The following is a 56,251-nucleotide window of genomic DNA, read 5'->3' as shown; positions in this document are numbered from 1 at the left end:
AGGTGTACGTCAGTGAAGGCGGCACCCCTGACGCCCTCGCCGAGCGTGGCGCGCTTCCAGCGGAGAAGTGGGCGCTGGGCTGGCACCGCGTCTGGGCCATCGAGTGGTTCATGGAGCAGTCCATTCGATGGATCAACGACCCGACCACCGACCCCGCCTACATCAAGGCCGTGCGCCGCCACCTCACCGACGTCCTGCACCTCCTGGAAGTCTGACGTGCTCGCTCAGGCGTCGCCCTGGTATATCCACGCTCTCCAGCGAACAACAGTCAGCCCCGCCGAGCCCCTGTCCGTCCCCGCACGGATGGAATGGACCACGCGGCCCGGCAGCGGCCCCGGCGCCGAAATCCTCGGACCGGATCTGCGCCGCAAGCGACTGCTCGAACTCGGCTGCGGCCCCGGCCACAACGCCGCCCACCTCGCCACTCGCTACGGCGCCCAGGTCACCGGCGTCGATCTCGTCGGGCTGCAGATCCGCCGGGCCCGCTCGCACTACGGCCGGCTGAACAACCTGACCTTCGTCGCCGGCCATGCCCTGCACTACCTGCAAGCCTCCGACGAGCGCTTTGACGCCATCTACTCGGTCTTCGGAGCGATCGGCCTCGTCGCCCCCGAGCTTCTGCTTCCGGCCATCGCCCAACACCTCAAGCCCGGGCGCGCCCTTGCCTTCTCCGTCCCCCACCCCCAGCGCGGCGGCAGGCGCCTTTCCACCGACAACCGACCCAGCCGCGACTACGTCACCCTCCCCGACCGCACCCGACTGCCCATCGCTCGCTGGGAATTCGGCGCCGAACGCTGGGAGAAATGCCTGGACCGAGCGGGTCTGTGGCTTGTCTCAGCCCAGGAGTTCAACGATGCCCGTCACGGCCTGTGGCCCACCACGCTGCTGATCACCGCCCGCAAGCTCTGACCCAGCCCCGGCTCCTCAGGGAGAAACCGATGCGCCCGCCCTACCTGCTCCTCGACGTCGACGGCGTCCTCATCCCCTTCCCGGACGCGGAAGGGGCCGTCCCGGCGACCCACTCCCGCCATGAAGTGGTGCCCACCGGCCGGACCTCCGACAACCCGGTCGCCATCTGGCTCGACCCCGCGCACGGCCCTTTGCTCATGCACGTGATCCGCACCGGTCTGGTCACCCCCGTCTGGTGTACCAGCTGGCGCCAGGACGCTGTCACGCTCATCGGCCCGCTTCTCGGTATCCCGCCCCTGCTGTGCGTAGATCTCCCGCGCCCACAGATCGCGACCAGCCACCCCAATGGCTACCTCTGGAAACGCGACCACGTCGACACCTGGCTCGGCGAGGCACCCGCCGTCTGGATCGACGACGACTTCACCAGCCTCGACCACGAGTGGGCGGCGGAGCGCACCGCCCGGGGCCAGTCGACCGTCTTGATCCAACCCGATCCTCGCGTCGGGCTGCTGGCCGAGCACTTGGTCGAGGTCCTGGCTCGGGTCGCACTCTCGTCCGCTCCACGGGCTGATCCGTCGAGCCGTGAAGCCGAGGCTGCGTTACCGAGCCGACCGTAGGCGCGCCCCGTGGTCAGTCTTTCTTCTTCGTCGGCGAGGAGGGACGGGCCGGCATCCGTGGCGTTTTGACCCCGAGGCACCAGCGAGGGCCGAGCCCGAAGGCCCCGTCCCGGGATTCGTGAGAACCCAGCTCACGGCCACACCAGGCAATAAGGCTGATGCCCCGCCTCATGCAACCGGTGGCTGAAGTCCTGCCACTCGTGCAGCAGCTGGTACACGTTGAACGCGTCCCGTGGGCCGCCGCGGTCCGGGACCGTCGACCAGATGAAGGCCGCCGCGCCGACCGCCTCCTCGCCGATGCCGCGGAGCGGGTCCACGACCGTCATGGGGAGCTTGACGACCGCGTAGTCGGGGTGCAGGACGACGAGTTCGAGGGGCGGCACCTTGTGCAGGGGGACGCCTTCGATGCCGGTCAGGACCATCGCGGCCATCGTCTCCGGCTTGATCTTGGTGAACATGCCGTTCATGCCCAGCTCGTCGCCGCCGAGTTCCTCGGGGCGCATCGAGATGGGGACGCGGGCCGCGGTCGCGCCGTCGGGCGCGCCGAAGTATTTGTACGTCACCCCCACCCGACCACCATTCCTGCTCCCCGCCCGGAGGCGGTCGGCCCGGTGGTCGAGCCGGCGCTCGGTCGGCCGGTCCAGCCTGCGCTCTCGCCGCTGGTCGAGCTCGCGGTCGAGCTCCCGGTCGATCTGCCGGTCGAACCGCTCGGGCTCACTCGGTACATCCTGTGTCTGACGGGCGTCAGACTGCCGTGCTTCCTGCCGTGTCTCGGTCGTTTCCTCCGCGTCGCGCCGGTGCCTTCCCCGCCGGGCACGTCGAGGACCCAGGTCATCAGTCCCCTCGCCCAGTCCGCCACCGCGATGCATATCTCCACCCGACTGCTTTTCTAGGACGCGTGGCCCCCGCCGCGCAACCCGATCATCGTGTCAGTGACCTCCCCCACGGCCGCCCGCCGAAACGTGCGGTGGAACAACAGTCCACGAGGAACTTCCGGCCCCTGATCATCCGGTCCTGATGATTACGTGCGTATGGGCTTTGTGTATCAGGTCTCAGTCTCGCAGATACCCGCCCGATGGCGGTGCTTTGATCTTGAGGCCGTCCGCGGTCCGGCCGGGGCGCGGCCTACCCTGAGGAGGTCACCCCGCAACCGGAGTCCGAGAAGCCGGAGAAGCCGCACGTCATGAGTGCCATGAGCGAAACGCCCTATCCCTACGACGCGCCCGTGTCACAGGCGCTCTTCGACCGCGCCTCCGTCGTCACCCCGGGCGGAGTGAACTCCCCTGTGCGCGCCTTCCGCGCCGTCGGCGGCACCCCCCGTTTCATGGTGTCGGGCAAGGGTGCCTACCTCACCGACGCCGACGGCCGCGAGTACGTCGACCTGGTCTGTTCCTGGGGGCCGATGATCCTCGGGCACTCCCACCCCGAGGTCATCGCCGCCGTGCAGGAGGCCGTCGCGCGCGGTACGTCCTTCGGTACGCCCGGCGAGGGCGAGGTGGCGCTGGCCGAGGAGATCGTCGCCCGGATCGAGCCCGTGGAGCAGGTGCGGCTCGTCAGCAGCGGCACCGAGGCGACCATGTCCGCGATCCGGCTCGCCCGCGGGTTCACCCGGCGGTCCAAGGTGATCAAGTTCGCCGGCTGCTACCACGGGCATGTCGACTCGCTGCTCGCCGCCGCCGGGTCCGGGGTGGCCACCTTCGCGCTGCCCGACACGCCCGGCGTCACGGGTGCCCAGGCCGGCGACACGATCGTGCTGCCGTACAACGACCTGGAGGCCGTGCAGGAGGCATTCCACCGGCACCCGGGCGAGATCGCGTGTGTGATCACCGAGGCCTCGCCGGGCAACATGGGCGTCGTGCCGCCGGACCCCGGGTTCAACCAGGGTCTGAAGGACGCCTGCGGCAAGAACGGCGCCCTCTTCATCTCCGACGAGGTCATGACCGGCTTCCGTACGAGCCGCGCGGGCTGGTACGGCGTGGAGGGTGTCAAGCCCGACCTCATGACCTTCGGGAAGGTCATGGGCGGCGGCTTCCCCGCCGCCGCGTTCGGCGGGCGTGCCGACGTCATGGCGCACCTCGCCCCCGCCGGGCCCGTGTACCAGGCCGGCACCCTCTCCGGTAACCCCGTGGCCACCGCCGCCGGTCTCGCCCAGCTGCGCCTGCTCGACGACGCCGCGTACGACACCGTCGACGCCGTCTCCGCGCAGATCCAGGGCCTGGTCGGCGAGGCGCTGTCCAAGGAGGGCGTCGCCCACCGGGTGCAGACCGCCTCCAACATGTTCTCCGTGTTCTTCACGGACCGGCAGGTGCGCACCTACGAGGACGCCAAGCGGCAGGAGTCGTACCGCTTCACCGCGTTCTTCCACTCGCTGCTGGCGAACGGCGTCTACCTGCCGCCGTCGTCCTTCGAGTCCTGGTTCGTGTCCACGGCCCATGACGAGCGGGCCATCCAGAAGATCGCCGACGCCCTTCCGGCGGCGGCCCGGGCGGCTGCGGAGGCCACGGCAGAATGAGCGACAGCACCAAGGACATCACCGTCGTCCACCTCATGCGGCACGGTGAGGTCGACAACCCGGACGGGATCCTCTACGGGCGGCTGCCCGGCTACCACCTGTCCGAGCTGGGCCGGCAGATGGCCGAGCGGGTCGCCGAGCACCTCGCCTCCCGGGACGTGACCCACGTCTGCGCCTCCCCGCTGGAGCGGGCGCAGGAGACCGCCACCCCGATCGCCAAGGCGCAGGGGCTGGATCTCGACACCGACGAGCGGCTGATCGAGGCCGACAACATCTTCCAGGGCAAGACGTTCGGCGTCGGGGACGGCGCCCTGCGCAAGCCGGACAACTGGAAGCACCTCGTCAACCCGTTCCGGCCGTCCTGGGGCGAGCCGTACGTGGACCAGGTCGTGCGGATGATGGGTGCGCTGAACGCGGCCAAGGACCGGGCGCGCGGCCACGAGGCGGTGCTGGTCAGCCATCAGCTGCCGATCTGGATCGTGCGGTCGTACGTCGAGCGGCGCCGCCTGTGGCACGACCCGCGCAAGCGGCAGTGCACCCTGGCCTCCCTGACGACTTTCACCTATCAGGGCGACAGGATCGTGTCCGTGGGGTACAGCGAGCCCGCCATCGATCTGGTCCCGGTCCATCTGCGCGCCGGCGTCAAGCCCCAGAAGGGGAAGGGCACCGTGCAGGGGAAGGCCTTCGGCGCCTGAGCGACGGCCGGTTCTGACGGTCCGTTTGACGCGGCTTGGCGCCCTTCTGCGGCCTTCATTACGAAAAGCATACAAATAAGCGGAACCTCCCCGATCATCCTGCCCTCTGACTGGGTGACCAGCAGCAGCGACGATCGGGGATTTCCATGCGCACCTTCTCCCGGACCCTCTCCCGGAGGGGAGTACTCGGCCTCGGCGCGGGCGCGGCCGCCGCCGCCTCGCTCGCCGGCTGCGGGAGTCTCACGTCCTCGGACGGCGGCCGGCACCCGAACGGTTCCGGCCGGGGCGAGCCGGGGCGCGAGGGCGGGAGCGGTGCGAGCGCGCACCCGGCGCGTCCGATAGGCGACGGCTCCACCTCCTTCACCGGCCGGCAGCCGCACCAGCCGGCCAAGCCGGAGCCGCTGGAGGCGGGGCAGACTCCGCCGCAGTTCGTGATCTTCTCCTGGGACGGTGCCGGCGAGGTCGGCAACGGCCTCTTCCCGCGCTTCCTGGACCTGGCCAAGGAGTACGGCGCGAGCATGACCTTCTTCCTCTCGGGGCTGTATCTGCTGCCCGAGTCGAAGAAGCGGCTGTACGAGCCCCCGAACAACCCGCGCGGCGCCTCCGACATCGGTTACCTCACCGACGACCACATCAAGGCGACGCTGAAGAACGTGCGCCGGGCCTGGCTGGAGGGGCACGAGATCGGCACCCACTTCAACGGGCACTTCTGCGCCGGCTCCGGCACGGTCGGCAACTGGACCCCGCAGCAGTGGGAGAGCGAGATACGGCAGGCCAAGTCGTTCGTGAAGGAGTGGCGGACCAACAGCGGCTGGAGCGATCTGCCCTCCCTGCCGTTCGACTACGACAAGGAGCTGGTCGGCGGCCGTACGCCGTGTCTGCTCGGCCAGAACAACCTGCTGCCCACCGCCAAGAAGCTGGGCTGGCGCTACGACGCCTCCTCGCCGGGCGGCCGTCAGACGTGGCCGGAGAAGAAGCTGGGCATCTGGGACCTGCCGTTGCAGCAGATACCTTTCCCCGGACGTTCTTTCGAGGTCCTGTCCATGGACTACAACATGCTCGCCAACCAGTCGCTGAACTCGACCAAGGCGCCCGCCTACAACTACCCGGGCTGGCGCAAGCAGTCCGCGCAGGCGTACATCCAGGGATTCAAGCGGGCATACGAGACGAACCGGGCGCCGTTCTTCATCGGCAACCACTTCGAGCAGTGGAACGGCGGCATCTACATGGACTCCGTCGAGGAGGCCTTCAAGCACATCGCGCGCGAGAAGGAGAAGGGCGGCGACGTCCGGCTGGTCTCCTTCCGGCAGTTCGTGGACTGGATGGACGTGCAGAAGCCCGAGGTGCTCGCCAAGCTGCGCACGCTGGGTGTCGGCCAGCAGCCCACCGGGGGCTGGAAGGAGTTCCTGCGGGAGACCGGGTCGGCCTCCTCCGACGCCGCCTGAGCGGGAGCCGCCGCCGGGGGAGGCGTGACGGCCGATGCCCGAGATGTCCCGTGTAAATACGCCCTGAAATGGGTTTTTCCGCCCGGCAGGGGGGTGCGCGAGATCCCCGGAACAGGCATGCGAAACTTTTCACATGAGTACCCGTAGCCGCGCCGTCCTGCTCACCGCTGTGGCCGCCGCCGCGGCCCTCACTCTGTCCGCCTGCGGCAAGGGCGGCATCTCCGGGGGCGGTGGCGACACCAACTTCGTCACCGGCAACAACGGCATCGACACCGTCCCGGCCGGCGAGCGGGCCACGGCCCCGGACCTGTCCGGCAAGACGATCGACGGCAAGCACCTCGACGTCGCCGACTACAAGGGCCAGGTCGTCGTGGTCAACGTCTGGGGCTCGTGGTGCGGGCCGTGCCGGGAAGAGGCGCAGTACTTCGCCAAGGTCTCCCAGCAGTACGAGGGCAAGGGCGTCCAGTTCGTCGGCATCAACACCCGGGACACCAGCACCACCCCCGCGGTCGCCTTCGAGAAGGAGCACGGCGTCGAGTACCCGAGCCTGTACGACCCCACGGGCAAGCTGATGCTCCGCTTCAAGAAGGGCACGCTCAACCCGCAGCTCGTCCCCTCCACGCTCGTCATCGACCGGCACGGGAAGGTCGCCTCGCGAGCCCTGGAGGCGCTCGACGACACGACCCTGCTGAAGATGCTCAAGCCGGTCCTCGCGGAGAAGTGACGTGAGCGCACTGCTGACGCTGGCCGCGGAGGCGGGGCCGGGGCGGAACCAGACCGTGCTGCACGGTGCCCTGCTGGTCTCCCTGCCGATCGCGCTGCTCGCCGGGCTCGTCTCGTTCTTCTCGCCCTGCGTGCTGCCACTGGTCCCCGGCTACCTCTCCTATGTGACGGGCGTCGCGGGCACCGACCTCGCCGAGGCCAGACGGGGGCGGATGATCACCGGCGCCTCCCTGTTCGTGCTCGGCTTCAGCACCGTGTTCGTCTCCACCGGCGCCCTCTTCGGCTACTTCGGCTCGAACCTGCTGGAGTACCAGGAGACCCTGTCCCGGGTGCTCGGCCTGCTCATGATCGTCATGGGCGTCTTCTTCATGGGGCTGCTGCCCTGGTTCACCATGCGCGAGTTCCGCTTCCACAAGCGGCCGACGGGCGGCCTGCTGGGGGCGCCCGTCCTCGGCGCCCTCTTCGGCGTCGGCTGGACGCCCTGCATGGGCCCGACGCTCTCCTCGGTGAACTTCCTCTCCTTCCAGGAGTCGAGCGCCGCGCGCGGTTCGCTGCTGATGGTCGTCTACTGCCTCGGTCTCGGCGTCCCCTTCGTCATCACCGCGATCGCCTTCCGCAAGGCGCTCGGTGCCTTCGCCTGGGTCAAGCGCCACTATGTGTGGGTGATGCGCATCGGCGGCTCGATGATGATCGTGACCGGTGTGCTGCTGCTGACGGGCGCCTGGAGCGCTCTGATCCAGCAGATGCAGACCTGGTCCGACGGTTTCAATGTGGGGATCTGACCGATGAGCAAGACCGATATCGACAAGAGCCCGGAGCAGGAGGACCTGGGAGCCGCCGGCGCCCAGCTGTCCACCGCGCCGCAGGAGGAGCCGGCAAGCGTCCCGGGCCTCGGTGTCATCGGCTGGGTCCGCTGGTTCTGGCGGCAGCTGACCTCCATGCGGGTCGCGCTGCTGCTGCTCCTGCTGCTCTCGCTCGGCGCGATCCCCGGCTCGCTGATCCCGCAGACCGGCGCGGACGCGAGCAAGGTCGAGGACTTCCGCGCCGCCCACAGCACGCTGGCGCCGGTCTACGACAAGCTCGGCCTGTTCCACGTCTACAGCTCGGTGTGGTTCTCCGCGATCTACATCCTGCTGTTCGTCTCCCTCATCGGCTGCATCGTGCCCCGCACCTGGCAGTTCGTCGGCCAGCTGCGCGGCCGTCCGCCGGCCGCGCCCAAGCGGCTGACCCGGCTGCCCGCGTACACGACGTGGCGTACGGAGGCCGACCCGGAGCAGGTCCGCGAGGCCGCGCTCGCCCTGCTGAAGAAGCGCCGCTTCCGCGCCCACCGCGCGGGAGACGCCGTCGCCGCCGAGAAGGGCTATCTGCGCGAGCTGGGCAACCTGATCTTCCACGTCGCCCTGATCGTGCTGCTGGTCGCCTTCGCCTCCGGCCAGCTGTACAAGTCGGACGGCACCAAGCTGATGGTGGAGGGCGACGGCTTCTCCAACGCGCTGCCCATGTACGACGACTTCAAGTCCGGCAGCCTGTTCCGGACCGACGACCTGGTCCCGTTCAGCTTCGACCTCAAGGACTTCGAGGGCACCTACGAGGTGAGCGGCCCCAACAAGGGCACGCCGCGCACCTACGAGGCGAAGATCCGCTACAGCGAGGGCGCGTACGGCAAGGAGAAGTCGACCACCGTCAAGGTCAACGAGCCGCTGAAGATCGGCGACTCCAAGGTCTACCTGGTCAGCCACGGCTACGCGCCCGTCGTGACCGTCCGCGACGGCCGGGGCAAGGTCGTCTACCAGGACGCCGTCCCGCTGCTGCCGCTCGACGGCAACGTCACCTCCAACGGCGTCGTCAAGGTGATGGACGACTACCGCGACGGCCGGGGCAAGAAGGACCAGCTCGGCTTCCAGGCCTTCTTCGTGCCGACGTTCGACCCGAAGAGCGGCACGATGCTCTCGCAGTTCCCGGCGCTGCTGAACCCGCTGCTCGCGGTGAACGCCTACCACGGCGACCTGGGTGTGAACTCGGGCATCCCGCAGAGCGTGTACCAGCTCGACAAGAAGCACATGAAGGCGTTCAAGGACAGCAAGGGCAAGCTCCTCAAGAAGCTGCTCCAGCCGGGCGACACGCTCAAGCTGCCGGACGGCGCCGGGTCCATCACCTTCGAGAAGGACGTCAAGGAATGGGCCGGCTTCGAGATCGTCCAGGAGCCGGGCAGCGGCTGGGCGCTCGGCGGTGCCCTCGCCGCGATCTTCGGTCTGGCCGCGTCCCTGTTCATCCAGCGCCGCCGCGTCTGGGTGCGGGCGGTGCGCGGCGCCGACGGCGTGACGGTGGTCGAGATGGCCGGCCTGGGCCGCAGCGAATCCGCGAAGGTGCCCGAGGAACTGGGCGACCTCGCCGGCATCCTCTACGACCAGGCGCCGGGGGCCCCCGACCCCGGCGACGACCCCGCAGCAACCCCCGACCCTCAAGCCGTACCTGCCGAAGGGGCTGAGAAGTGACTCTCGCCGCCGCCACCAACGAACATCTCGCGAGCATCAGCAACACGCTGATCTACTCGTCGATGGCCGTCTACACCCTGGCCTTCTTCGCCTACATCGCCGAGTGGCTGTTCGGCAGCCGCAGCAAGGTCGGCCGTACGGCCGCCGCGCTCACCGGCACCGAGCGGACGGCGGCCGCGCCCGCCGTCACGGTGCGGCAGGCGGGGGGCACCGCCGTGCTGGAGCGGCCCAAGGTCGTCGTCCGCTCGGCGTCCGGCGCCCGTGACGTGCCGGACGGCCCCGGCGCGCACGGCGGCGACGAGCAGGGCGACCTGTACGGGCGGATCGCCATCTCCCTCACCGTGCTCGCGTTCCTGGTGGAGCTGGGCGGTGTCGTCACCCGCGCGGCCTCCGTGGAGCGGGCGCCGTGGGGCAACATGTACGAGTTCAACATCACCTTCTCCACGGTGGCCGTCGGCGTGTACCTCGGGCTGCTCGCGCTGAAGAAGAACGTGCGCTGGCTCGGCCTGTTCCTCACCACGACCGTGCTGCTCGACCTGGGCCTCGCGGTCACCGTGCTGTACACCGCCAGCGACCAGCTGGTGCCCGCCCTGCACTCGTACTGGCTGTACATCCACGTCTCCACCGCGATCTTCTGCGGCGCGGTGTTCTACGTCGGCGCGGTCGCCACGATCCTGTACCTGTTCAAGGACTCGTACGAGAACAAGCTCCAGACCGGCGGCAGGCCCGGCAGGTTCGCGACCTCGGTGCTGGAGCGGCTGCCCGCCTCGGCGTCCCTGGACAAGTTCGCCTACCGGGTCAACGCGGCCGTCTTCCCGCTGTGGACGTTCACGATCATCGCGGGCGCGATCTGGGCGGGCGACGCCTGGGGCCGGTACTGGAACTGGGACCCGAAGGAGACCTGGTCCTTCATCACCTGGATCGCCTACGCCTGCTACCTGCACGCGCGGGCCACGGCCGGCTGGAAGGGCCGCAAGGCCGCCTACCTGGCGATGCTCGCCTTCGCCTGCTGGCTGTTCAACTACTACGGCGTCAACATCTTCGTCAGCGGCAAGCACTCCTACGCGGGCGTGTAACCGCCGTCGCCGCAAGGCCGGCTCCTGTGACCCCGGGTCATGGGAGCCGGCCTTCGTCGTACGCCCTCGTCGTACGCCTTCTCCGTACGCCTTCTCCGTACGCCTTCTCCGTACGCCTTCGTCGTCCGGGCCGGCGACCGGGCACGGACCGGACGGGCGGATCGCCGTGCCCGCAGCCGCGTGCGCATCCCCGGCCACGGGGGCAGGCTGGTGTCATGAGCGGTTCCATCGCACAGGGGATCAGCCAGACCCACGGGAACACGCACATCCTGCACTTCGTGGTGCGGCTCCCGCGGCGGATGGAGGACGTCTGGCCCGCGGTGGCCACGGCCGAGGGGCTCGCGGCCTGGTGCACCCCCGTCGATGTGCTCGAACCCCGGCTCGGCGGCGCGGTCGCCCTGCGGGAACTGGGCAGCGGGCAGGTCACCGCCTGGGACGTGGACCGGGTCGCGGAGTACACGGTGGCGGGCGGCGGCCGGCTCCGGTTCCACCTGGAGCGGGACGAGGAAGGCAGCGCGCTCCGTTTCACCCACGAGTTCCAGGGCGAGGAGGAGTCGGAACAGCGCTGGCGGACGCGATTCGAACGCCTGATCGAATACCTGGGGCAGGGTGCGGACTAGACCGTCCGCTCACGACACCGCGGACAGGCTGCCGTGGGCCACCGAGGCGATCCGGTCCCGCAGCCGCTCGGCGTACAGCCGCATGGTCTTCCCCGCGACGTCCGTGTCCGGGTACCGGCTCGCCAGCCACAGCCCCTCGGGCAGCCGGTTCACCCAGACGCACACCTGATCCCCGTACGACACCCGGAGCAGTCCGTGCGCCTTCAGCTCCGCCCACCGCTCGGCGCCCGGGATGGACCGGGTGTCGACGTAGGAGACGATCGAGTACAGGTCCGGGGAGACCGGCCGGAAGTCCGTGCCGAGCAGGTCCAGCACCCGGGCCAGCGGCATCCGGGCCAGCGACCGGTTCGCCTGGAGCTCGGCGCGCACCGCCCGCAGCGCCTCCGGGAAGCCGCGGAGGCGGTCCACGGGCACCTCGATCGGGGCGCCGCCCACGTACCAGCCCACCGAGTCGCTCCACCGCGACTTCACCCGGGTGTGGAACGGCACCACCGTCCGGTACACCGGCTGCCCGCCCAGTTCGTGCACGATGAGCCCGGTCGCGGCCAGCAACCCGACCAGGCTGCCGCCGTAGGGCCGGCAGTACGTCTCGAACGCCGCCGCCGTGTCCGCGTCCACCAGCGGCTCGCACAGCATCCGCTGCCGGGGCAGCGGTCCGCCCGGCGCCGGCCCCAGGTCGACCGGGAAGCCCGGCAGCGTGCCCCCGCACCGGCGGATGAACTCCCGCCACCGGTCCACGATCGCGTGCCGGCCGTCGATGCCGTCCGCGTGGGCCCGCTCGATCTCGCAGAAGTCGACGTAACTGGCGGGCGGCACGAAGTCGTCGGGCGCGGTCCCCGTCCGGCCCGCCGCGTACAGCTCGTGGATCTCGGCGGGGACCCGGTGCACGGAGTAGGCGTCGACGTTGCTGTGGTCGAAGGCCAGGTACACGCTCGCCCCGTCGTCCCGGACGACCGCCGTGTAGATGAGGTTCGGCCAGTGCAGCGCGTCCGCCACCGAGTCGAAGCGGTGCTGCAGGTGCCGGACGAGACCGTCCGCGTCCGGGAAGTCGCCCGCCTCCGTCCGGCGCAGGGACACGTCGGCCGCGTCCAGCGTGAAGCGGCGCAGCGCGTCACCGGCCCAGCGGAAGCCGCTGCGCAGCGTCTCGTGCCGGACGGTCCAGGCGCGCAGTGCCCCTTCCAGCGCGTCCAGGTCGACCGGGCCGGGCAGATCGAAGGCGACGCCGAGCCACGTCGGCACGAACAGCCCCGTCTCCCGGACGCGCCTGGCCGTCCTGATGTGCGCCTCCTGGATGTAGGCGGGCGGCCGGGAATCCTCCGGGAGGACCTTCGCCGCCGCCACGGTCGCCGGGCTCAGCGTCCACTCGACGAGCCGGCCCGGCCGGACCTCGCAGCGCTGGATGTCAGTGATTCGCACGCGTCTCCCATCGCAGAAAGGGGGCCCCGGATGCGGGCCCCCTGGAAGGCAATGCCGTGGGACGCGGCCGGGACATGCCCGTCCGGTTCATTTCAACGGAACGGGTGGCCGGGCGAACGCGGAGTTGATTAACCCTCGGTGACCGGTCAGGGGTTCACTCGACGGTGCTCCGCGAGGCGGCGGCCGGGCTGCGCGTCGGTTTCGCGATCGCCCATGAGCCGGTGGCGGCGGACGGGCTCCGGGAACTCCCTGAGCACGGTCCGCGACGGCGGCTGCCTCGACCTCGCCTTCGGCGGAAACGTGGGGGAGGCGACCTGCCGGCCGGGGGCCGCCTCCCAGGACTGGGCCCGGGTCCGAACCGGCCGGCCGGGTCCCCGGAACCCGCGGAACGGGGGTGGGCGCATGGACAAAGCGGTACGTCGGCGATACTTGGGCGCATGGCTTACGACGATCTTCGCTCCCTGCTGCGGTCGCTGGAGCGCGAGGGAGACCTCAAGCGCATCAAGGCCGAGGTCGACCCGTATCTGGAGGTCGGGGAGATCGTCGACCGGGTGCAGAAGTCCGGCGGTCCGGCGCTGCTCTTCGAGAACGTGCGCGGCTCGGACATGCCCCTCGCGATGAACGTGTACGGCACCGACCGCCGCCTGCTGAAGGCGCTGGGCCTGAAGTCGTACGGCGAGATCTCCGAGAAGATCGGCGGTCTGCTGCGGCCCGAGCTGCCGCACGGCTTCGTCGGGGTGCGGGAGGCCTTCGGCAAGCTGGGCGCGATGACCCATGTGCCGCCGAAGAAGGTCAAGGAGGCGCCGGTGCAGGAGGTCGTCCTGCACGGTGACGACGTCGACCTCGACCGGCTCCCGGCGCTCTTCACCTGGCCCCAGGACGGCGGCTCCTTCTTCAACCTCGGCCTGACCCACACCAAGGACCCCGAGACCGGCGTCCGGAACCTGGGCCTGTACCGCCTCCAGCGCCACGACAAGCGCACCATCGGCATGCACTGGCAGATCCACAAGGACAGCCGGAACCACTACCAGGTGGCGGCGCGGCGCGGCGAGCGCCTGCCCGTGGCCATCGCCTTCGGCTGCCCGCCGGCCGTGACGTACGCCTCCACGGCCCCGCTGCCCGGCGACATCGACGAGTACCTCTTCGCCGGTTTCCTCGCCGGCAAGCGCATCGAGATGGTCGACTGCAAGACCGTCCCGCTCCAGGTCCCCGCGAACGCGGAGGTCGTCCTGGAGGGCTGGCTGGAGCCGGGCGAGATGCTGCCCGAGGGTCCCTTCGGCGACCACACCGGCTTCTACACCCCGCAGGAGCCCTTCCCGGCCCTGACGATCGACTGCGTGACGATGCGGAAGCGCCCGCTGCTCCAGTCGATCGTGGTCGGCCGCCCGCCGACGGAGGACGGCCCGCTCGGCCGGGCCACGGAACGCTTCTTCCTCCCCCTCCTGAAGATCATCGTCCCGGACATCGTGGACTACCACCTGCCCGAGGCCGGCGGCTTCCACAACTGCGCGATCGTCTCGATCGACAAGAAGTACCCGAAGCACGCGCAGAAGGTGATGCACGCGATCTGGGGGGCCCACATGATGTCCCTCACCAAGCTGATCGTGGTCGTGGACTCCGACTGCGACGTCCACGACCTGCACGAGGTGGCCTGGCGGGCCCTCGGCAACACCGACTACGCCCGTGACCTCACGGTCGTGGAAGGCCCCGTCGACCACCTCGACCACGCTTCCTACCAGCAGTTCTGGGGCGGCAAGGCGGGCATCGACGCCACGAAGAAGTGGCCGGAGGAGGGCTACACCCGGGACGGGGGCTGGCCGGACATGGTCCTCTCCGACCCCGATACGGCGGCCGTGGTGGACCGCCGCTGGAAGGAGTACGGCCTGTGAGCAGCGCCTCTGCCGCCATCCCGCAGCCGGGACGCACGAAGGCATTCCTGCGCCTGGTGATGATCGAGCACTCGGTCTTCGCGCTGCCCTTCGCCTACATCGCCGCCCTCACGGCGATGTTCGAGTGGGACGAGAACATCCACTGGGGCCGCCTGCTCCTGGTCACGGTCTGCATGGTCGGCCTGCGCACGTTCGCGATGGCGGTCAACCGGATCATCGACCGGGAGATCGACGCCCGTAACCCGCGCACCGCCCACCGCGAGCTGGTGACCGGCGCGATGTCGGTGAGGCACGCCTGGACGGGTGCCCTGATCGCCCTGGTGGTCTTCCTGGGCTCGGCGGCCCTGCTGAACCCGCTCTGCCTGGCCCTGGCACCGGTCGCGGTGGTCCCGATGGTGGTCTACCCCTACGGGAAACGCTTCACCAACTTCCCGCAGGCCATCCTGGGCCTCGCCCAGTCCATGGGACCGATCGGCGGCTGGCTGGCGATCAGCGGCGAGTGGTCGTGGGAGGCGGTGATCCTGGGCCTGGCCGTCGGCATCTGGATCGGCGGTTTCGATCTGATCTACGCCTGCCAGGACGTGGAGACCGACCGGGAGATCGGCGTCATGTCGGTCCCGGCCCGCTTCGGCATCCCGGCCGCGATCTGGGGCGCGCGCGCCTGCCACACGGTGACGACGGCCCTGTTCGTCTGGTACGCCCTGGCCACCCACGCCGGCGCGTTCTTCTGGCTGGGCCTGCTGATCGTCGCGGGCGCCTTCCTCTACGAGCACCGCATCGTCCGCCCCCACGACCTGTCCCGCCTGAACAGGGCGTTCTTCAGCGTCAACGGGTTCATCGGCATTGCCCTGTTCGTGTGTGCGCTGCTGGACCTCCTGGTCCGGGGCCTGACCGTCTGAGGTCCTCCCACCACGAGGCCGTCACGAGGTGGCGGACGCCGCCTGCCCGCCCGCGAGCCCCGATACGGCCGACCGGTCCTGAACGCTCGCCGACCCGCCGGTACGCTCAAGGTGTGAACGCAGGAGAAACGCAGCGCGTGCCTTGGATCGTGGGGGTGTCCGGAGCTTCCGGGACGCCATACGCGGCGGCCGTGCTGCGGGCGCTGCTGGCGGCGGGAGAAGCGGTGGACCTGGTGGTCAGCCGGGCCTCGCGGCTGACGCTGCTGGACGAGACGGGGATCTCGTTCCGCGACGCCCATTGGCAGGACGATCTGCGGGAATGGCTGGCCCGTGGCGCCGACGGCAAGCCCGGGACCTTCGACGTGGACGTCAGCGGGGTGCGCTACTGGAACGCGGGCGATCTCGCCGCCGGTCCGTCCTCGGGGTCGTACCCGGTGAAGGGGATGCTCATCGTGCCCGCCTCCACCGCATGCGTGGCCGGTGTCGCCCTCGGCCTCTCCAAGGATCTGCTCCAGCGCGCGGCGAGCGTCACGCTGAAGGAGCGCCGGACGCTGGTCGTGGCCGTACGGGAAACCCCCTTGAACGGTCAGACCCTGCGTCATCTCGTCGCGCTGGACGATGCCGGTGCCACGGTCGTGCCGGCCTCGCCGGCCTTCTACGCGGGAGCGACCCACATCCAGGATCTGGTGGACTTCGTCGCCGGCCGGGTGCTGGACGCGGCGGGTGTCGGGCACGGCCTGTACCGGCGCTGGAAGGGCGAGCTGGGCGGGGGCTCGGCGGCCGACCGGCAGGGCAAGTAGCAGTACCTCTCATCACTTCAGGAACTTTCACCGGAAGGCTTCGATCGCATGGACGCGGTGGACAGGCAGCTCATCCAGGCCCTGAGGGAGAACGGCCGGGCCTCGTACGCGGAGCTGGGACGCCTTGTCGGCCTGTCGGGCCCCAGCGTCACCGACCGCATCAACCGGCTGGAGGCGGCCGGTGTCATCACCGGATACCGGGCGACGGTGGACGCGGCCTCGCTGGGCCTCGGTGTCACCGCGCTGATCGGCATCTCGCTGTCCGACGCGGCCGACCACGAGGACGTGGCGCAGCGGCTGCGGGACCTCCCGGAGATCGAGGACTGCTGGTTCATCGCCGGTGACGACTCCTACATGCTCAAGGTGCGCTCGACCGACGTGGACGGCCTGGAGAGGACCATCCGGCGGCTCAGCGGGACCAAGGGCGTGTCCCGGACCCGTACCACGATCGTGCTCTCCACGAAGTGGGAGAACCGGGTCGGGGAACTGCCCGAGGAGGTCTAGGGCCTCTCGTTTGGATCATGCCGGGCTCGCGGGCCCTGGCACCGCGCCTCGCCGCGTTGTCGTCGGTTGCCATGGCTCCGTCATGGCGCCCTCCTCCGCCTTGCGCTGCACGGCACCGGACCCCGCTCCCTGATCCGGCCTGATCCAGACGAAAGACCCTGGGCGCGCGGCGCGTATGGGGGCGCCGACCGCCCGCAGGGCGGGGGAGTACCGTGGGGCGAGCTGTCGTAGAAAGGTGTTGGCATGGACGTCGGACTCAAGCGCGAGCTGGAGGAGAAGGTCCGCTCCGGTGAGCGGCTGACTCGCGAGGACGGCATCGCGCTGTACGAGTCGGACGACCTGGCCTGGCTGGGCGGGCTCGCCCACGAGGTGCGGACCCGCAAGAACGGTGACGTGGTCCACTTCAACGTCAACCGCCACCTCAACATGACGAACGTGTGCACCGCGTCCTGCGCCTACTGCTCGTTCCAGCGCAAGCCGGGCGAGAAGGACGCGTACACGATGCGCATCGAGGAGGCCGTCAAGCTCGCCAAGGCGATGGAGTCGGAGAACCTCACGGAGCTGCACATCGTCAACGGCCTGCACCCGAACCTGCCGTGGCGCTACTACCCGCGTTCCCTGCGCGAGCTGAAGGCGGCCCTGCCGAACGTCTCCCTGAAGGCGTTCACGGCGACGGAGATCCACCACTTCGAGACGATCTCCGGTCTGTCGGCCTCCGAGATCCTGGACGAGCTGATCGACGCGGGCCTGGAGTCGCTGACCGGCGGCGGCGCGGAGATCTTCGACTGGGAGGTCCGTCAGCACATCGTGGACCACCGCACCCACTGGGAGGACTGGTCCCGCATCCACCGGCTGGCGCACGAGAAGGGTCTGAAGACCCCGTGCACCATGCTGTACGGCCACATCGAGGAGCCCCGGCACCGCGTGGACCACGTGCTGCGGCTGCGCGAGCTGCAGGACGAGACGAACGGTTTCCAGGTCTTCATCCCGCTGCGCTACCAGCACGACTTCGTGGACATGAAGGACGGCAAGGTCCGCAACACCCTTCAGGCCCGGACCCAGATGGCGACCGGCGCCGAGGCGCTGAAGACGTTCGCCGTCTCCCGTCTGCTCTTCGACAACGTCCCCCACGTCAAGGTGTTCTGGGTGATGCACGGCGTGCAGACCGCCCAGCTGGCCCTCCAGCACGGCGCCGACGACATGGACGGCTCGGTCGTCGAGTACAAGATCACCCACGACGCGGACAACTACGGCACGCCGAACAAGCTGACCCGCGACGATCTGCTGGAGCTGATCCGCGACGCCGGCTTCCGCCCGGTGGAGCGCAACACCCGCTACGAGATCATCCGCGAGTACGACGGCCCCGACCCGGCGCGCCGCGAGTCCCCGCAGCCGATGCGCGTGTGACCTTCCGGCCGGGGGCACCCGGTCCCACCCGGGGGCGCGGGGAACCGCGCCCGGCCCCCACGCACCCGCGGCCGGGCGACGGGCCCGAGCGCGCCCTTCGTTCGCCGGCGCCGACCGGGGGTACCCGTCCGGCATGCCCACCAGCCAGGCTGCCGAGGACCGGTACACGGCGGAACCCTTCGTACCGGAGGGCGCCGGTCTCGCCGCCCTCCGCGAGGCCGCCGCCGGCTGCCGCGGCTGCCCCCTGCACCGCGACGCCACACAGACCGTCTTCGGTGCCGGGGACACCCACGCCCGCGTGATGCTCGTGGGCGAGCAGCCCGGCGACCAGGAGGACCGGCAGGGCAGGCCGTTCGTCGGTCCGGCCGGCAAGCTGCTGGACCGGGCGCTGGCGGAGGCCGGCATCGACCCCGCCGAGGCGTACGTGACCAACGCGGTCAAACACTTCAAGTTCACCCGGGCCGGTCCTGGCAAGCGCCGGATCCACAAGGCGCCGAGCCTGCGGGAGATGACGGCCTGCGGCCCCTGGCTGGCGGCCGAGCTGGCGCTGGTGGAACCGGAGCTGATCGTGGTGCTGGGCGCCACGGCCGGCAAGGCCCTGCTGGGGTCGTCGTTCCGGGTGGGGCAGGTGCGCGGCACCGTGCTGGAGGAGGAGATCCACGGCCGGCCGGAGCGGCTGGTGCCGACCGTGCACCCGTCCTCCGTGCTGCGCGCGGACGACCGTGAGCAGGCGTACCAGGGCCTGGTGGCCGACCTGAAGGTGGCGGCGCGAGCCCTCGCGTGACACGCCCGGCACACCCCCCAGGTAATAGATACACTCGCCCCGTGCCTCTTACGTTCACTCTGGACCCCGCTGTCACTCCCGCCCTCCGCGACGGCGTCCTCGATCTGTGGGCCGACGTCTCCAATGCGGGCGGTGCCGTGGGTTTCGTCCCGCCGGTCGGTCGCGAGGAGATACGGCCGGAGCTGGTGCGCCACTTCGTGCAGATGGCCGAGGGACGCACGCGGCTGCTCGTCGGCCACGACGAGGCCGGCCGGGTGGCCGCGACCGCGTTCCTCACCCTCAACACCCACCGGTTGATGACCCACTGGGTGTGGCTGTACACGGTGATGGTCCACCCCCGGCACCAGGGCCGGGGTTACGGCCGTGACCTGCTGGCCGCCGCCGCGGACGCGGCCCGCTCGATCGACGGCGTCGACGCCGTCCGGCTCACCTGCCGCGGCGGGCACGGCCTGGAGCGGTTCTACGCCTCCTGCGGCTACAAGGAGGTCGGCCGGGTCCCGGACGCCATCCGCGTGGCGCCGGGCGACGACCGGGACGAGATCTTCATGCTGCTGCCGCTCGGCTGACCCCCTTGCGTGATCGCCTTCCGGTCGTGCTTCACTGGACGATGACCCCTTTTGGAATCGGACGAGTGGATTGAGATGCTCCGCTACACGCTGATGCGCCTCGGTATCTTCGCGGGCTGCCTCGTGATCGTCTGGGGAGCCGTCTACTCGGGCATCTTCCCGCGCGGCTTCGGCAACTCCAACGGCCTGTGGGTCCTGCTGCTCTCCTTGGTCCTGTCGGCGCCGATCAGCTGGGTGGTGCTGCGCAAGGAGCGCGACCGGGCCAGCGTGCAGATCGTGCACAAGGTCGACCGGATGAAGGCGAACCTGGACGCCAACCGCAGCCAGGAGGACGTCGCCGACGACACGACGAGGGCGCAGGGCGGCGCCGCCGCGTCCAGGTAGTCACGCCGTTCGGCCCACGTGGTTCCGCCCCCGGCCCAACTAGTCTTGCCCTCATGGGTGCCGTCAAGACCAAACGGATGCCGAGGGCGGTGCGAGAGCAGCAGATGCTCGACGCTGCCGTACGGATTTTCGGGCAACGCGGGTACATGGCCGCCTCGATGGACGAGATCGCCGAACTCGCGGGCGTGTCCAAGCCGTTGGTCTACCTCTACCTGAACTCTAAGGAAGACCTCTTCACCGCCTGCATCCGCCGGGAGGCCGCCGCGCTCACGGAGGCCGTCCGTGCGGGCGTCCGGCCGGAGCTGCCCGTCGACCGGCAGCTCTGGGAGGGCCTCCAGGCGTTCTTCGCGCACACCGCCGAGCACCCCGACGGCTGGTCGGTGCTGCATCTTCAGGCCCGTACGCACGGTGAGCCCTTCGCGGCCGAGGTCGCCGCGATGCGCACGGAGATCGTCGCGTTCGTGACCCGGCTGGTCGCCGTCGCCGCCCGGGAGGCGCACCGCGATCCGGACCTGCCCGAGCACGAGGTCGCCGGGCTCGCCGAGGCGCTGGTCGGAGCGGCGGAGTCCCTCGCCGCCTGGGCCAACTCCACGCCCGGCGTCACCGCCCGGCAGGCGGCGGCCACACTGATGAACTTCGCCTGGTCGGGGCTGGGTGAGCTGATGTCGGGGCGGGTGTGGACACCGCCGGCCGAGCAGGGCTAGCGCCGCGCGCGGAGCGTCACGAGCAGCAGCCCTGACCGCCGGCCTGCGCAGGCAACCGTCGGAGCCGGCGCGTGCGGTGGAGCAGAGTGCGCCCGTCCGCCCCACACCGTGACAGGGAAGGCGCCCCTGGGGCGGCCGTGTGCGTCCGGCCCGTCAGACAGTCGCTGCCGCACCGAGCCCGGTGCCGGACAGCGGCCGTACCTCGCCGGACAGGTGGAGCCCCCCGCCCGGGCCCCGCAGGGCGAAGCGCCCGCTGCCGTCGGTGCCGTACGTCACCGTGCCCGGCAGCAGCACGGGCGCCCGGAACCTGGCCCGGACCCGGGCCGCGTCGGGTGTGCCGTGGGCGGCCAGGCAGCGGGCCACCGTCCACATGCCGTGCGCGATGGCCCGGGGAAAGCCGAACAGGCGGGCGGTGAGGGGGTGCAGGTGGATGGGGTTGCGGTCGCCGGAGGCGGCCCCGTACCGCCGCCCCACGTCCCCGCCGAGCCGCCACTCCCCGCCGAGCCGCCACTCCCCGCCGAGCCGCCACTCCCCGACGGCGGGCAGCCCTGCGCCGACGGCGGGCAGCCCTCCGCCGGCTGCGGAACGGGCCCCCGGCGCGCTCTCCGGGCCCGCTTCGCCCTGCGGAGTCCCGCGGTGGCCGCCCGTCGGCGGGCCGGGGCGGACGGGCGACCGGTCGGGGTCGGTGCGGTGCCGGCACAGATACGTGCTGCGCGACTCCCACACCGGCTCGCCCCCCAGCCGCAGCCCCGTGGTCACCGTCGCCTCCGTCCCCCTCCGGTGCGCGGCCAGCCCCTCGATCCACACCTCCAGCCCGTACTCCCCGTCGGCCGGCAGCGCGGCACCGCGCACGATCTCGATCGACGTGTGGACCAGCCCCAGCAGGGGCAGCGGGAAGGACCGCTCGCTCATCAGCCGCATCGCCAGCGGAAAGCCGAGGACGTGCGGATAGGTGACCGGCAGGTCCGGCTCGCCGGTCGGGAACCCGCAGACCCGCTCGTACGCGGCCAGCTTCGCCAGGTCGACGCGCAGCCCGGGGAGCTGGAGCCGGGTGCGGGGGAAGACCGCGTCCGGGCCGGGCCGCTTGAAGGGGGAGCGCAGCGCGCCCAGGGCCAGCAGCGGGGCGAGCGCGGGCGCGGCGGTCAGGGTGACGGCGTCCGGCGGGGGTGCCGTGCCGGTGAAGCCCGGGTGACGGTCGGCCATACGCAACTCCCGCGCGACTCGGTCCCAAATGCTTACTCTGGAGTAAGGTTACCGGAGGTAAGCCTAGGGTGTGCAAGGGGTGACGAGCATCCCGGAGCACTCCCGCCCCCGCCCGCGGGCAAAGCTGAACACCCGTCACATAACCCCCGAGGCTGCACATCCCCGGCCCCGGACCATCCCCGAACCCGCACAACCCCCTCACAGCGGACCCGTACGATCACCTGCCTGACCGGCGGTAACCCCCTTCCTGGCGGGGCCGCCGCCGGTGCACGCACGCCAGAGGAGCCGCCCGTGTCCACGCCGTACCAGAACGCCCCCGTCTCCTCCGGCGCCCCGGTCTCCGCCACCGACTACGACGGCCGCCCGGTCCTCGTCGCACCCGAGACACGACGGCTCGACGGCGCGGTGCGGGAGGCGGTGGTCCCCCCGTTCGCACCCCCGGTCACCCACGGCTCCCTCGGCGACCTGCCGTTCGAGAACGCGGAGGCGGCACCCGGCGCGGTCGTCCTCAGCCGCAAGCTGCCCGACGGCAGTTGGACGGACGTGACGGCGGAACGATTCGCCGCCGAGGTGCAGGCGGTGGCCAAGGGCCTGATCGCCGAGGGCCTGACGCCCGGCGACCGCATCGCCGTCATGGCCCGCACCACCTACGACTGGACCCTCCTCGACTTCGCGGCCTGGGCCGCCGGCCTGGTCACGGTCCCGATCTATCCCACCTCCTCCGTCTTCCAGACCCGCTGGATCCTGCACGACTCCGGCGCGGTCGCCCTGGTCACCGAGAACGCCGCCCAGGCCGCCGCCATCGGCCCCGAACTCCCGCACCTGCCCGATCTGCGCCACCTGTGGGTGATGGACAAGGACCACGTGGCCCAGCTCGCCGACGTGGGCGCGCCGGTGCCGGACGGCGAGGTGGGCGTCCGCCGGGGCATGCTGGGCCCCGCCACCCTCGCCACGCTGATCTACACCTCCGGCACCACCGGCCGCCCCAAGGGCTGCGCCCTCTCGCACGGCAACTTCTTCGCCGAGGTCGACAACGCGATCGAGCTGCTCCACCCGGTCTTCAAGGCGCAGGGCGAGGAACCGTCGGTCCTGCTCTTCCTCCCCATGTCCCATGTCTTCGGCCGGATGGTGGCCATCGCCTGCGTCCGCGCCCGGGTCCGCCTCGGCCACGCCCCCAGCCTGGCCCCGGACGACCTCCTGCCGGATCTGGCGGCTTTCCGGCCGACGTGCCTGCTGACCATCCCCTACATGCTGGAGAAGATCTACAACTCCGCGCGGGCCAAGTCGGAGGCGGGCGGCCGGTCGTCGGTCTTCGACCGGGCGGCGGCGGTGGCCCAGCGGTACGGCGAGGCGCTGGAGGCCCGCCAGACCGGCACCGGCAGCGGCCCGAGCCGCGCCCTGAAGACCCAGCGTTCCCTCTACGATCCGCTCGTCTACCGCCGTATCCGCAACGCCATGGGCGGCCGGGTCCGGTACGTCATCTGCGGCGGCTCCCCGCTGGGCCGACGCCTCGCCGCGTTCTACGCGGGCGCCGGCATCGAGATCTTCGAGGGCTACGGCCTCACGGAGACCACCGGTGCCTCGACGGTCACCCCGCCCCTGAAGCCCCGCATGGGCACGGTGGGCTGGCCGTTGCCCGGCACCCGGGTGCGGATCGCGGCGGACGGCGAGATCCTCCTCGCCGGCGACCATGTGCTGCGCGGCTACTGGGACCCGCAGGCGGGCGGAGTCGTCCCCGCCACCCGCGACGGCTGGCTGCCCACGGGCGACCTCGGCGAGCTGGACGACGAGGGCTATCTGACCATCACCGGCCGCAAGAAGGAGCTGCTGATCACGGCGGGCGGCAAGTCGGTGGCCCCGGCCCCGCTGGAGAACTGGCTGCGCCAGCACCCGCTGATCTCCCAGGTGATGCTGGTGGGCGACGGCCGCCCGTACGTCGCCGCGCTGATCACCCTCGACCCCGAGGGCATCACGCACTGGCGGCAGATGATCGGCAAGCATCCGGTGCCGCCCGAACTCCTGGTCGGCGACGAGGAGCTGACGGCCGTCCTCCAGCGGGCGGTGGACGAGGCGAACAAGCTGGTCTCCCGCCCCGAGTCCATCCGCCGCTTCGCGGTCCTGCCGGTGGACTTCAGGGAGGAGAACGGCCACCTGACCCCGTCCATGAAGCTGCGGCGGGAACAGATCATGCGGGACTTCGACCACCACGTGGAAGACCTGTACGAGGGCTGAGCCGAGGCCGTCCCGGCGTGGCGAGTGGTCGGCACCCGCTCCTCGCTTCTCCCGCGTCGTCCGGACTCGGCGGGTGGGGGAGCGGGTTGCCGCCTGGGTCGATTGCGGCCCGGAACGATCCTCGTACGCCCCCAGGAGCCAGTCAATCCTTGGGTTTCCTCACCAAACCCAAGTGCTAGCTTGGGTGTTGTGACGCTGGAGGACCTCCGTGTGTTCGTGGCCGTGTGCCGCGCGGGCAGCCTGAGTTCGGTCGCCCGCGACCTCGGCTGCACCCAGTCCGCCGTCAGCCAGCACGTCAAGCGGCTGGAGCGGGAGACGGGCGTGGCGCTGCTGGAGCGCCAGCCGCGCGGAGTCGTCCCGACCCAGGCCGGGCGGATACTGGAAGCCGCCGCGGCCGAGGGCATCAACGGCCTGGACCTGGCCGTGAGCCGGCTGCGTGACCTGGCCCGCGGCCACAGCGGATACGTCCGCGTGGCCACGGGCGCGACGACCCTCCGGCACTTCATGTCCGACGCGGTCGTCACCTTCCGCCGCCGCCACCCCGAGGTCAACCTGGAGTTCCGCACGGTCAGTTCGGGCCGCGGCAGCTTCGACGCCCTCGCCGACGGCACCCTGGACCTGGCCTGGATCACCATCGGCCCGCCGGTCCGGGGCATCGAGCAGCGCACGGTCGTGGAGCTGCCGTGGCTGCTCGCCGTCCGCGCGGACGACCCGCTGGCCGCCCACCCGCACCTGGACCCGGCGGACCTCGCCGGCACCCGGCTCATCCGGCTCCCCCCGAACTCCACGTCCGCCGCCCACCTCGAAGCGGCGTGCGCCGAGCGGGGCGTCCGGTTCGCCTACGAGCCGAGCGTGGCCGACTGGGACACGGCGCTGCTGCTGGCCGAACTGGGGGCCGGGCGGGCGGTCGTACCCGCGGTGCCCGGCCTGCCCGTCCCCGGTGACGGCCCCCTGCGTCTCGTCCCGCTGCCCGGCCTGCGTCCCCTCCCCGTCGGCTGGGCGGTCCGCCGCTGGGACGCGCTCAGCCCGCCGGCCAGGGCGTTCGCGGACACGGTCGTGGAATGCCGGGTCACTGCGGCCGGCTGAGCCGCAGCTCCACCCAGACCGTCTTGCCGACGTCCCGCTCGGACACGCCCCACAAGGACGCCAGCACCTGGACGACGACCAGTCCGCGCCCGCCCTCGTCCTCCAGCCGCCCGTCCAGGAACCGCAGGCCGCGATCGCCCCGGGGATCACTCACCTCGATACGCAAGGTGTCCTTCTCCGGCAGCAGGGCGAGCCGCAGCTCGAAGTCCCGCCCCGGGACGCGACCGTGGGTGACGGCGTTGGCGGCGAGTTCGGCCACGAGGAGCCGGGCGGAGTGGTTCGCGTCGCCGTCGTAGGGATATCCCCAGGTGGCCAACGTGCTGCCGGTGAGATGACGGGCCAGCCGCGCTCCGCGTGGGGTGGCGTTCAACCGTTGGACGAGTTCGGTTCCTGGGGTGGAGATTTCTACGTTCACCTCACCGAGCGTGGTCACTTCTTCCTACGCTGACCAGGGGGCGCCTGGCGACTGTGCGTAGTCGTACGGGCGCGACAAGTGTGGTGTACGAGTGGTCGGAGGGTGGCGTGACGGACGAGCGGAGGCCGGAGACCCCGGCGGAGGAGAACGGGTCGGCGGCGGTCTTCGTCGTACTCGGCAAACAGCTGAAGCTGCTGAGGGAACGGGCCGGGCTGAACCAGCGGGAGTTCGGCAACCTGGTGGGCTACGGCCCCGATCAGATCTCGGCCGTGGAGCGGGGGGTGCGGACGCCGAGGCCGGAGTTCCTCCAGCGGGCCGACGAACTCCTGGAGGCGAACGGGCTGTTCACGGCGGTCATCCCGCAGGTCGAGGAGGCGATGTCCAAGGCGCGCACGCGGCATCCCGAGTGGTATCGCAGTTATGCAGAACTCGAAGCGGTTTCCGTGGAGCTCCACTTCTACGCCAACCAGGGCGTGCCGGGCCTCTTGCAGACCGAGGACTATGCGCGGGCTGTGTTCTCCCGCCGCCGTCCCTTGCTTGACGAGGACACCATCGAGAAGCGCGTTGCTGACCGACTTGCACGCCAGCAAGTCCTGGAGCAGTGGCCGCTGCCGATGTGCAGTTATGTCTTGGAAGAGGTAGTGCTGCACCGACCCATCGGCGGTACCGAGGTGCACAGGGAGCAGCTTCGCCGATTGCTTCGCACTGGCAGCACGCGCAACGTGGAGATCCAAGTGATGCCCTCCACGCAGACGGAACACCCCAACATGGACGGCCCCTTCAATCTGCTGACACCCAAGAAGCGGGGACAGGTTGCTTATGTAGAGGTGCAGGGATACCCGCGACTGATCGCTGACTCGGAGGAAGTGCGCAAGATCGCTGACCGCTATGGGATCATGCGCGCGATGGCACTCAGCCCGACAGAGTCCCTGGCCCTGATCGAGAAACTGCTGGGAGAGCGATGAACACCGAGCAACTCGCCTGGTTCAAGTCCAGCTACAGCGGCGGTGAGGGCGGTGAGTGTGTCGAACTCGCCTACACCTGGCGCAAGTCCAGCCACAGCAGCGGCGGAGGCGGCGAGTGCGTAGAGGTGGCCGCCCACCCCACCGCCGTCCACATCCGTGACTCGAAGCGACCCGCCACTCACCTCACCGTGACCCCCGAAGCCTGGTCGGCCTTCGTTTTCGCCGCCGTCTAGGCTGCTGCCCTTGGCCAACGCATTACACCGGGGGGTACAGGGCCGATGGAGCATGCGACGGAGGTCTTCCAGCCACTTCAGGCGGACGACCCACCGGTGGTGGCGGGGTACCGGCTCGCGGCCCGGCTGGGGGCCGGCGGCATGGGGCGGGTCTACCTGTCGCACACCCAGGGCGGCCGTCCGGTCGCGATCAAGGTCGTGCGGCCGGAACTCGCCGACGACCCGGACTTCCGGCGGCGGTTCGGCCGGGAGATCAAGGCGGCCCGGCGGGTGCGGGGCGCGTACACGGCCGAGCTGATCGACGCGGACGCGGACGCCGTACCGCCCTGGCTGGCCACGCTGTACGTGCCCGGCCCGTCGCTGGCGGAGGCCGTGGTCCGGCGTGGCCCGCTGCCCGTGCCGGCGGTGCTGTGGCTGATGGCGGGGGTGGCCGAGGCGCTCCAGGCCATTCATGCCGAGGGCGTCGTGCACCGGGACATGAAGCCGTCGAACGTGCTGCTGGCCGCCGACGGGCCGCGGGTGATCGACTTCGGGATCGCGCTGGCCGCCGACGGGACGTCGTACACGGCGACGGGCGGCACGATCGGCACGCCGTCCTACATGGCTCCGGAGCAGGCGTCCGGGGGCGAGGTCACGGCGGCGACCGATGTCTTCGCGCTCGGCCAGACCGCGGCGTTCGCGGCGCTGGGCAGGTCGCTCTACGGTGACGGCCCGGCGGTCAACGTGCTGTACCGGATCGTGCACTCGGAGCCGGACCTCGACGCGCTGCCCGAGCCGCTGCGTCCGCTGCTGGCCCGGTGCCTGGCCGCCGATCCGGCTCGGCGGGCCACTCCGGCCGAGATCGTGGAGTGGTGCAGGCAGCGGCTGGGGGCGGACGCCGACGGGGGCGGGGGGCCCGCGGTGTGGCGGGAGATCATCGGCCCGGAGGTCGTGATCCCGGCGCCGGTGCCCGAGCCGACCCCGGTCCACCCGCAGCCGCCGGTGCCCGCGGCGGCCTCGGCCCACCCGCAGGCGCCCATGCCCACCCCGGCGTACCCGCAGCCGCTGTACGGGTGGCCGCAGCCCACGCCGGAGCAGCGCAAGGCCCGCAGACGGCGAACGGCGCTGATCACGGCCGCCGGGGTGGTCGGCGGCGGGCTGCTGGTGGCGGCGATGACCTGGTCGCTCATGGACGCCAAGAGCCGGCTCGACGGCCGGGACACGGCCGGTTCCAGGACGTCCGCGACGGGACCGGCCGCACACTCCTCGTCGTCGGCGTCCACGGCGGGCTCGCCGTCGGGTTCCTCGCGGGGATCGTCGCCGGACTCCTCGGCGGGTTCCTCCGGCGCGGACGCGTCCGGGCCGGGGGCCGGTGACGGTGCGGCCTCGGCCTCACCCCAGGACCCGCGGCCGGAGGGGTACGCCGGGCTGTGGCTGGACGCGAAGAACTCACTGAGCCTGAAGGACAAGGACGCCCAGCGGAAGAACCGCAAGGGTGACATCCGCTTCGACTGCCAGGATCCCGGCTGCGAACTGAAGAGCGACAGTGCGGTCTTCATGCAGATGTGGGGCGCGCACGGCACCACCCTGGACCAGTGCCGTCTCATGCTCGGGAGCGCCAGCGCCACGAAGCACAGCTGGACGCTGGCCGGGGCGGCGGCCGGAACCGAGTTCTGCATCAAGGACACCGAGGGGAACATCGGGCTGTTCGTGATCGAGACGAAGTCCACCGCGATAGCGGACATCGCCTTCCTCAGGGGCGACCTGACGGTCTGGCGGAAGGCGGCCTAACCCACCCCGGCCAGCCGCAGCACCGCCGTCGTCACCGCCGCCCCCAGCACCACGACGGCGAAGGGGGCCCGGCGCCAGGCCAGGGCGGCGCCGGCCAGCACCCCGGCGGGGCGGGCCCAGCCCGCGAAGCCGCCGGACTCGGTCAGGGCGCCCGTGGCCAGCAGCGCGACCAGCAGGACCACCGCGCCCGCCGACGCCAGCTCCTGGACCCGGGGCGGGACCGTGACCCGGCCGTGCAGGACCGGGCCGACCAGCCGGAAGGCGTACGTGCCGACGGCCAGGGCGAGGATCACGGCGACGGTGGCGTTCACGCGGCGGCTCCCGGGGCGGCGGCCGGACGGCGGTGGAGGAACAGGCCGGCCAGGGCGAGCAGGACCGGTACCCCGGCCGGGACGGCGGGCGTGACCGCCAGGGCCAGGGCCGCGCCGAGCAGGGCACACCGCCGTACCGTCGCGTCCGCGCGGAGGGCGGGCAGGACCAGGGCGACCAGGACGGCCGGGAACGCGGCGTCCAGGCCGTAACGGGCGGTGTCGCCGAGCGCGCCGCCCGCGAGCGCCCCCGCCAGCACGCCGGCGTTCCACACGGCGAACAGGCCGAGCCCCGATATCCAGAACGCCCGCCGCTGCCGTACCGGGTCCGGCTGCGCGAGGGCGAAGGCGACCGTCTCGTCCGTGACCAGGTGGGCGCCGAGGAAGCGGCTCGCGCGGCCGGTGCCGAGGATCTCGGCCACGGCCAGACCGAAGGCCGCCGTACGGGTGTTGAGCAGCAGCCCGGTGGCCACCGCGGCGAGCGGCCCGCCCCCGGCGAGCAGCACGCCCACCGCGCTGAACTGTGCCGAACCCGCGTACACCACCAGGGACATCAGCACCGGCACCCACACCGGCAGCCCGCCGGCGACGGACACCGCACCGAACGAGACGCCGACGACCCCGCTGGCCAGCCAGACGAGCGAGCTGTCCCGGACCAGGGAACGGTCTTCGGCCGAGCCGATTGTTCGCTGTACCGAACGCATGTTTCCTACAATGGACAGTAAGCACCCCGTTCGTCAAGGCGAACGATCGTACCGACGGAGCGAACGACATGACCGAGGCCGTCCCCGCCCGGCTCCCCCTGGAGTGGATCGCCGCGTCCCTGAAGCGGGAGCGGACCCGTACCGGGCTGTCCCTGTCCGAACTGGCCAAGCGCGCCGGCATCGCCAAGTCCACGCTGTCCCAGCTGGAGGCGGCGAGCGGGAACCCGAGCATGGAGACCATCTGGGCGCTCGCGGTGGCGCTCGGCGTGCCCTTCAGCGCACTGGTGGAGCCGCCCGCCCAGGCGGTCCAGGTGATCCGGGCCGGCCAGGGGCCCATGGTCCACTCCGAGCAGTCCAGCTACCTCGCCTCACTGCTCTCGGCCTGCCCGCCCGGCGCCCGCAGGGACATCTACCACGTCTGGCTGGAACCCGGTTCCGTGCGCGATTCCGAGCCGCACATTCCCGGAACCACCGAGCACATCGTGGTCACCGAGGGAAGGGTCGAGGCGGGACCGCACGGGGAGACGGTCGCGCTGGAGCCGGGGGATTACGCGTCGTTCCGCGGGGACGTGCCGCACACGTACGAGGCGCTCGCGGCCGGAACGAAGTTCGTACTCGTCATGCAGCACATGTGAACCGGAAAGGAACGGGAAAAGGCAGGAGCCCCGTCGCCTTACGGCGTGGGGCTCCTTGGGTACTGCTCTCAGGTTCTGCGATCAGGCAGTGATCAGACGGGGGTGACGTTCTCCGCCTGCGGACCCTTCGGGCCCTGCGTCACGTCGAAGGACACCTGCTGGTTCTCCTCAAGGGAGCGGAAGCCGGTGGCGTTGATCGCGGAGTAGTGAACGAAGACGTCGGGGCCGCCGCCCTCCTGGGCGATGAAGCCAAAGCCCTTTTCGGCGTTGAACCACTTAACGGTTCCGGTAGCCATATAAGCCCTCCTTGGGCTCACAAAGGGTTTGCCCTGCTCCAGAACCTGCAAGTGTGAAACGGTGCTGCACAACTGCATATGTCTGAAAACGACGAGAGCCCGCGGTCACATGCTCCGCAGGCTCTGTACTGCAAGGGAAACCAAACTGCAACTTGCGGCGAGCCTAGCACGCGGGCAGCCGAAAGCAATAGAGGTCAAGATCACTTCACCCGGATGTTTGAACGTCCGCTAGGCCGTTTGAGGGTGGGGTCGGTCCCGGCACCGTACGCCGGGGGGTCTAGTCTCGCGATGTGGACAATTCTCGCACCCGGCCGCGCGTCGGCCACATCCAGTTCCTGAACTGCCTGCCCCTGTACTGGGGGCTCGCGAGAACCGGCACGCTCCTCGACCTCGAGCTGACCAAGGACACCCCGGAGAAGCTCAGCGAGCAGCTCGTACGCGGTGATCTCGACATCGGGCCCGTCACCCTCGTCGAGTACCTGCGCAACGCCGACGATCTGGTCGCCTTCCCGGACATCGCCGTCGGCTGCGACGGCCCGGTGATGTCCTGCGTCATCGTCTCCCAAGTCCCCCTGGACCGGCTGGACGGCGCCAAGGTCGCCCTCGGCTCGACCTCCCGCACGTCGGTCCGCCTCGCCCAGCTGCTCCTCGCCGAGCGCTACGGCGTCCAGCCCGACTACTACACCTGCCCGCCCGACCTCGGCCTGATGATGCAGGAGGCGGACGCCGCCGTCCTCATCGGCGACGCCGCCCTGCGCGCCAACCTCCACTACGGCCCCAAGCTCGGTCTGGACGTCCACGACCTCGGGGCCCTGTGGAAGGAGTGGACCGGACTGCCGTTCGTCTTCGCGGTCTGGGCGGCCCGGCGCGACTACCTGGAGCGCGAGCCCGTCCTCACCCGCCAGGTCCACGAGGCCTTCCTCGACTCCCGCAACCTCTCCCTGGAAGAGGTCGGCAAGGTGGCCGAGCAGGCCGCCCGCTGGGAGGCGTTCGACGAGGCCACGCTGGAGCAGTACTTCACCACCCTGGACTTCAGCTTCGGCGGCCCGCAGCTCGCGGCCGTCGCCGAGTTCGCCCGCCGCGTCGGGCCGACCACCGGCTTTCCGGCGGACGTGAAGGTGGAGCTGCTGCGGCCGTAGCCCCGCCTCACTACGCTGCTGCACGGCAGGCGTAGGGGGAGAGCGCGGTGGGGGGAGCGGACGCCATGCAGCCGCTGGAAGTCGACGAGCCGGCCACCGTAGGGCCGTACCGGCTGCTGGGCCGGCTCGGCTCGGGTGGCATGGGCCGGGTCTACCTCGGCCGCAGCACGGGCGGCCGGACCGTCGCCGTGAAGATCGTGCACCCGCACTTCGCGCTGGACGAGGAGTTCCGCGCCCGTTTCCGGCGCGAGGTGGCCGCCGCCCGCCGGGTCGGCGGCGCCTGGACGGCACCCGTCCTGGACGCGGACCCCGACGCCCCCGTGCCCTGGGTCGCCACCGCCTACGCGGCCGGCCCCTCCCTCGCGGCGGCCGTCACCGACGGCGGCCCCCTGCCCGCGCACACCGTACGGGCCCTGGGCGCGGGCCTCGCCGAGGCGCTGACGGCCGTCCACGAACTCGGCCTCGTCCACCGGGACGTGAAGCCGTCCAACGTCCTGCTCACCCTGGACGGGCCGCTGCTGATCGACTTCGGCATCGCGCGGGCCACGGACGGCACGGCGTCCCTGACGTCCACCGGCGTGTCGATCGGCTCGCCGGGCTACATGGCACCCGAGCAGATCCTCGGCACGGGGGCCACGGGCGCCGCCGACCTGTTCTCCCTCGGAGCCGTCCTCGTCCACGCGGCCACCGGCCAGGCGCCCTTCCGCGGCGACTCCTCGGCCGCGCTGCTCTACAAGGTCGTCCACGAGGAGCCCGAACTCGGCGCCCTCACCGGCGAGCTGCGGGAGCTGGCCGCGGCCTGCCTGGCCAAGGACCCCGCCGCCCGCCCCACCCCCGCCGAACTGAGCCGACGGCTCGCCCCCGAGGGCGCCACCCGCCTGGTCGCGGGCGGCTGGCTGCCGGGCCCCCTGGTGGAACAGGTCAGCCGCGACGCCGTACGGCTCCTCAACCTGGACACGGGCGAGACGGCACCCTCGGGCCCGGTGGCGTTCAGCAGCCCTTCGGTGGGCGGGCCGACGGAAACGGCCGAACCACGGGCGACCGACGGCACGGCAACCGAAGGCACGGGGACGTTCGGGCCCGCGCCCGTGATGAACCGGGGGACGGAGACGGCCGGGGAACCGGCCGGCGGGGCGACCGCCGTGCCGGAGCCGCGGGACGTGCCGCCGCCCGGCCGGGTCTCCGTCAGCGTGGCCGCGGCCTCCGCTCCCGGCGAGGGCGGCCGGGGGCGCCGGGTGAGCTGCACGGTCGTGCTGGCGGTCGCCGGCGCGCTCGCCGCGGTCTCCGTGGGGCTCGGCGTCCTGGTGCGGCCCTGGTTCGACGAAGGCGCCAGGGACAACGGCGCGGGCAGTGGCAACGCCTACTCCCCGGCACCGAGCGCGACCGCCGGCAGCCCCGCCCCGGACGACCCGGCCGCGGGCGACCCCAGCGCGGGCGATTCCGGCACGAGCAGTCCCGGCACCGGCAGTCCCGGCACGGGCAGTTCCCCCGGTGGCACTCCCACCGCCGGCGACCAGCCCGGTGTACTCCCGGCCCGCTACCTCGGGACCTGGGAGGGCGAGGCCACCGGTCTCGGCGGTCACCTGCCCATGGGCACCTTCCGCGTCACCGTCCACCAGGCGGCCGTGGGCGAGGAGCTGGGGCGGCTCACCCAGACCGACGGGATCGGCGGCGTCTGCACCGACATCCTCACCCTGAAGAAGGTCACCGGGACACGGATCCTCGCGACCTCGGCCGGCGCCGCCGGCAACCACGCCGGCTGCAACCCCGCACCGCACCAGATCGAGTTGACGCCGACCGGTGACGATCTGACGTACACGTCGGACAGTTCGGAAGAAGGCCACCCGACTTCGCGGATGTCAAGGGTCCGTTAGCCCGCTCCGCCCCGCCCCTGTGGCCCCACCGGCCCCCGCCCTCACTACTGTGTCCGCGTTGGCGAACGCCGGCAACACGCGCATCGTCACGCCGAGCGCGCAGCACGCAACGGGGAAGGACGGGAAGAGCCCGCCATGGAGACACTTCAGCCGGACGATCCACGGGAGTTGGGCAGCTACCGCATGCTGCGCAGACTCGGAGCCGGCGGCATGGGCCGGGTGTACCTGGCCCGTTCCCCCGGCGGCCGTACCGTCGCGGTCAAGGTCGTACGCCCCGACCTCGCCGCCGACGCCGGTTTCCGCGAGCGCTTCCGGCACGAGGCCGAGATCGCCCAGGCCGTCTCCGGCCGGTACACCGCCGCGGTCGTGGACGCCGACCCCGAGGCGCCGCTGCCCTGGCTGGCCACCTCGTACGTGCTCGGCCCGGACCTCACCGAGGTCGTCGCCGCGCACGGCCCGCTGCCCGAACACACCGTGCGCGCCCTCGGCGCCGGACTCGCCGCCGCCCTCCAGGAGATCCACGGGGCCGGCCTCGTCCACCGCGACCTCAAGCCCTCGAACGTCCTGCTCGCCGCCGCCGGCCCCCGCGTCATCGACTTCGGCATCGCGCGGGCGGTGGACGGCGCGCGCATGACCCAGACCGGGGTCGTGGTCGGCTCCCCCGGCTACATGCCCCCGGAGCAGGCGACGGGCAAGGACGTCGGCCCGGCCGGCGACGTCTTCTCCCTCGGCGCCGTCCTCGCCTTCGCGGCCACCGGGCGCAGCGCCTTCGGCGACGGGGCCGCCTCGCACGCCGCGCTGCTCTACCAGGTGGTGCACGGCGAACCCGAGCTGACGGGCATACCGCGCTCGCTCCTGGGCCTGGTCCGGGCCTGTCTGCTCAAGGACCCGGCGGACCGGCCCGCTCCGGCCGAGATCGCGGCCGCGCTCGCCCCGCAGGGCGTCGAAGGTGTCCTGCGCGACTGGCTGCCGTCCGCCGTCGCCTCCACGATCGCCACGCACGCGGCCGGGATCCTGGACCTGGAGGCCCCGGAGATCCAGCCGCCGACGGTGGGTGCGGGTGCGGGCGTGGGTGCCGGTGCCGGGGTCAATGCCGGTACGGGTGCCGGTGGGTTCGGCCCGGCGCCGACGATGGTGGACCGGGCGGGGGCACCGGCGGGCGGCACCGCCGTACCCGGCACCGCGGTACCCGGCACCGTGCGGCTCGGTGGCCCCGGCTCCCCCGCCGCGCCCCCCACCCGCCGCCGTGCCCTGTCCTTGGCCCTCGGCGGGGCCGCCGCCGTCGCGGCCGTCGGCGGGGGCACCGCCTGGTGGTTCGGCCGGGACACCCGGACCGACGTCACCGGCACCGGAGGCAGGCGCGGCGTCTCGGGGGAGCCCGCCGCCGAACACTTCACCACCCCGCCCGCCGGAGTCGCCCCGCAGCCGCTGTGGCACCGGTCGCTCGCCGAGGACACCACCAGCGCCGCCGTACCGCTGCTCGTTCGCGACGGCCTGCTGCTGATCAGCGGCGACCCCCTGGTGGCGTACGACGTGCGGACCGGCAAGCCCCGCTGGTCCAAGCCGGACCTCGTCGTCCCCGGCTCCCAACTGCTCCACCGCGACGGCCGGATGTACCTGCCGGACGGCGAGTACGACGGCGTCGTCATCGCCCGCGATGCGGCCACCGGCGACGAGGTGTGGCGCACCCGGCTCGGCAAGCGCATCGACGTCGAGGACACCATCGCCATCGACGACCAGCACCTCTACGTCACGGCGAGCGACTTCAGCGAGTCCAAGAGCGCCACCGAGTACCGCACGGCGGTCGCCGCGATCAGCCTCGCCACCCGCAAGACCGTGTGGATCCAGCGGCGCGACTGGGGCACCGACGACTACGACGTCGAGGGATCCGTCTCCGGCACGTACCTGGTCTACGCCGACTCCAAGTACAACCTCACCGTCCGCGACACCGCCACCGGCGCCCAGCTGTGGACGAAGAAGGTCGGCGACGACTGGTTCTGGCGGCCCACCGCCTCCGACGGCCTGGTCTTCCTGCCGGGCGAGAAGCTCACCGCCGTGGACGTGAAGACCGGCGCCACCCGCTGGACCCTGTCCCCCAACGGCCGCCGCGGCTTCCACACCCCCACCGTCATCGACGGCGTCCTCTACGTCGCCGACCACGACCGCGGCGTCTGGGCCGTCGACGTCCGCACCGGCAAGCGGATCTGGCTGTGCGAGGACAACGACCGTGGCGCGCCCGAGGTGTTCCTGAAGTCCGGCACCACCCTGTACTGCGGCGCCCAGGCCGTCGGCGGCGGCATCGTCGCGCTGGACGCCAAGACCGGCCGCAAGCGCTGGAGCTGGACCGACAACAAGGACACCGGCGACCAGTGGCAGATCGCCCTCTCCGGCAGCCGGCTGCTCATGGCCAACGGCGAGGACGTCTACGCGATGCCGGCCGTCTGAACCGGGTAGGGACCCTGGACGGACAGGTGAGGTGACGGGGGCGAGGGTCGTGTTCGGGTTCGTGACGGGGGTGGGGAACGTGGGGGCGGTGACCACGGGGGTGCTGGTGCTCGGTGCCGTGGTGTGGGGCGGCGCGGCGGGCGCGCTGCTGCCCCGCGCCGCCTACCGCTTCGCCGCCCCGTCCGGCGAACCCTGGCACGACCACTGCCCCGCCGGCCATCCGGTCCGGGGGTGGCTGGGCGGGGCGCGGTGCGGGGAGTGCGCGGGCGGCGGGGCGTACACCTCGTCCCGCACCCCTTCCCGCACCCCTGCGCACCCCCTCGGTCCGGCAGTCGGACCCGATCCGGCCCCTCGGCCGTCCTACGCCCCCTCACGTGTCCTTCTCGCCGCCGTCACCGCCCTCGTCTGCGCCGCCCTCGCCGCCGCCACCGGCACCCGGCCGGAGCTGGCGGTCTGGCTGCTGCTCGCGCCCGTCGGCGTCCTCCTCGCCGCCGTGGACTTCCGGGTGCGGCGGCTGCCCGACCCGCTGACCCTCCCGCTCGCCGCCACCGCCCTCGCCCTGCTCGGACTCACCGCCCTGCTCCCCGAACACGCCGGCCACTGGCGCACCGCCCTCTACGGCACCCTCGCCCTCGGCGCCGGCTACTACGTGCTGTACCGCATCAACCCGGGCGGCATGGGTTTCGGCGACGTGAAACTGGCTCTGGGCGCGGGCGCCGTACTCGGCTGGTACGGCTGGCCCACCGTGCTGCTCGGCACCTTCGCCGGATTCCTGCTCGGCGCGCTCTACGGCGGCGCGCTCGTCCTGGTCCGGCGGGCGAACCGGAAGACGGCCGTGCCCTTCGGCCCGTTCCTCCTCGCCGGCACCCTCACCGGCCTGCTGATCGGTGCGTACGCGGCCTGACGTCTTTGGCCCGAATCGGCTGGCGTAGGCTGGTTCGGTCTGCCCCCACCGCTTGACGAAAGGGACGCCCGGTGACCGAGAAGGCCGACCTCCAGTCCGTGCTCGACCGAGCCGCGGCGGGCGGACGCATCACGCCCGAGGAGGCGCTCGACCTCTACCGTGACGCGCCCCTGCACGCCTTGGGCGCCGCCGCCGACGCCGTACGCCGCCGCATGTACGCGGGCACCGAGCACATCGCCACGTACATCATCGAGCGGAACATCAACTACACGAACGTGTGCGTCACGGCGTGCAAGTTCTGCGCCTTCTACGCGGCCCCCAAGGACAAGGACAAGGGCTGGACCCGCGACCTCGACGACATCCTGCGCCGCTGCGCGGAGACCGTCGAGCTGGGCGGCACCCAGATCATGTTCCAGGGCGGCCACCACCCCGACTACGGCGTCGAGTACTACGAGAAGCACTTCAAGGCCATCAAGGACGCCTTCCCGCAGCTGGTGATCCACTCGCTCGGCGCGTCCGAGGTCGAGCACATGGCCCGGATCAGCGGTGTATCGGTGGAAGAGGCCATCACCCGGATCCACGAGGCCGGCCTGGACTCCTTCGCGGGCGCCGGCGCGGAACTCCTGCCCGAGCGGCCCCGCAAGGCCATCGCCCCGCTGAAGGAGAGCGGCGAGCGCTGGCTGGAGATCATGGAGACCGCGCACCGGCTGGGTGTCGAGTCCACCTCCACCATGCTGATGGGCACCGGCGAGACCAACGCCGAGCGGATCGAGCACCTGCGGATGATCCGGGACGTGCAGGACCGTACGGGCGGCTTCCGCGCCTTCATCCCGTACACCTACCAGCCCGAGAACAACCATCTGAAGGGCCGCACCCAGGCCACCCTCTTCGAGTACCTGCGGATGATCGCGATCGCCCGCGTCTTCCTGGACAACGTCCGGCACATCCAGGGCTCCTGGCTCACCACCGGCAAGGAGATCGGCCAGCTGTCCCTGCACTACGGCGCGGACGACCTCGGCTCGATCATGCTGGAGGAGAACGTGGTCTCCTCGGCCGGTGCCAGGCACCGCTCCAACCGCCAGGAGATCATCGACCTGATCCGCAAGGCGGACCGTGTCCCGGCGCAGCGCTCGACGACGTACGAGCACCTCGTCGTCCACGACGACCCGGCGAACGACCCCGCCGACGACCGCGTGGCCTCCCACATCTCCTCCACGGCCATCGAGGGCGGCACCGCCCACCCCGAGCTGAAGCTGCTCACGTCCAACTAGGGCCGCCGTGCTGACGATCCACGCCGCCCCGCTGGTCCTGCCGGTGGGTGCGGCACCCGTCGTGGACGGAGCCGTCGTGGTGGACGGCGACCGGATCACGGCCGTCGGTCCGTACGCCGAGGCGGCGGCCGTGGCCCCGGGCGCCCGGGTGCGGCGCTGGCCGGGCGTGCTCACACCGGGCCTGCGGCAGTGGCACCCGCTGTGGCTGCTGCGTCAGTGCTACCACCCCGACCCGCGCGAGGCCGGTGAACTGGGGGAGTTGCCCCTGTACGGGGAACGGCTGGCCGCCCTGGGCGACCTCGGCGAGACCCGCTGGGCGGGCAGCGTACGGCGCGGTGTGCAGCGGATGCTGCGGTACGGCACGACGGCGGTCGCCTCCCCCGGAGCCCGCTTCCGCGATCCCCTCGTGGCCACGGCCGTCGCCCGGTCCGGTCTGACCGTCGTGGGTGTCGCGGGCGCCCCCGGCGGCATGCTGCTCGGCGAGCGGCCGGACCTCGACCCGTTCGCCGAGGGGTACGACCTGCCCGGCACGGTCCACGGCCCCCTCACCGTCGGCGGCCGGGCCGACCTGGCGGTGTTCGACGTGCCCGACGAGGCGGCCCTGACGGAGCGCGGCGCGGCGACCTGCGTGGCGACCGTGCTGGCCGGCCGCCTGGTGTACCGGAGCCGCTGAGCACACGCACCGGAACCACCTGCGGGCCGTCCTGCGGAGCTGTTCCGGGGGCTGTCCTCAGAGCTGTCCTGCGGGTCGTCCTGTGAGCTGTCCTGCGGGTCCTGCGGGTCGTCCTGCGGGTCCTGCGAGCTGTCCTGCGGGTCGTCCTGCGAGCTGTTCCGAGGGCTGTCCTGCGGAGCCGTTCCGCGGGTCTATTCCGAGAACGCCCTCGCGAACGCTCCGTCCTTCTGCGCCACCCCGCTGCAATCGGTCGACGCGTCCTCCACGGAGGAACCCTCCGCACACGCCCGGTCCCGGAACGCCGACCACATCGACACCCAGGCGATCTCCTTCTCCTCCGCGAACGCCCGCACCCGCGCGGCGTCGGAGAGCGTGAACGTCTCCCCGGCCACGTCGTTGACGCCGATCATCGAGGTGAGCGCCATCCCCTGCCAGGCTCCCTCGTCCGACAGCGCGAACACCTTCTTCAGCTGGGTGTGCGCGGCCTCGGCGGAGGTCACGGCGTAGTCGCCCATGTCCCCGTCGTACGACTCGCCGTAGTTCATGGTCATCAGATCGACCGTGGAGACCTGCACGTCGTACGTGTTCGCGGACTCCAGCAGCGCGAGACCGTCCGCATCGAGGCCCGACGGCATCACCGGGAGCGTGAACGTCACCTCCAGAGCGGGGCGTTCCTTCTGCAATCGGGCAAGCGCCTGCGAACGCAGGGCGACGGAGGCGGAGTCGGTCAGTTCGTCGCCCTCGATGTCGAAGTCCGCCTGGCTGGAGCCGGCCGCGTCCAGCGCCGCGGCGTAGGCGGCGGCGAGTTCCGTGACGCTGTCACAGGCGGCGGCGAGTTCTTTGCCGGAAGCGCCGCCGAAGGATACGCGGACGGTGGCGCCGTCCTTCTTCAGCGCGGATATCCGGGACTTCACGGCGGAGTCGGCGACCGCCTCGGTGCCGTTCCACTTCGGGACGCAGTCGCTGCCGCCGGAGATCACGAAGGCGAGGTTGTACGTCGTCGGGGAACCGGCGGCGTCGGTGCCGGCGGCCTCCGTGGCGCTGACGTAGGGGGCGTAGGCGAGGGAGTGGGCGGGGGACGGGGCGGGGGAGCGGGCGGGGGCACGGGCCGTGCTCTCGGCCGCCGTGGAGCAACCGGTCACCGCGAGCGCGAGCGCGCAGGTGAACCCGGCGACTGGTCTCAGTGGACTCCTCATGAGGGGAAATCTCTCACACGCCGGCATGGGCATCCTCGGGTCCCTCAGGAAAACAACAGCCGGAACGCGCTTTCATGGGCGGCTCACAAGAATATCCGGCGGCTCATAAGAATCCCGGGAAAGGGGCACATAAAGGCTCTCCAACATTCGAGGAATGCAATCCGAACCCGCCAGCGAAATGCGCGCCGACGGGCGCGGTAGCCACCGCAAACATGGCAACGGGTCCACCGAGGGACCCGTGTTCGTGGACACCACCGGACGCCGCTCGAAGGTGCTGCGCCGCGTCGGCCTGCTCGTCGGCGCCGGCTGCCTCACCTACGCGGGCGTGCTCGCCGCCGCCTTCATGGGCTGGGGCACCTTCCTCGAACCGTCCGCCCTGCTGCCCTTCGGCAACGCCGACGGCGGCCGGGCTCCCGGCGGGATACGGCCGCAGGGCGGCATCGGGCGTCAGGCGGAGCTGCCGACGGGCGTCCCCTCGGTGCTGCCGTCCGCCACCGGCACACCGTCCGCCACCGGCACACCGTCCGCCACCGGCACACCGTCCGCCACCGGCACACCGTCCGCCACCGGCACACCGTCCGCACCGGCACACCGTCCGACCCGGCCTCCGCTGCCGCCCCTTCCTCGGCCATGATCTCGACCGCCGCCGCGTGCGGGTGGGTGGAGGACGGCGCGGCGCGCAGGAAGCCGAGGCTCCTGCCGTGAGAGGGGGCTGCAAGAATGGGCGGGTGACCCGCGCTTCCCTGAACAAGCAGCCGCACGAAGTCGCCTCGATGTTCGACGACGTGGCGGAACGGTACGACCTGACCAACGACGTGCTGTCGCTCGGCCAGGACCGGCGCTGGCGCAAGGAGGTGGCGAAGGCGGTCGACGCGCGCCCGGCGCAGAAGGTCCTGGACCTCGCCGCCGGCACGGCCACCTCCTCGCTGCCCTTCGCGCAGACGGGCGCGTACGTCGTCCCCTGCGACTTCTCCCTGGGGATGCTCCAGGTCGGCAAGAAGAAGCACACCTGGCTGCCGTTCACGGCGGGCGACGCGACGCGGCTGCCCTTCAAGGACGACACCTTCGACGCGGTGACGATCTCCTTCGGGCTGCGCAACGTCCAGGACACGGACGCCGCCCTGCGCGAGATGTACCGGGTCACCCGGCCCGGCGGGCGCGTGGTGATCTGCGAGTTCTCCCACCCGACCTGGGCGCCGTTCCGCACCGTCTACACCGAGTACCTGATGCGGGCACTGCCGCCGGTCGCGCGCGCGGTGTCCTCGAACCCGGACGCGTACGTCTACCTCGCCGAGTCCATCCGCTCCTGGCCCGACCAGCCCGCCCTCGCCGAACGGCTGCGCAAGGCGGGCTGGTCGAAGGTGGCGTGGCGCAACCTCACCGGCGGTGTGGTCGCCCTGCACCGGGGCTTCAAGGAGAGCTGAATCCGGCCACCGCGTACGGATCGCCGGGTTGGTCCAGCTCCCGTTGGAGTCCTCCTCCGTGCGGCCCCGGAACGCGCGGTTCCCGCACGCCTCCGCCGCCCTCGCCCTCCCCGAAGTCGAACCACACGTACACCATCGAGTCCCGCGGCACCTCGGCCCCGGGCTGCGGATACTGGCGTACGACGTAGTCGACGACGGCGAGGTGGAACTCCGGGCGGTCCGGCGCGTTGAGGAACAGCCCCCGCGCCCGGGCCGTTTCGCGCGCGTCCACGGCCATCAGACCGACCAGCCGTGGGACGCACACTTCGGGTGTTTTGGGTGTTATACGCACAGATGTCACCCCCAGCGGTACTGGCAGGGTAACTCTCGCCCGGTCCACCCGGAAGGCGTCGGTGTCTTTCCGTAACAGAAGACTACCGAGAGTGATGGAGGGTGAGTCGGAAGCAGAGCGCCGGCTCGTCCAGCGTGGGATGCGCGTACGTCTCCGCCCGCTCCATGCCGAGCCGGCGGGTCACCGCGATCGACCGCTCGTTGCCCGGCCGGACCATCGCCACCACCCCCGGCACCCCGGCCGTCCGCAGCCGCCTGACGGTCTCCCGCGCCGCCGCCGTGACGTACCCCTTGCCCCAGTGCGCCCGCCCCAGCCGCCAGCCGATCTCCGTCTCGCCGACGGGGCCCCAGTCCGGCGGCCACGGCTGGGCGCCGGTGAAGCCGATGACCTCTCCGGACGCGTCCAGCACCGTCCACAGACAGAAGCCGTGCTCCGCGTCGTGCCGCCGCTGGCGCGCGGTGAGTTCCTCGTAGACCGACAGCTCCGCCGGCCGGCCGCCGTGGAACTCCATGACCTCCGGGTCGGCGAAGATCCGGTGCCAGGCGACCGCGTCCTCGTGCGTGGGGACGCGCAGTCGTACCGCGGGGAGAGGTCGGTTCACAAGTCAGCCCTTCGACCGGGTGATCAATTCTGCTGAATAGACTGCCCATGTCCAGTGCCGGTCGGCACGCAGATTTCTAACCTTGGGGAGATCCCGCCGTGACCGAGCCCCTCTCCGACCACACCGCCGACGTGATCGTCGTGGGCGCGGGGCCAGCCGGCTCCACGACCGCGTACCACCTCGCCAAGGCCGGCCTCGACGTCCTGCTCCTGGAGAAGACCGAGTTCCCGCGCGAGAAGGTCTGCGGCGACGGACTCACCCCGCGCGCGGTCAAGCAGCTCGTCGCCATGGGGATCGACATCTCCGAGGAGGCCGGCTGGCTGCGCAACAAGGGCCTGCGCATCATCGGCGGCGGCTCCCGCCTCCAGCTGGACTGGCCGGACCTCGCCGCCTACCCGAACTACGGACTGGTCCGCAAGCGCGACGACTTCGACGAGCAGCTCGCCCGCAACGCCCAGAAGGCCGGCGCCCGCCTCCACGAGCGCTGCAACGTCTCCGGTGCGGTCGTCGACGACCGCACCGGCCGCATCACCGGCGTCACCGCCAAGCTCGGCGAGGAGAAGCGCGAGGTCACCTTCCACGCGCCGCTCGTCGTCGCCGCCGACGGCAACTCCACCCGGCTGTCCCTCGCCATGGGCCTGCACCGCCGCGAGGACCGCCCCATGGGCGTGGCGGTGCGCACCTACTTCACCTCCCCGCGCCACGACGACGACTACCTGGAGTCCTGGCTGGAACTGTGGGACCGCCGCGGCCCCCAGGACCGCCTGCTGCCCGGCTACGGCTGGATCTTCGGCATGGGCGACGGCACCTCCAACGTCGGCCTCGGCGTCCTCAACACCTCCGCCTCCTTCAAGGAGCTGGACTGGCGCGAGGTCCTCAAGGCCTGGTGCGCCTCCATGCCCGAGGACTGGGGCTACACCCCGGAGAACATGACCGGCCCGATCCGCGGCGCCGCCCTCCCCATGGCCTTCAACCGCCAGCCGCACTACACGCGCGGGCTGCTGCTCGTCGGCGACGCCGGCGGCCTGGTGAACCCCTTCAACGGCGAGGGCATCGCCTACGCCATGGAGTCCGGCCAGATCGCCGCCGACGTCATCGTGCAGGCCCACGCGCGCGCGACGCCCGCCCAGCGCGAGATCGCCCTCCAGCGCTACCCGCGCGTCCTCAAGGACACCTACGGCGGCTACTACACGCTCGGCCGCGCCTTCGTGAAGCTCATCGGCAACCCGAAGGTCATGCAGATCGCCACCCAGCGCGGCCTGACCCACCCGATGCTGATGAAGTTCACCCTGAAGCTCCTCGCGAACCTCACCGACCCCACGGGCGGTGACGCGATGGACCGCATCATCAACGGCCTGAGCAAGGTCGCCCCGAAGGCGTGACGGGCGCCGCGGGCCCGGCTAGGCGCTGAACGCGGCTGCCTGGGCGGCCCGGCGGGCGTGCACCTCGTCCCGCCGGTCCGCCATCTGCCGCAGCGCGTCCCTCTTGTCCCGTTTCGAGAGCCGGTCCAGATAGACGTACCCCTGGGTGTGGTCGGTCTCGTGGGCGAGGCACCGCGCGAAGTATCCGGTGCCCTCGACGACGACGGCGTTGCCGTCCCTGTCCTGCCCGCGCACGACGGCCCGGTCCGGCCGCGGCACGGCCATCACGGCACCGGGAACCGACAGGCAGCCCTCGCCCTCGTCCAGCAGTCGTCGCCCGCTCGTGGGCGTTTCGAGCACCGGATTGACGATGTGTCCGACATGCCGGACTCCGTCGTCATCGGGGCAGTCATACACGAAAAGCCGTAGATCGACCCCGATCTGATTCGCCGCCAGTCCCGCCCCGTCGGCGACGTACATGGTCCGGAACATGTCGTCCACGAGCGCGGCGAGGTCGGGCCCGAACTCCGTGACGTCCCGGCACGGCTTGTGCAGCACCTCCTCGCCGACCTCGGTGATGCGGCGCACCGCCCCCCGCCCGGCCTCGGGGGCGTAGCGGGGGAACCGGTCGACGGGACTGCCCTGCACGAACACGCTTGGCATCGCGCTGTCTCCTTCGCTCGCTGACGGACCGCCGTCCGGCGGCCCGAGCCCGAGCATGCCAGGGAGGACACCGCGCACGCGGGGGAAGGCGCCGGACGCCCCCCGGGTACGACGCAAGGGCCGCTGCCCCCGAGCGGCTGCGGCCCTACGCGTGCGAGAGGTGCGGGATGCGCTCAGAGCACCCGCACGGCGCCGGTGGGCGGGTCGTACGACAGCGAGCGCTCCACGACGCCCGTGGAGGGGTTCTGCGCGCCGACGAACATGCCGTCGCCGACGTACACCGCCACGTGGTACGCGCTGCCCGCGCTGCCCCAGTACAGGATGTCGCCCGGCTGGAGGTTGCTCAGCGAGACCTGGGTGCCGGCGGTGGACTGGTCCTGGGAGACGCGCGGCAGGCTGATGCCGACCTGCTTGAAGGCCGTCTGCACCAGGCCGGAGCAGTCGTAGGCCGAGGGGCCGGTGGCGCCGGAGACGTACGCCTTGCCGACCTGCGCCTTGACGAAGCTGATGACCGCGGCGGCCGAACCGGTCGCCGTGGAGGAGCCGGTCGAGGTCGAGGTGGACGTGGAGGTGGAGCCGGAGTCGGTGCTCGCCTTGGTGGAGAGCGTGGTCCGCTCCGCGTTGCGCGTGGCGCGGGCGGCGGCCTCCTTGCGGGCCTCTTCCTCGGCCTTCTTCTTGGCCTCCGCCGCCTTGTGCTTGGCCTCGGCGAGGTCCGCCTTGGCCTGCTTCGCGGCCTTTGCGGCAGCCGCGTCACGCTCGGCCTGCAGCTGGTAGTTCGCGGCCGCCTGCTCGGTGGCGTCGGCGGACTGGGTCGCCTGAGCGGCCAGGTCGGCCGTCAGCGTGGGCAGTTCGAGGGTCTGCGTCACCGGCTCGGCCGCGTTCGCCGAGCCGGACGCCCCGGCGACTGCCAGGGTGCCGAGGACGCCACTGGCAACTCCGGCCCGCACGGCGAGGGTCGACGCGCTGCGGCGGGGCTTCCGGTGGCTGCGTATGTGAGCGGTGTGGGACATGGGAACAACCGGTACCAGGGGCTCCTTCATATCTACAAGAAACGTGTGCTGCGCCACAGTTGTTCAATCGAGACCCGGAAACACGGGCGTGTCGCTCTTTATTGACGCCGTAACGGACATTGCGGACGCACGTGATCAAGCCCTTGATCACGGTCTTTGATCATTACGTCCGAATTGCCCCGCACCTACCACTGGTTGGCATGGTTGGCCAAGCCCGGTTCTCATGGGCCTCTCATGGATGTGGCGGAGGTCACGGAACGGTTACCGGAACCCAGGCGTCCGGCATGTGCGCAGCTCGTGAACGCGTGCACGCGCCCCGGCGTCCGTCCACATCCCGCCCGGGCCTCCCCCTGATGTGTGAACGCGACCCACTATCAGCCTCTTGCGTCCAGCGCCAATTTGCATGCAACGGAACTCTCTTGATATGGAGACGCCCCGCCTGGCCTGGGGTGACAGGCGAGAATGTCACTTCTGGTGATCAAGTGAACGCTTCTAGTATGAAGATCACCCATCATCCGACTTCATGATCCTTCGTCAGGTGGTGGAGATCACAAAGCTTGTGTAATACCCCGTGTCGCAGATCACAGAGCGGCGGGCATAAGATGCGAGGCAGTTGGGCTTGTGACCTGCTTCACATGTTCTCGATCTTCGCCCGGGACGAGCGGGGCTCGTGGGACCGGTGAGGCGGATGTGAGCCCAGTGCAACCGCCACCAGTCAGTGCCGACTGAGAGGAGCGAGGAGCGGTGAACGCGTATGCGCCCATCCTCGTACTGGGAGCCCTCGGGGCAGGCTTTGCGATCTTCTCCGTGGTCATGGCCACGCTGATCGGTCCGAAGCGGTACAACCGCGCCAAGCTCGAAGCCTACGAGTGCGGCATCGAGCCGACCCCCACGCCGGCCGGCGGCGGGCGTTTCCCCATCAAGTACTACCTGACGGCGATGCTCTTCATCGTCTTCGACATCGAGATCGTCTTCCTCTACCCCTGGGCCGTCACCTTCGACGCCCTGGGGATCTTCGGGCTCGTGGAGATGCTGCTCTTCGTGCTCACCGTCTTCGTCGCGTACGCGTACGTATGGCGGCGCGGCGGCCTGGAATGGGACTGAGGGGCCTTTAACGACATGGGACTCGAAGAAAAGCTGCCGAGCGGTTTCCTGCTGACCACCGTCGAGCAGGCCGCGGGCTGGGTGCGCAAGGCGTCCGTCTTCCCGGCCACCTTCGGCCTGGCCTGCTGTGCCATCGAGATGATGACCACCGGCGCCGGCCGCTACGACCTCGCCCGCTTCGGCATGGAGGTCTTCCGCGGTTCGCCGCGCCAGGCGGACCTGATGATCGTCGCCGGCCGGGTCAGCCAGAAGATGGCGCCCGTCCTGAGGCAGGTCTACGACCAGATGCCCAACCCGAAATGGGTGATCTCCATGGGCGTCTGCGCCTCCTCCGGCGGCATGTTCAACAACTACGCGATCGTCCAGGGCGTCGACCACATCGTCCCGGTCGACATCTATCTGCCCGGCTGCCCGCCCCGCCCCGAGATGCTGATGGACGCGATCCTCAAGCTCCACCAGAAGATCCAGTCCTCCAAGCTCGGCGTCAACGCGGAGGAAGCGGCCCGCGAGGCGGAGGAAGCGGCGCTCAAGGCGCTGCCCACGATCGAGATGAAGGGGCTGCTGCGGTGAGCGACGCGAACGGCACCCACGGCGGCGACGGGTCCGCGAACGGGGTGAACCCCGAGAAGGACCTCTCCGCCTCCAACCTCCCCGGCCAGCGCGGCCAGGGCGGCGAGGAGATCCGCGTCCAGCGCGGCATGTTCGGCGCCCAGAACGGCGGCGACACCTCCGGCTACGGCGGCCTCGTCCGCTCGGTCCGGCTCCCGGGACCGGCGAGCCGCCCCTACGGCGGCTGGTTCGACGAGGTCGCCGACGAACTCGAAGGCGCTCTGGAGGAACAGGGACTCCTCCCCGGCAACGCCATCGAGAAGACGGTCGTCGACCGTGACGAGCTGACCTTCCACATCGAACGCGCGTACCTGCTCCGCGTCGCCCGCACCCTGCGCGACGACCCGGCGCTGCGCTTCGAGCTGTGCACCGGCGTCAGCGGCGTCCACTACCCGCACGACAAGGGCCGCGAGCTGCACGCCGTCTACCACCTGCGCTCGATCACCCACAACCGGCTGATCCGCCTCGAAGTCAGCGCCCCCGACGGCGACCCCCGCATCCCGTCGCTGGTCTCCGTCTATCCGACCAACGACTGGCACGAGCGCGAGACCTACGACTTCTTCGGAATCGTCTTCGACGGCCACCCGGCCCTGACGCGGATCATGATGCCGGACGACTGGCAGGGCCACCCGCAGCGCAAGGACTACCCCCTCGGCGGCATCGCCGTCGAGTACAAGGGCGCCCAGATCCCGGCTCCGGACCAGCGGAGGTCGTACTCGTGAGCACGCAGTCAGCATCCGCCGCGTCGGCCGCGTCCGCGCGCGAGACCACCGAGGGCACCGTATATACGGTCACCGGTGGCGACTGGGACGAGGTCGTCCAGTCCGCGGCCCGCGCCGACGACGAACGCATCGTCGTCAACATGGGTCCCCAGCATCCGTCCACCCACGGAGTGCTCCGCCTGATCCTGGAGATCGAGGGCGAGACGGTCACCGAGGCCCGCTGCGGCATCGGATACCTCCACACCGGCATCGAGAAGAACCTCGAATACCGCACGTGGACGCAGGGCACCACCTTCGTCACGCGCATGGACTACCTGACGTCCTTCTTCAACGAGACCGCCTACTGTCTCGCCGTCGAGAAGCTCCTCGGCATCGAGGACCAGATCACCGACCGCGCCAAGATCATCCGAGTGCTCCTGATGGAGCTGAACCGGATGTCCTCCCACCTGGTGTGCATCGCCACCGGCGGCATGGAGCTGGGCGCCACCACGATCATGATCTACGGATTCCGTGATCGTGAAATGATTCTCGACCTCTACGAGCTGATCACCGGCCTGCGCATGAACCACGCGTACATCCGGCCCGGCGGACTCGCCCAGGACCTGCCCCCCGGCGCGGTGGACCAGATCCGCGAGTTCGTGAAGAAGATGAGGAAGAACCTCCCGGAGTACGACAAGCTCGCCACCGGGAACCCCATCTTCAAGGCCCGCATGCAGGACATCGGCTACCTCGACCTGGCCGGCTGCATGGCCCTCGGCGCGACCGGCCCGATCCTGCGCTCCGCCGGCCTGCCGCACGACCTGCGCAAGACACAGCCGTACTGCGACTACGAGACGTACGACTTCGACGTCCCGACCGCCGACACCTGCGACGCCTACGGCCGCTTCCTCGTCCGCCTGGAGGAGATGCGCCAGTCCCTGCGGATCATCGAGCAGTGCCTGGACCGGCTCCAGCCCGGCCCGGTCATGGTCGCCGACAAGAAGATCGCCTGGCCCGCCCAGCTCGCCCTGGGACCGGACGGACTCGGCAACTCCCTCGACCACATCAAGAAGATCATGGGCACCTCCATGGAGGCCCTGATCCACCACTTCAAGCTGGTCACCGAGGGCTTCCGCGTCCCGCCGGGACAGGCGTACGCGGCCGTCGAGTCACCCAAGGGCGAACTCGGGGTGCACGCCGTCTCCGACGGCGGCACCCGCCCCTACCGGGTCCACTTCCGCGACCCGTCCTTCACCAACCTTCAGGCCATGGCGGCGATGTGCGAGGGCGGCCAGGTCGCCGACGTCATCGTCGCCGTCGCGTCCATCGACCCCGTGATGGGAGGCGTCGACCGGTGACCACCTCTTCTTCGGAGCGGGGCGTCAGCCTGGGCATGCCCGAACTGCCCGCACCCGCCTACCCGGACGACGTCCGGGCCCGGCTGGAGGCGGACGCGCGCGAGGTGATCGCGCGCTACCCGGACTCCCGCTCCGCCCTGCTGCCGCTGCTCCACCTCGTGCAGTCGGAGGAGGGCCACGTCACGCGCACCGGCATGCGGTTCTGCGCGGACATGCTGGACCTGACCACGGCCGAGGTCACCGCCGTCGCCACCTTCTACACCATGTACCGGCGCAGGCCCTCCGGCGACTACCAGGTCGGCGTCTGCACCAACACGCTGTGCGCGGTGATGGGCGGCGACGCGATCTTCGAGACCCTCCAGGAACACCTGGGCCTCGGCAACGGCGAGACCACCGACGACGGCAAGATCACCCTGGAGCACATCGAGTGCAACGCGGCCTGCGACTTCGCGCCGGTCGTGATGGTCAACTGGGAGTTCTTCGACAACCAGACCCCGGCGAGCGCCAAGCGCCTGGTCGACGACCTGCGCGCCGAACGGCCCGTACAGCCCACCCGCGGGGCCCGGCTGTGCACCTTCAAGGAGACCGCGCGGATCCTGGCCGGCTTCCCCGACGAGCGGCCCGGGGCCGTCGAGGAGGGCGGCAGTGCGGGACCCGCCTCGCTGGTGGGCCTTCGCCTGGCAAAGGGAGAGGCCGCACCCGCGCGCGTGGTCCATCCGCGCGGAGGTCCGCATGAGGAACCGCAGGACAGGGTGCACGAACCGTCGCCGGCCGAGCACCTCAGTTCCCATGACGCGCCGCAGGACACATCGGCCTCCGACCCGGCCCACCCGGCCGGGCCCACCGCCGAGGAGGGGGAGTGATGACCGTGGTACCCGAGGTCAAGGACACGAGCCCCGAGAAGCTGCTCGCACCCGTGCTGTCGGCCTTCTGGGACGAGGACCGGTCCTGGACTCTGGACGTCTACCGGAGGCACGAGGGGTACGAGGGACTCCGCAAGGCGCTCGCCATGTCACCGGACGACCTGATCGCCTACGTCAAGGACTCCGGGCTGCGAGGCCGCGGCGGCGCGGGATTCCCGACCGGAATGAAGTGGCAGTTCATTCCTCAGGGTGATGGAAAACCGCACTATCTAGTTGTCAACGCCGACGAGTCGGAGCCGGGCACCTGCAAGGACATCCCGCTCCTCTTCGCGAACCCGCACAGCCTCATCGAGGGCATCGTGATCGCGTGCTATGCCATCAGGTCGTCGCATGCCTTCATCTATCTGCGGGGTGAAGTCGTCCCCGTTCTGCGGCGGTTGCACGAGGCCGTGCGCGAGGCCTACGCGGCGGGCTACCTCGGCGAGAACATCCTGGGCAGCGGACTCGACCTCCAGCTCACCGTGCACGCGGGTGCGGGCGCGTACATCTGCGGTGAGGAGACCGCACTGCTCGACTCGCTCGAAGGCCGCCGTGGTCAACCGCGGCTCCGTCCCCCCTTCCCTGCGGTGGAAGGCCTCTACGCCTGTCCGACTGTGGTGAACAACGTCGAGTCGATCGCGTCGGTTCCCGCCATCCTGAAAAACGGCAAAGACTGGTTCAGGTCGATGGGCAGCGAGAAGTCCCCGGGCTTCACGCTCTACTCGCTCAGCGGCCACGTCGCGAGCCCCGGCCAGTACGAGGCACCGCTCGGCGTCACCCTCCGCCAGCTCTTCGACATGAGCGGCGGCATGCGGCCGGGCCACCGCCTGAAGTTCTGGACGCCGGGCGGCTCCTCGACGCCGATGTTCACCGACGAGCACCTCGACGTCCCCCTCGACTACGAGGGCGTCGGCGCCGCCGGCTCCATGCTCGGCACCAAGGCGCTGCAGTGCTTCGACGAGACGACCTGCGTCGTGCGGGCCGTCACCCGCTGGACCGAGTTCTACGCCCACGAGTCCTGCGGCAAGTGCACCCCCTGCCGCGAAGGAACGTACTGGCTGGTGCAGTTGCTCCGCGACATCGAGGCCGGCAAGGGCGTCATGTCCGACCTCGACAAGCTCGCCGACATCGCCGACAACATCAACGGCAAGTCCTTCTGCGCCCTCGGCGACGGCGCCGCATCCCCGATCTTCTCCTCGCTGAAGTACTTCCGCGAGGAGTACGAGCAGCACATCACGGGCCGGGGCTGCCCCTTCGACCCGGCCAAGTCGACGGCCTGGGCGGACCGCCCGGAGGTGAACGCATGACCGTGACCACCAGTGCTCCCTCCGGAGGGGGAGAAGCGGCGGTCCCGCCGGAAGACCTCGTCACGCTGACGATCGACGGCATCGAGATCAGCGTGCCCAAGGGCACCCTGGTCATCCGGGCCGCCGAGCAGCTCGGCATCGAGATCCCGCGGTTCTGCGACCACCCCCTCCTCGACCCGGCCGGCGCCTGCCGCCAGTGCATCGTCGAGGTCGAGGGCCAGCGCAAGCCGATGGCGTCCTGCACGATCACGTGCACGGACGGCATGGTCGTGAAGTCCCAGCTCACCTCGCCCGTCGCCGAGAAGGCCCAGCACGGAGTGATGGAGCTGCTGCTCATCAACCACCCGCTGGACTGCCCGGTCTGCGACAAGGGCGGCGAGTGCCCGCTGCAGAACCAGGCGATGTCCCACGGCAACGCCGAATCCCGCTTCGAGGGAAAGAAGCGGACCTACGAGAAGCCCGTGGCGATCTCCACCCAGGTGCTGCTCGACCGCGAGCGGTGCGTGCTGTGCGCCCGCTGCACCCGCTTCTCCAACCAGGTCGCGGGCGACCCGATGATCGAGCTGATCGAACGAGGCGCACTCCAGCAGGTCGGCACCGGCGAGGGCGACCCGTTCGAGTCGTACTTCTCCGGCAACACCATCCAGATCTGCCCGGTCGGCGCCCTCACCTCGGCCGCCTACCGGTTCCGCTCCCGCCCCTTCGACCTCGTCTCCTCGCCGTCGGTCTGCGAGCACTGCTCCGGCGGCTGCGCCACCCGCACCGACCACCGGCGCGGCAAGGTCATGCGGCGGCTCGCCGCGAACGACCCCGAGGTCAACGAGGAGTGGATCTGCGACAAGGGACGCTTCGCGTTCCGGTACGCGCAGGCGAAGGACCGCCTCGACACCCCGCTCGTCCGCAACGCCGACGGCGTCCTGGAACCCGCCTCCTGGCCGGAGGCGCTCCAGGCCGCCGCGGAGGGCCTGACCGCCGCCCGCTCCCGGACCGGTGTCCTCATCGGCGGCCGGCTGACCGTCGAGGACGCCTACGCGTACAGCAAGTTCGCGCGCGTGGCACTCGACACCAACGACATCGACTTCCGCGCGCGCGTGCACAGCGGCGAGGAAGCCGACTTCCTGGCGGCCCGGGTGGCCGGCCGCGGCCGTGACCTCGACGGTACGGGCGTCACGTACACCTCCCTGGAGAAGGCCCCCGCCGTCCTGCTGGTCGGCTTCGAGTCGGAGGAGGAGGCACCCGGCGTCTTCCTGCGGCTGCGCAAGGCCTGGCGCAAGCACAAGCAGCAGGTGTTCGCGCTGGCCACACACGCCACCCGGGGCCTGGAGAAGACGGGCGGCACGCTGCTGCCGGCCGCTCCGGGCACCGAGACGGAGTGGCTGGACGCCCTCGCCAGTGGCGTCGGCCTGGAGGAGCCCGGCGCCCGCGCCGCCGAGGCCCTGCGCGCCGAGGGCGCCGTCATCGTCGTCGGCGAGCGGCTGGCCGGCGTCGCGGGCGGCCTCACCGCCGCCCTGCGCGCCGCCACCGCGACCGGCGCCGACCTGGTGTGGATCCCCCGCCGGGCCGGTGAACGCGGCGCCGTCGAGGCGGGCGCGCTGCCCTCGCTGCTGCCGGGAGGCCGCCCGGCGACCGACCCGCGCGCGCGTGAGGAGGTCGCCGCCGCCTGGGGGATCGCCGAACTCCCGCTGCGCCACGGCCGCGACACCCACCAGATCGTCCAGGCCGCCGCGGGCGGCGAACTCGCCGCGCTCGTGGTCGCCGGCGTGGAGGTCGCCGACCTGCCCGACCCCGCACGCGCGCGTGAGGCGCTGGAGAGCGTCGGCTTCCTGGTGTCGCTGGAGCTGCGGCCCAGCGAGGTCACCGAACACGCCGACGTGGTCCTGCCGGTCGCCGCGGTCGCCGAGAAGGCGGGCACCTTCCTCAACTGGGAGGGCCGTGTGCGCTTCTTCGAGGCCGCGCTCAAGCCCGACCAGATGACCCGCCGGCTCGCGCCGACCGACACGCGCGTGCTCCAGATGCTCGCCGACGCCATGGACGTCCACCTGGGCCTGCCCGACCTGCGCACCACGCGCGCGGAGATCGACCGGCTCGGCCCCTGGGACGGTCACCGCGCCTCCGCCCCCACGGAGGTGGCGGGCGTGCTGCCCCGCCCGGCCGCCGGCGAGGCCGTACTCGCCGGGCACCGGCTCCTGCTCGACCAGGGTGTCCTGCAAGAGGGTGACGAAGCGCTCGCCGGAACCCGGCACGCGGCACGCGCGCGCGTGTCCGCCGCGACGGCCGCCGAGGCAGGCGTCGAGAACGGCGGCACCCTGACCGTCACCGGCCCCGCCGGCACGGTCGCACTGCCGCTGCGGATCACCGAGATGCCCGACCGGGTGGTCTGGCTCCCGCTGAACTCCGCGGGCACCGGGGTCGCCTCCGACACCGGGGCACGGCCCGGCTCCCTCGTCCGTATCGGCCCGGCGGCAGACACCGACGAGGCCCCCAAGGAGGTGGAGGCATGAGCGCGTACCTCGCCGCTGAAGACCTCTCGATGTTCGGCCGCGACCCCTGGTGGCTCGTCGTCGTCAAGGCGGTGTTCTGCTTCGCCTTCCTGATGGTGACCGTGCTGTTCTCCATCGTCTGGGAGCGCAAGGTCGTCGCCTGGATGCAGCTGCGCATCGGCCCCAACCGGCACGGTCCCTGGGGCATGCTCCAGTCGCTCGCCGACGGCGTGAAGCTGATGCTCAAGGAAGACCTCATCGTCAAACGCGCGGACAAGGTGGTCTACGTCCTCGCGCCGATCGTCGCGGCCATCCCGGCCTTCATGGCGATCGCGGTGATCCCCTTCGGGCCGGCCGGCAACGAGATCTCGATCTTCGGCCACCGCACCACGATGCAGCTCACCGACCTGCCCATCGCGATGCTCTACATCCTCGCGATCGCCTCCGTCGGCATCTACGGCATCGTGCTGGCCGGCTGGAGTTCCGGATCCACCTACCCGCTCCTCGGCGGCCTGCGCTCCTGCGCGCAGATGATCTCCTACGAGATCGCCATGGGCGCCGCCTTCGCCTCCGTGTTCCTCTACTCGGGGTCGATGTCGACGTCCACGATCGTCGAGCAGCAGCACGACCGCTGGTACATCCTGCTGCTGCCGGTCTCCTTCATCCTCTACATCGTCACGATGGTCGGCGAGACCAACCGCGCCCCCTTCGACATGCCGGAGTCCGAGGGCGACCTGGTCGGCGGTTTCAACACCGAGTACTCGTCGATCAAGTTCGCGATGTTCATGCTCGCCGAGTACGTCAACATGGTGACGGTCTCGGCCGTCTCGACCACCCTGTTCCTCGGCGGCTGGCGCGCCCCCTGGCCGATCAGCGGCTTCTGGGAGGGCGCGAACCACGGCTGGTGGCCGCTGCTCTGGTTCGTCATCAAGGTCCAGCTGCTGCTGTTCTTCTTCATCTGGCTGCGCGGCACGCTCCCGCGGGTCCGCTACGACCAGCTGATGAAGCTCGGCTGGAAGGTCCTCATCCCGGTCTCCGTGACCTGGCTGATGCTGGTCGCGACCGTCCGCGCGCTGCGCAACGAGAACTACGACTTCGCCGACATCGCCCTCTACGTGGGCGGTGGCGTCCTCGCCCTGCTGCTGATCTCCTTCGTCGCCGACATGTTCCGCGGGAAGGCGAAGACGGCCGAACAGCCCGCTGCCGAGCAGCCGGCCTTCGACCCGATGGCGGGCGGATTCCCCGTACCGCCGTTGCCCGGACAGGAGCTGCCGCCGGTGCCGAGGCGCCGCCCGCGCCGCGAGCGGGAACTGATTGTCAGTGGCGGACCGGACACTGTCAGTGACGGAACTTCGGATGGAAAGGAGGCGTCCGATGGCTGAGGAGCCTCAGGACTCCGGGCAGCCCAAGCCCGGCTTCCAGAACCCCGTCGCCGGCTTCGGCGTGACCTTCAAGGCCATGTTCAAGAAGCGGCTGACCGAGCAGTACCCGGAGCAGACGAAGACCACGGCTCCCCGGTTCCACGGACGGCACCAGCTCAACCGCCATCCGGACGGCCTGGAGAAGTGCGTCGGATGCGAGCTGTGCGCCTGGGCCTGCCCCGCCGACGCCATCTACGTGGAGGGCGCCGACAACACCGACGAGGAGCGCTACTCGCCGGGCGAGCGGTACGGCCGCGTCTACCAGATCAACTACGCCCGCTGCATCCTGTGCGGACTGTGCATCGAAGCGTGCCCCACGCGCGCGCTGACGATGACGAACGAGTTCGAACTGGCCGACTCCAGCCGCGCCAACCTCATCTACACCAAGGAACAGCTGCTCGCCGGCCTCGAAGAGGGCATGGTCGACACACCGCACGCGATCTTCCCGGGGACCGACGAACAGGACTACTACCGCGGCCTGGTGACCCAGGCCGCGGCAGGCACCGTCCAGCAGGTCGCCGTCTCCAAGGGAGAGGAACCGCAGGAGGCCGCCTCCACCTTCGGCGAGGACGAACCGGCCTCGGAGAAGGTGATCGGCCGATGACCACGCACCTCGCCGCCTACACCACCTCCACCGGTGAGGCCTTCCAGTTCTGGGTCCTCGGCACGATCGCGGTGATCGGCGCCCTGTGCACCGTCTTCATGAAGAGGGCCGTGCACAGCGCGCTCTGCCTCGCCGGCACCATGATCGTCCTGGCGGTGTTCTACCTCGCCAACGGCGCCTACTTCCTCGGCATCGTGCAGATCGTCGTCTACACCGGCGCCATCATGATGCTGTTCCTGTTCGTGGTGATGCTCGTCGGCGTCACGGCCGCGGACTCCCTGAAGGAGACCATCAAGGGCCAGCGCTGGCTGGCCCTTCTGTGCGGGGCGGGCTTCGGCGTCCTGCTGTTCGCCGGCATCGGCAACGCCTCCCTGAAGGAGTTCACCGGCACCGGCCGGGCGAACGCGAACGGCAACGTGGAGGGCCTCGCGGCCCTCATCTTCACCAAGTACGTCTTCGCCTTCGAAATCACCGGCGCCCTGCTCATCACCGCCGCCGTCGGCGCCATGGTGCTCACCCACCGCGAACGCACCGAGCGCGCCAAGACCCAGCGCGAGCTGTCCGAGCAGCGCGTCCGCGAG

General features: G+C 70.9%; 57 protein-coding genes (2 of these 57 cut by a window edge). 45 read left to right on the top strand and 12 right to left on the bottom strand.

The features are described from left to right. The 3 genes in view from ACZ7KF_RS32495 to ACZ7KF_RS32485 are tightly spaced (at most 29 nt apart) and all read left to right on the top strand, a layout consistent with a single transcriptional unit that may run on beyond the window. A protein-coding gene (locus tag ACZ7KF_RS32495) for a phosphotransferase family protein (RefSeq protein ID WP_471083088.1) crosses the window boundary here: on the top strand, positions 1–215 show its final stretch. It extends 697 nt beyond the left edge of the window; the window shows 215 of its 912 coding nt (coding positions 698–912); its start codon lies off the left edge, out of view; its stop codon occupies positions 213–215. A gap of 1 nt (position 216) precedes the next feature. Further along, the gene (locus ACZ7KF_RS32490) at positions 217–909 is read left to right on the top strand and encodes a class I SAM-dependent methyltransferase (RefSeq protein ID WP_471083085.1); all 693 of its coding nucleotides are present in this window, start codon (positions 217–219) and stop codon (positions 907–909) included. A 29-nt stretch (positions 910–938) separates the two neighbouring features. After that, positions 939–1,526, top strand: a complete 588-nt coding sequence (locus ACZ7KF_RS32485; protein ID WP_471083082.1) for an HAD domain-containing protein — start codon at positions 939–941, stop codon at positions 1,524–1,526. 131 nt (positions 1,527–1,657) lie between these two features. Here ACZ7KF_RS32485 and ACZ7KF_RS32480 read toward each other — a convergent pair whose 3' ends face one another. Beyond that, a complete protein-coding gene (locus ACZ7KF_RS32480) occupies positions 1,658–2,095 on the bottom strand; it encodes a hypothetical protein (protein ID WP_003974483.1) in 438 nt (145 codons plus the stop codon). Positions 2,096–2,718: 623 nt separating this feature from the next. Here ACZ7KF_RS32480 and hemL point away from each other — a divergent pair. The 8 genes from hemL to ACZ7KF_RS32440 all read left to right on the top strand — a co-directional run bounded on the left by hemL (position 2,719) and on the right by ACZ7KF_RS32440 (position 11,092). Beyond that, entirely contained in the window at positions 2,719–4,038 is a 1,320-nt protein-coding gene (gene hemL / locus ACZ7KF_RS32475) for a glutamate-1-semialdehyde 2,1-aminomutase (protein WP_471083079.1), read from the top strand. Then, positions 4,035–4,733, top strand: coding sequence for a histidine phosphatase family protein (locus tag ACZ7KF_RS32470; RefSeq protein WP_471083076.1), 699 nt, complete (start codon positions 4,035–4,037; stop codon positions 4,731–4,733). The genes hemL and ACZ7KF_RS32470 overlap by 4 nt, the downstream gene beginning before the upstream one ends. A gap of 146 nt (positions 4,734–4,879) precedes the next feature. Then, on the top strand, positions 4,880–6,178 hold the full coding sequence (locus tag ACZ7KF_RS32465; RefSeq protein ID WP_471083073.1) for a polysaccharide deacetylase family protein: 1,299 nt from the start codon (positions 4,880–4,882) through the stop codon (positions 6,176–6,178). A 133-nt stretch (positions 6,179–6,311) separates the two neighbouring features. Further along, positions 6,312–6,902, top strand: coding sequence for a TlpA family protein disulfide reductase (locus ACZ7KF_RS32460; RefSeq protein ID WP_471083071.1), 591 nt, complete (start codon positions 6,312–6,314; stop codon positions 6,900–6,902). A gap of 1 nt (position 6,903) precedes the next feature. Beyond that, positions 6,904–7,683, top strand: coding sequence for a cytochrome c biogenesis CcdA family protein (locus ACZ7KF_RS32455; RefSeq protein ID WP_471083068.1), 780 nt, complete (start codon positions 6,904–6,906; stop codon positions 7,681–7,683). 3 nt (positions 7,684–7,686) lie between these two features. Continuing rightward, positions 7,687–9,396: a cytochrome c biogenesis protein ResB gene (resB, locus tag ACZ7KF_RS32450; protein WP_471083065.1), complete on the top strand. Its 1,710-nt coding sequence runs from the start codon at positions 7,687–7,689 to the stop codon at positions 9,394–9,396. Next, on the top strand, positions 9,393–10,472 hold the full coding sequence (gene ccsB, locus ACZ7KF_RS32445) for a c-type cytochrome biogenesis protein CcsB (protein ID WP_471083062.1): 1,080 nt from the start codon (positions 9,393–9,395) through the stop codon (positions 10,470–10,472). The genes resB and ccsB overlap by 4 nt, the downstream gene beginning before the upstream one ends. Before the next feature lie 215 nt (positions 10,473–10,687). Beyond that, positions 10,688–11,092, top strand: coding sequence for an SRPBCC family protein (locus ACZ7KF_RS32440; RefSeq protein ID WP_471083061.1), 405 nt, complete (start codon positions 10,688–10,690; stop codon positions 11,090–11,092). Positions 11,093–11,101: 9 nt separating this feature from the next. On the opposite strand, the gene ACZ7KF_RS32435 is transcribed toward ACZ7KF_RS32440, so the two are convergent. After that, positions 11,102–12,508 (bottom strand): condensation domain-containing protein, encoded by a 1,407-nt coding sequence (locus ACZ7KF_RS32435; protein WP_471083059.1) that lies wholly within the window; start codon positions 12,506–12,508, stop codon positions 11,102–11,104. Positions 12,509–12,945: 437 nt separating this feature from the next. Between ACZ7KF_RS32435 and ACZ7KF_RS32430 the strand changes: the two genes are divergently transcribed. The 9 genes from ACZ7KF_RS32430 to ACZ7KF_RS32390 all read left to right on the top strand — a co-directional run bounded on the left by ACZ7KF_RS32430 (position 12,946) and on the right by ACZ7KF_RS32390 (position 20,445). Then, entirely contained in the window at positions 12,946–14,397 is a 1,452-nt protein-coding gene (locus tag ACZ7KF_RS32430; protein WP_471083057.1) for a menaquinone biosynthesis decarboxylase, read from the top strand. After that, a complete protein-coding gene (gene mqnP, locus ACZ7KF_RS32425; protein WP_471083055.1) occupies positions 14,394–15,296 on the top strand; it encodes a menaquinone biosynthesis prenyltransferase MqnP in 903 nt (300 codons plus the stop codon). Before ACZ7KF_RS32430 ends, mqnP begins: the two co-directional genes overlap by 4 nt. A 137-nt stretch (positions 15,297–15,433) precedes the next feature. After that, positions 15,434–16,096, top strand: coding sequence for a UbiX family flavin prenyltransferase (locus tag ACZ7KF_RS32420; protein WP_471083253.1), 663 nt, complete (start codon positions 15,434–15,436; stop codon positions 16,094–16,096). 48 nt (positions 16,097–16,144) lie between these two features. Next, positions 16,145–16,600 carry an Lrp/AsnC family transcriptional regulator gene (locus ACZ7KF_RS32415; RefSeq protein ID WP_225825931.1) on the top strand — a complete coding sequence of 152 codons (456 nt, stop codon included), beginning with the start codon at positions 16,145–16,147 and terminating at the stop codon, positions 16,598–16,600. 243 nt (positions 16,601–16,843) lie between these two features. After that, positions 16,844–18,007, top strand: a complete 1,164-nt coding sequence (gene mqnE, locus ACZ7KF_RS32410; protein ID WP_471083052.1) for an aminofutalosine synthase MqnE — start codon at positions 16,844–16,846, stop codon at positions 18,005–18,007. A gap of 133 nt (positions 18,008–18,140) precedes the next feature. Continuing rightward, on the top strand, positions 18,141–18,791 hold the full coding sequence (locus tag ACZ7KF_RS32405) for a UdgX family uracil-DNA binding protein (protein WP_471083050.1): 651 nt from the start codon (positions 18,141–18,143) through the stop codon (positions 18,789–18,791). Positions 18,792–18,832: 41 nt separating this feature from the next. Beyond that, positions 18,833–19,357 carry a GNAT family N-acetyltransferase gene (locus tag ACZ7KF_RS32400; RefSeq protein WP_471083047.1) on the top strand — a complete coding sequence of 175 codons (525 nt, stop codon included), beginning with the start codon at positions 18,833–18,835 and terminating at the stop codon, positions 19,355–19,357. A 75-nt stretch (positions 19,358–19,432) separates the two neighbouring features. Next, complete coding sequence (locus tag ACZ7KF_RS32395) at positions 19,433–19,741, top strand: DUF4229 domain-containing protein (RefSeq protein ID WP_471083044.1); 309 nt, start codon at positions 19,433–19,435, stop codon at positions 19,739–19,741. A gap of 53 nt (positions 19,742–19,794) precedes the next feature. Then, the gene (locus ACZ7KF_RS32390) at positions 19,795–20,445 is read left to right on the top strand and encodes a TetR/AcrR family transcriptional regulator (protein ID WP_471083041.1); all 651 of its coding nucleotides are present in this window, start codon (positions 19,795–19,797) and stop codon (positions 20,443–20,445) included. Positions 20,446–20,598: 153 nt separating this feature from the next. On the opposite strand, the gene ACZ7KF_RS32385 is transcribed toward ACZ7KF_RS32390, so the two are convergent. After that, complete coding sequence (locus tag ACZ7KF_RS32385; RefSeq protein ID WP_471083038.1) at positions 20,599–21,648, bottom strand: MaoC family dehydratase; 1,050 nt, start codon at positions 21,646–21,648, stop codon at positions 20,599–20,601. Positions 21,649–21,939: 291 nt separating this feature from the next. Here ACZ7KF_RS32385 and ACZ7KF_RS32380 point away from each other — a divergent pair, with 291 nt between their 5' ends. Further along, the gene (locus ACZ7KF_RS32380) at positions 21,940–23,880 is read left to right on the top strand and encodes an AMP-dependent synthetase/ligase (RefSeq protein WP_471083035.1); all 1,941 of its coding nucleotides are present in this window, start codon (positions 21,940–21,942) and stop codon (positions 23,878–23,880) included. Positions 23,881–24,069: 189 nt separating this feature from the next. Further along, a complete protein-coding gene (locus tag ACZ7KF_RS32375) occupies positions 24,070–24,966 on the top strand; it encodes a LysR family transcriptional regulator (protein WP_471083032.1) in 897 nt (298 codons plus the stop codon). Here the strand turns inward: ACZ7KF_RS32375 and ACZ7KF_RS32370 are convergent. Next, a complete protein-coding gene (locus ACZ7KF_RS32370) occupies positions 24,950–25,381 on the bottom strand; it encodes an ATP-binding protein (RefSeq protein WP_471083030.1) in 432 nt (143 codons plus the stop codon). The two genes, ACZ7KF_RS32375 and ACZ7KF_RS32370, sit on opposite strands and share 17 nt — an antisense overlap. A gap of 107 nt (positions 25,382–25,488) precedes the next feature. Here ACZ7KF_RS32370 and ACZ7KF_RS32365 point away from each other — a divergent pair, with 107 nt between their 5' ends. The 3 genes from ACZ7KF_RS32365 to ACZ7KF_RS32355 are packed head-to-tail and all read left to right on the top strand — an operon-like array spanning position 25,489 to position 28,349. Beyond that, the gene (locus ACZ7KF_RS32365; protein ID WP_471083027.1) at positions 25,489–26,346 is read left to right on the top strand and encodes a helix-turn-helix domain-containing protein; all 858 of its coding nucleotides are present in this window, start codon (positions 25,489–25,491) and stop codon (positions 26,344–26,346) included. Continuing rightward, complete coding sequence (locus ACZ7KF_RS32360; RefSeq protein WP_471083024.1) at positions 26,343–26,579, top strand: DUF397 domain-containing protein; 237 nt, start codon at positions 26,343–26,345, stop codon at positions 26,577–26,579. The genes ACZ7KF_RS32365 and ACZ7KF_RS32360 overlap by 4 nt, the downstream gene beginning before the upstream one ends. A 45-nt stretch (positions 26,580–26,624) precedes the next feature. Continuing rightward, positions 26,625–28,349, top strand: a complete 1,725-nt coding sequence (locus ACZ7KF_RS32355) for a serine/threonine-protein kinase (RefSeq protein ID WP_471083022.1) — start codon at positions 26,625–26,627, stop codon at positions 28,347–28,349. Here the strand turns inward: ACZ7KF_RS32355 and ACZ7KF_RS32350 are convergent. Both ACZ7KF_RS32350 and ACZ7KF_RS32345 read right to left on the bottom strand, forming a co-directional pair. Continuing rightward, complete coding sequence (locus ACZ7KF_RS32350) at positions 28,346–28,660, bottom strand: AzlD domain-containing protein (RefSeq protein ID WP_471083019.1); 315 nt, start codon at positions 28,658–28,660, stop codon at positions 28,346–28,348. The two genes, ACZ7KF_RS32355 and ACZ7KF_RS32350, sit on opposite strands and share 4 nt — an antisense overlap. Continuing rightward, positions 28,657–29,361 (bottom strand): AzlC family ABC transporter permease, encoded by a 705-nt coding sequence (locus ACZ7KF_RS32345; protein WP_471083016.1) that lies wholly within the window; start codon positions 29,359–29,361, stop codon positions 28,657–28,659. Before ACZ7KF_RS32345 ends, ACZ7KF_RS32350 begins: the two co-directional genes overlap by 4 nt. Positions 29,362–29,429: 68 nt before the next feature. Here ACZ7KF_RS32345 and ACZ7KF_RS32340 point away from each other — a divergent pair, with 68 nt between their 5' ends. Next, positions 29,430–29,996: a helix-turn-helix domain-containing protein gene (locus ACZ7KF_RS32340; protein ID WP_471083013.1), complete on the top strand. Its 567-nt coding sequence runs from the start codon at positions 29,430–29,432 to the stop codon at positions 29,994–29,996. 92 nt (positions 29,997–30,088) lie between these two features. Here the strand turns inward: ACZ7KF_RS32340 and ACZ7KF_RS32335 are convergent, their stop codons facing one another. Beyond that, positions 30,089–30,292: a cold-shock protein gene (locus ACZ7KF_RS32335; RefSeq protein ID WP_004984723.1), complete on the bottom strand. Its 204-nt coding sequence runs from the start codon at positions 30,290–30,292 to the stop codon at positions 30,089–30,091. Between the two features lie 290 nt (positions 30,293–30,582). On the opposite strand from ACZ7KF_RS32335, the gene ACZ7KF_RS32330 reads away from it, so the two are divergent. The 6 genes from ACZ7KF_RS32330 to ACZ7KF_RS32305 all read left to right on the top strand — a co-directional run bounded on the left by ACZ7KF_RS32330 (position 30,583) and on the right by ACZ7KF_RS32305 (position 38,598). Beyond that, positions 30,583–31,431 carry a menaquinone biosynthetic enzyme MqnA/MqnD family protein gene (locus ACZ7KF_RS32330; RefSeq protein ID WP_471083010.1) on the top strand — a complete coding sequence of 283 codons (849 nt, stop codon included), beginning with the start codon at positions 30,583–30,585 and terminating at the stop codon, positions 31,429–31,431. A 65-nt stretch (positions 31,432–31,496) separates the two neighbouring features. Next, positions 31,497–33,305, top strand: a complete 1,809-nt coding sequence (locus ACZ7KF_RS32325) for a serine/threonine-protein kinase (RefSeq protein WP_471083006.1) — start codon at positions 31,497–31,499, stop codon at positions 33,303–33,305. A 135-nt stretch (positions 33,306–33,440) separates the two neighbouring features. Then, positions 33,441–35,750, top strand: a complete 2,310-nt coding sequence (locus ACZ7KF_RS32320) for a protein kinase domain-containing protein (RefSeq protein ID WP_471083003.1) — start codon at positions 33,441–33,443, stop codon at positions 35,748–35,750. Positions 35,751–35,838: 88 nt separating this feature from the next. Further along, positions 35,839–36,654, top strand: a complete 816-nt coding sequence (locus tag ACZ7KF_RS32315; RefSeq protein ID WP_471083000.1) for a prepilin peptidase — start codon at positions 35,839–35,841, stop codon at positions 36,652–36,654. Between the two features lie 71 nt (positions 36,655–36,725). Then, positions 36,726–37,925 carry a cyclic dehypoxanthinyl futalosine synthase gene (mqnC, locus tag ACZ7KF_RS32310; RefSeq protein ID WP_471082997.1) on the top strand — a complete coding sequence of 400 codons (1,200 nt, stop codon included), beginning with the start codon at positions 36,726–36,728 and terminating at the stop codon, positions 37,923–37,925. A 7-nt stretch (positions 37,926–37,932) separates the two neighbouring features. Beyond that, entirely contained in the window at positions 37,933–38,598 is a 666-nt protein-coding gene (locus tag ACZ7KF_RS32305; RefSeq protein WP_471082994.1) for an imidazolonepropionase-like domain-containing protein, read from the top strand. A gap of 191 nt (positions 38,599–38,789) precedes the next feature. On the opposite strand, the gene ACZ7KF_RS32300 is transcribed toward ACZ7KF_RS32305, so the two are convergent. Further along, positions 38,790–39,794 carry a chitinase gene (locus ACZ7KF_RS32300; protein WP_471082991.1) on the bottom strand — a complete coding sequence of 335 codons (1,005 nt, stop codon included), beginning with the start codon at positions 39,792–39,794 and terminating at the stop codon, positions 38,790–38,792. Positions 39,795–40,038: 244 nt separating this feature from the next. On the opposite strand from ACZ7KF_RS32300, the gene ACZ7KF_RS32295 reads away from it, so the two are divergent. Beyond that, positions 40,039–40,428, top strand: a complete 390-nt coding sequence (locus ACZ7KF_RS32295; RefSeq protein WP_471082988.1) for a hypothetical protein — start codon at positions 40,039–40,041, stop codon at positions 40,426–40,428. 94 nt (positions 40,429–40,522) lie between these two features. After that, complete coding sequence (locus tag ACZ7KF_RS32290; RefSeq protein ID WP_471082985.1) at positions 40,523–41,218, top strand: demethylmenaquinone methyltransferase; 696 nt, start codon at positions 40,523–40,525, stop codon at positions 41,216–41,218. Here ACZ7KF_RS32290 and ACZ7KF_RS32285 read toward each other — a convergent pair. Together ACZ7KF_RS32285 and ACZ7KF_RS32280 are read right to left on the bottom strand one after the other, a co-directional pair. Beyond that, a complete protein-coding gene (locus ACZ7KF_RS32285) occupies positions 41,205–41,522 on the bottom strand; it encodes a PASTA domain-containing protein (RefSeq protein ID WP_471082982.1) in 318 nt (105 codons plus the stop codon). The two genes, ACZ7KF_RS32290 and ACZ7KF_RS32285, sit on opposite strands and share 14 nt — an antisense overlap. Before the next feature lie 109 nt (positions 41,523–41,631). Beyond that, entirely contained in the window at positions 41,632–42,150 is a 519-nt protein-coding gene (locus ACZ7KF_RS32280) for a GNAT family N-acetyltransferase (protein WP_471082979.1), read from the bottom strand. A gap of 98 nt (positions 42,151–42,248) precedes the next feature. On the opposite strand from ACZ7KF_RS32280, the gene ACZ7KF_RS32275 reads away from it, so the two are divergent. Continuing rightward, a complete protein-coding gene (locus tag ACZ7KF_RS32275) occupies positions 42,249–43,532 on the top strand; it encodes a geranylgeranyl reductase family protein (protein ID WP_471082975.1) in 1,284 nt (427 codons plus the stop codon). A gap of 18 nt (positions 43,533–43,550) precedes the next feature. On the opposite strand, the gene def is transcribed toward ACZ7KF_RS32275, so the two are convergent. After that, positions 43,551–44,174, bottom strand: coding sequence for a peptide deformylase (gene def, locus ACZ7KF_RS32270; RefSeq protein ID WP_471082972.1), 624 nt, complete (start codon positions 44,172–44,174; stop codon positions 43,551–43,553). Between the two features lie 173 nt (positions 44,175–44,347). Then, positions 44,348–45,184 (bottom strand): C40 family peptidase, encoded by an 837-nt coding sequence (locus ACZ7KF_RS32265; RefSeq protein WP_471082969.1) that lies wholly within the window; start codon positions 45,182–45,184, stop codon positions 44,348–44,350. Positions 45,185–45,928: 744 nt separating this feature from the next. On the opposite strand from ACZ7KF_RS32265, the gene ACZ7KF_RS32260 reads away from it, so the two are divergent. The 10 genes in view from ACZ7KF_RS32260 to ACZ7KF_RS32215 are tightly spaced (at most 15 nt apart) and all read left to right on the top strand, a layout consistent with a single transcriptional unit that may run on beyond the window. Continuing rightward, positions 45,929–46,288 (top strand): NADH-quinone oxidoreductase subunit A, encoded by a 360-nt coding sequence (locus ACZ7KF_RS32260; protein ID WP_003992243.1) that lies wholly within the window; start codon positions 45,929–45,931, stop codon positions 46,286–46,288. A gap of 15 nt (positions 46,289–46,303) precedes the next feature. Then, on the top strand, positions 46,304–46,858 hold the full coding sequence (locus tag ACZ7KF_RS32255; protein ID WP_007383964.1) for a NuoB/complex I 20 kDa subunit family protein: 555 nt from the start codon (positions 46,304–46,306) through the stop codon (positions 46,856–46,858). Continuing rightward, positions 46,855–47,619 carry an NADH-quinone oxidoreductase subunit C gene (locus tag ACZ7KF_RS32250; protein ID WP_471082966.1) on the top strand — a complete coding sequence of 255 codons (765 nt, stop codon included), beginning with the start codon at positions 46,855–46,857 and terminating at the stop codon, positions 47,617–47,619. Before ACZ7KF_RS32255 ends, ACZ7KF_RS32250 begins: the two co-directional genes overlap by 4 nt. Continuing rightward, the gene (locus ACZ7KF_RS32245) at positions 47,616–48,956 is read left to right on the top strand and encodes an NADH-quinone oxidoreductase subunit D (RefSeq protein WP_471082963.1); all 1,341 of its coding nucleotides are present in this window, start codon (positions 47,616–47,618) and stop codon (positions 48,954–48,956) included. The genes ACZ7KF_RS32250 and ACZ7KF_RS32245 overlap by 4 nt, the downstream gene beginning before the upstream one ends. Further along, positions 48,953–49,819 carry an NADH-quinone oxidoreductase subunit NuoE gene (gene nuoE, locus ACZ7KF_RS32240; protein WP_471082960.1) on the top strand — a complete coding sequence of 289 codons (867 nt, stop codon included), beginning with the start codon at positions 48,953–48,955 and terminating at the stop codon, positions 49,817–49,819. Before ACZ7KF_RS32245 ends, nuoE begins: the two co-directional genes overlap by 4 nt. Continuing rightward, the gene (gene nuoF / locus ACZ7KF_RS32235; RefSeq protein ID WP_471082957.1) at positions 49,819–51,165 is read left to right on the top strand and encodes an NADH-quinone oxidoreductase subunit NuoF; all 1,347 of its coding nucleotides are present in this window, start codon (positions 49,819–49,821) and stop codon (positions 51,163–51,165) included. Before nuoE ends, nuoF begins: the two co-directional genes overlap by 1 nt. Beyond that, complete coding sequence (locus tag ACZ7KF_RS32230) at positions 51,162–53,666, top strand: NADH-quinone oxidoreductase subunit G (RefSeq protein WP_471082954.1); 2,505 nt, start codon at positions 51,162–51,164, stop codon at positions 53,664–53,666. Before nuoF ends, ACZ7KF_RS32230 begins: the two co-directional genes overlap by 4 nt. Then, a complete protein-coding gene (nuoH, locus tag ACZ7KF_RS32225; protein ID WP_471082951.1) occupies positions 53,663–55,027 on the top strand; it encodes an NADH-quinone oxidoreductase subunit NuoH in 1,365 nt (454 codons plus the stop codon). Before ACZ7KF_RS32230 ends, nuoH begins: the two co-directional genes overlap by 4 nt. Then, complete coding sequence (gene nuoI / locus ACZ7KF_RS32220) at positions 55,020–55,670, top strand: NADH-quinone oxidoreductase subunit NuoI (protein ID WP_471082948.1); 651 nt, start codon at positions 55,020–55,022, stop codon at positions 55,668–55,670. Before nuoH ends, nuoI begins: the two co-directional genes overlap by 8 nt. Further along, positions 55,667–56,251, top strand: the 5' portion of a protein-coding gene (locus ACZ7KF_RS32215) for an NADH-quinone oxidoreductase subunit J (RefSeq protein WP_471082945.1). It continues 258 nt past the right edge of the window; 585 of the gene's 843 nt are visible here — the first part of the coding sequence; it begins with the start codon at positions 55,667–55,669; the stop codon falls past the right edge of the window. Before nuoI ends, ACZ7KF_RS32215 begins: the two co-directional genes overlap by 4 nt.

Source organism: Streptomyces sp. NPDC038200, assembly GCF_055600785.1.
Note: the sequence above shows the minus strand (reverse complement) of the source record. Positions and strands in the feature narration are given on the sequence as shown.

Bases quoted from the DNA above. Each gene is read 5' to 3' on its own strand.
- ACZ7KF_RS32485 (WP_471083082.1), top strand. From the start codon at position 939: ATGCGCCCGCCCTACCTGCTCCTCGACGTCGACGGCGTCCTCATCCCC.
- hemL (WP_471083079.1), top strand. From the start codon at position 2,719: ATGAGCGAAACGCCCTATCCCTACGACGCGCCCGTGTCACAGGCGCTC.
- ACZ7KF_RS32470 (WP_471083076.1), top strand. From the start codon at position 4,035: ATGAGCGACAGCACCAAGGACATCACCGTCGTCCACCTCATGCGGCAC.
- ACZ7KF_RS32465 (WP_471083073.1), top strand. From the start codon at position 4,880: ATGCGCACCTTCTCCCGGACCCTCTCCCGGAGGGGAGTACTCGGCCTC.
- ACZ7KF_RS32460 (WP_471083071.1), top strand. From the start codon at position 6,312: ATGAGTACCCGTAGCCGCGCCGTCCTGCTCACCGCTGTGGCCGCCGCC.
- resB (WP_471083065.1), top strand. From the start codon at position 7,687: ATGAGCAAGACCGATATCGACAAGAGCCCGGAGCAGGAGGACCTGGGA.
- ACZ7KF_RS32440 (WP_471083061.1), top strand. From the start codon at position 10,688: ATGAGCGGTTCCATCGCACAGGGGATCAGCCAGACCCACGGGAACACG.
- ACZ7KF_RS32430 (WP_471083057.1), top strand. From the start codon at position 12,946: ATGGCTTACGACGATCTTCGCTCCCTGCTGCGGTCGCTGGAGCGCGAG.
- ACZ7KF_RS32415 (WP_225825931.1), top strand. From the start codon at position 16,145: ATGGACGCGGTGGACAGGCAGCTCATCCAGGCCCTGAGGGAGAACGGC.
- mqnE (WP_471083052.1), top strand. From the start codon at position 16,844: ATGGACGTCGGACTCAAGCGCGAGCTGGAGGAGAAGGTCCGCTCCGGT.
- ACZ7KF_RS32405 (WP_471083050.1), top strand. From the start codon at position 18,141: ATGCCCACCAGCCAGGCTGCCGAGGACCGGTACACGGCGGAACCCTTC.
- ACZ7KF_RS32395 (WP_471083044.1), top strand. From the start codon at position 19,433: ATGCTCCGCTACACGCTGATGCGCCTCGGTATCTTCGCGGGCTGCCTC.
- ACZ7KF_RS32390 (WP_471083041.1), top strand. From the start codon at position 19,795: ATGGGTGCCGTCAAGACCAAACGGATGCCGAGGGCGGTGCGAGAGCAG.
- ACZ7KF_RS32385 (WP_471083038.1), bottom strand. From the start codon at position 21,648: ATGGCCGACCGTCACCCGGGCTTCACCGGCACGGCACCCCCGCCGGAC.
- ACZ7KF_RS32360 (WP_471083024.1), top strand. From the start codon at position 26,343: ATGAACACCGAGCAACTCGCCTGGTTCAAGTCCAGCTACAGCGGCGGT.
- ACZ7KF_RS32355 (WP_471083022.1), top strand. From the start codon at position 26,625: ATGGAGCATGCGACGGAGGTCTTCCAGCCACTTCAGGCGGACGACCCA.
- ACZ7KF_RS32345 (WP_471083016.1), bottom strand. From the start codon at position 29,361: ATGCGTTCGGTACAGCGAACAATCGGCTCGGCCGAAGACCGTTCCCTG.
- ACZ7KF_RS32340 (WP_471083013.1), top strand. From the start codon at position 29,430: ATGACCGAGGCCGTCCCCGCCCGGCTCCCCCTGGAGTGGATCGCCGCG.
- ACZ7KF_RS32335 (WP_004984723.1), bottom strand. From the start codon at position 30,292: ATGGCTACCGGAACCGTTAAGTGGTTCAACGCCGAAAAGGGCTTTGGC.
- ACZ7KF_RS32325 (WP_471083006.1), top strand. From the start codon at position 31,497: ATGCAGCCGCTGGAAGTCGACGAGCCGGCCACCGTAGGGCCGTACCGG.
- ACZ7KF_RS32320 (WP_471083003.1), top strand. From the start codon at position 33,441: ATGGAGACACTTCAGCCGGACGATCCACGGGAGTTGGGCAGCTACCGC.
- ACZ7KF_RS32300 (WP_471082991.1), bottom strand. From the start codon at position 39,794: ATGAGGAGTCCACTGAGACCAGTCGCCGGGTTCACCTGCGCGCTCGCG.
- def (WP_471082972.1), bottom strand. From the start codon at position 44,174: ATGCCAAGCGTGTTCGTGCAGGGCAGTCCCGTCGACCGGTTCCCCCGC.
- ACZ7KF_RS32265 (WP_471082969.1), bottom strand. From the start codon at position 45,184: ATGTCCCACACCGCTCACATACGCAGCCACCGGAAGCCCCGCCGCAGC.
- ACZ7KF_RS32255 (WP_007383964.1), top strand. From the start codon at position 46,304: ATGGGACTCGAAGAAAAGCTGCCGAGCGGTTTCCTGCTGACCACCGTC.
- nuoF (WP_471082957.1), top strand. From the start codon at position 49,819: ATGACCGTGGTACCCGAGGTCAAGGACACGAGCCCCGAGAAGCTGCTC.
- ACZ7KF_RS32230 (WP_471082954.1), top strand. From the start codon at position 51,162: ATGACCGTGACCACCAGTGCTCCCTCCGGAGGGGGAGAAGCGGCGGTC.
- nuoH (WP_471082951.1), top strand. From the start codon at position 53,663: ATGAGCGCGTACCTCGCCGCTGAAGACCTCTCGATGTTCGGCCGCGAC.
- nuoI (WP_471082948.1), top strand. From the start codon at position 55,020: ATGGCTGAGGAGCCTCAGGACTCCGGGCAGCCCAAGCCCGGCTTCCAG.